We start from the raw sequence: 46,563 nt of genomic DNA, 5'->3' as shown, positions 1-46,563 counted from the left end.
TTTGAGTTGAAACGAAGAAAAAGTGTTAGTAGAAAATCGCCTTCGATTTTCCACCAACACAAAATATTATAGAACCGTTTTATTACACTCACAGACTTTTTTGTTACACTTTTTTAGTTAATCGGTAGTTGTTTTCGCTAAAACTTCTTGCAAACGCCAAGCGGTTATTCGAGCAATCAAATCATAAGGAATAGGTTCTGTAAACGAAAAACGGATTGTTCCTTTACTGGTCTTATAAGACTGCCATTCTTTTTCAAAAGCAAGAATGGCAGAGGGTGTTGGATAAAATCCTATGTGCTCTTTTGCACAGGCAAAGTGGACGATATTCTCTGTTTGGAAATAGGTTGGCATCTGATAACGAATCCGCTCTTCGGCATCCGGCAGGACTGTTTTGATCAAATTTCGGACCTCCTGCAATACAGTGGAATGATCCGGAAAGCCAGCAATATACTGATCAACCGTTTCAATGGTGTTTGTCATAAAGCTCCCCTTTTTGTATTGATTGTACTACAGAAAGGAATTTTACAAAAAAAGGAGCCTGTCAGTGGGTGGCTGACAGGCTAGGAGTTAAAAATGAAAAGTGTTAGTTAGGGTTGTTTGTTGGTATGCTTATACTATAGTCGGCAAATGTGAATTTTTTGTGGAGAAAAGCTTGGAAAGTTTTAAAGATTGCTTTCTAGAGAAAAAGAGACAAAAAATTACCCGCCGGTGGGTGGCCGGCGGGAAGGAGTTAAAAATGAAAAAGTGTTAGGGTTGTTTGTTGGTATGCTTATACTATACTAACTAAATATGAATATTCTGTGACAAAAGTTTTCGGAAGTTCTTAAGAAAAGATAACGATTCGGTTACACGTGCTGATTTTTTTCATTGAAGTATTTTTTCAACGTACGATAAAGATCGATGTATTGAGCATCAGCAGCTGCATAATCCCATAGATAAGTTGCCATCGTTGGGTTCATTTTTTTCATCAATTGATTGGAACTAATCACTAAATCATAGGGTTCCTTCAATTGCGGATCATAAGGATCCGCTTGCACAAAGGTCAGATCTTGCAGAAATTGATTCAAGGATTGGACAAGTAAAAAGTTGTCTTCCAAAACGACACCGACATGCAGCCGATTGGCGTAGCGGATCTTATCATAGAATGGTAACAAGACGTGAGTAAACATCGCTGCTAACTGTTCTTGATTGGTGTCATTGATATAGTCTACATTATTGGAAGAGCGATAGTCGGTAAAGAATTGATCGATATGCTGATGCAATTGTTCCTGTGGCAGACCATGTCCCATGGAAAGGGTGAGCAGCCGGTAAATATTAGGAAACGGTTGTCGAAAGACGTAGTTGCCAAAGGTCGCATTGATTAGATTACCAATCAAGATAGGATCATCTAAAAGTTCCTGCTGTCCAGCAAAATAGGTCTGTTTCATTTGGGCAAGGAAATCAAAAACTAACGGATAGATCGGATTCTGTTTAGTCGTATAGAATGTCAATGTTTGTTGCAAGGAAGGATCTTCCTCAGACAAGTAGAAGGGTAGCATTTGGGAGAGCAAATAGATAAAACTTGATTCTCCTTTAAGCTGTTTTTCTGTTAATTCAGTATCGGCAGTCAACGTGGTACGCAAGCGATTGAAATCATAATAGCGATTGTTTTTCATCAAAAAATTATAACGGCGGTCGTATTTTGCAAAATTCGCTTTTCTAATGCGTAAAAGGACCAACGCAGCAAAATATTTTAACTCTAGCTTCCCTAGATAAGAACGAGAGATAGGAAAATAGCTAGCAAACTCATCGACGAAAGCTTCTGCATCAGACTCAGAAACGGCAAAAGGCCATTTGATCCCCCGGACGCCTAACCAAATGATATTGAATAAGGAAAGACGCACTAAGCGCTCGTCGCCAACGAGATTCGATTCTGTATAAGTAAAACGCAATTGAAACTGCTTCAAATGGTTTTTTAGATGTTCGAATTTTCGGGATACTGTTGAACGGCTGACATCATATTTCTTGCAAAAATCCGTAATGGTAGGATTTTCTTCATTCAGCATATAAAGAACATATAAGAATGGTACGCTCTTGTTCAAAAGATAAAACCGGTACTCATCAATCGTTGCCGCAATATTTTGGGGCTGCAGCTTGCCACCACGTCCAAGTATTGACAAGTGATCCGGGGTCAACTCGTGTAAATCTTGATCGATCTCAGTCAACTCAATGAATGTTTGCTGATAGCTCAAGTCCATTTCTTTGGCTAATTGCGCGATTGGATGATTTGGATTTTGTAAAGTAAGCATGCGCCGGAATAATTTAAATTTGATCAACGTTTGCGGATCCATCATAAGTTCTTCGTAAAACATAAATATCCTCCTTTAATGGGTCTATTGTACCTGTTTTTGTTTCAACTGTCAGTCTTTTATCAAAAAAAATGGCCTACCTTTCAAAAATGGTAGGTCATTTTTTTTGAATTAATGATTTTTGACGGATTTCGGTTCTTTTTTGCACCAAGCCCAAACGAGACCTATGATGAAACCGATGATTGCAGGTGCCAGCCAACCCATGCCGATTTTGAAGAACGGCAAGTATTGCTCTGCAAATTTCAATAACTGCTGAACGACAGCAGTGTCTCTAATCAATGCCGGGCAAGCATTTAATCCGTCAATAACGGCTGCCACCAGGGTGAAATAAGTGGTCATACGGTACACACTGGCACGATGCTGGAACAATGGACTAATAATCGCCAACAAAATCAATGTAATGGCCAGCGGATAGACAAACATCAGAACAGGAGTTGAAAACTCAATGATTTTCGTCAGACCGATATTTGCAAAGATCGCTGGTAGAATGCTGGCAACAGCACTGAAAAACAAGTAGCTTCTTGCAGGAAACAATTCTGCAAAGGTTTCGGCAAATGCGGTGATCAATCCGATCGCAGTTTTCAAACAAGCTAAAATGACGATCAATGCTAAGAGCAGACTTCCAGAGCGGCCTAAGTAATGGTTGGCTACTTGTGCTAAAGCGATCCCACCATTGGCACTGATCGCAAATTTTCCTAGGCTCATCGCTCCCATGTAGGAAAGCAATGTGTAGATGATCCCCATCAGAAAGATACTGATAGAGCCAGAAAGAATCGTATCTTTCGCGATTTCGGAAGGTTTCGTGATACCCATGTTACGGATCGCAGTCACAATAATGATGCCAAAGGCTAATGAGGCTAGTGCATCCAACGTATTGTACCCATTTGTGAAGCCGGTGAAGAAGGCGTGTTCTTGGTAAAGCGGAGAAACAGGCGCCTCTTGGATTGTACCCATTGGCTGCGTAAAAGCAAAGACTAAAAGTAAGCCAAGCAATACCAAAAAGAGGGGATTCAAGAATTTTCCTACGTAATCCAATATCTTACTAGGCTTGCGTGAGAACCACCACGCAGCCCCAAAGAATAATAGTGAAAATACGGCCAACAAGGGTGCTTGGAGATCTTGGGAAACAAAGGGTACAAGTCCGATCTCAAAGGAAGTTGTGGCTAACCGAGGGAGTGCAAAAAAAGGACCAATCACTAAATAAAGCAACACAGTGAAAATAATGGCATAACGGCGGTTGATCCGTGAAGCTAATTCGAAGACACCCGTACTTTGGGAAAGACCAAATGCGATAACGCCTAAGAATGGTAACCCAATTCCGGTCACTAAGAAACCTAAATTGGCAAGGGCTACATTACTACCAGCTTCTTGTCCCATATGCACTGGGAAAATCAAATTTCCCGCACCAAAAAATAGACCAAACAACATAGAACCAACATACAAATAGTCTTGAATACGTAACTTTTTCTTCATATCAACTTACTCCTATAGTTCTCTAGTTTTAAAAAAAATAACAAAAAAATGATCAAATAGCAACTCTTAGTTGACCAAGGCCAAAAAAAGAAACCAGGGAACAAGCGACAAGAAGATGATTCGGTAAGGACAAGCAATGCCCTCTTGTAAGACAGGAAGGCACTGACTGTTCGTCTAAATCATTTTGTCTGCAACTTGTACCCTAGTTCAGCACAGGATCAATTAAGTACCCGCGATAGAAATTCTTTCGTCCGCTGTTCTTTTGGATGGATAAAGATTTCTTCTGGTGTGCCTTCTTCAGCGATCACACCTTTGTCCATGAAGATCACTCGGTCAGAGACTTCTTTAGCAAAGCCCATCTCATGGGTCACGATGACCATAGTCAGCCCAGTATGAGCTAACGCATTCATCGTTTTCAAAACTTCTCCGACCATCTCTGGATCAAGAGCTGAAGTTGGTTCATCGAATAACATCACATCAGGATCCATTGACAATGCCCGGGCAATGGCTACCCGTTGCTTTTGTCCACCAGATAATTGAGCCGGTTTTGCTTTGACGTAGCGGCTCATGCCGACTTTTTCCAAATTCTCCCGAGCAATTTTTTCTGCTTCGGCGCGATTTCTTTTTAGAACAGTGACTTGGCCCGTGACACAATTTTCCAGAACATCCATGTTATTAAAAAGGTTGAAGGACTGGAACACCATCCCTAAATGAGTCCGATAGTTTGGTAAGCTGTATCCTTTTTCTAGGACATTTTCGCCCATATAAATGATTTTTCCACTGGTTGGCTTTTCTAAAAGATTGATACACCGAAGCAGTGTGGATTTCCCTGAACCGGAGGAGCCGATAATCGTTACGACTTCACCTTTATTGACCGAAAGACTAATGTCTTTCAAAACGACATTGTCGCCAAAACTTTTCTTTAAATGATCGATTTCGATAATTGCTGACATCTGTCTTCCTCCTTATTCTGGGTTGATATCTTCTAGTTTGACATAAGAACTAGGACCATCCATTTTGCGTTCAACAAAACGTAAAATTTGAGTCGCAGAGATTGTCAAAACGAGATAGATTGCACCGATGATCGCAAATGTTTGGAAGTATTGATAATTTGTTCCGGCAGCCGATGTTCCTTGGAAGAAAAGATCGGCGACACTGATTACGCTCAACACGGCAGTATCTTTGATATTGATGATGATTTCGTTACCTGTTGCTGGTAAGATATTTCGCATAACTTGTGGCAAGACAACTTTGAACATCGTTTGCCAGTGAGTCATTCCAATTGCTTGTGCTGCTTCAAATTGACCATCATCCACTGCAAAGATCCCGCCACGGACGATTTCAGACATATAGGCTCCTGTATTGATAGAAACGATCAATAATGCCGAAATCGTACGATTCATGGAAACACCAAATGCTAGAGCAGTCCCATAAAAAATGACCATAGCTTGTACCATCATTGGTGTGCCACGGAAAACTTCAATATAGATCGTCAATAATGCATTGATCAATTTTTGGAAAAAGCGACTTACAGGATTTTCAGCAGCTGGCAGCGTCCGAAAGACACCGACTAATAGACCAATCAATAATCCGACGACAGTAGAAACGATCGCAATGAAAAGCGTCAATCCTGCCCCTCGTAAAAATAGAGAACCATAGTCATCGATGATTTTTTTGAAATCGGCCAGCAGACCTTGATTCGCTGAATCTCCGCTGGTGTCCGCAGGCTGCTCTTCGATAGCCGCATCCATGAGTTTCGTGCGTTCACTTTGAGGGATCGTCGCTAGAATCTCGTTGACCTTTTGGACATCGGGGTCACCTTTGCGCATACCAACGGCAACTTGGACATCCTCTGGGTTGGTTTCAAAACCTTGACCTTCGGCAAATTCGATCATCTTCAGATCAGGATTTGCCCCTGTAGCAGTGACGCCTTCAGGACGTTCGCTGACGTACCCGTCAATGATGCCTGAAGCCAACGCGACGCGCATGGAAGAAAAATCTTTCATGGCTTGTTCTTTTTGTACTTCTGGAATTTGATCGATCACTGTGTAATGGAATGTATTTAATTGGGCGGTGATTTTTGCACCTGTCAAATCAGCTAAACTTTTCGCATTTGCGAATTTACCATCTTTTTGAACGACAACGACTAAGTTCGATTCGTAGTAAGGATCGGTAAAATCGATTTGTTCCCGTCGTTCGGCTGTAGGGGACATCCCAGCGATTACCGCATCAATGGTCCCTGATTGTAATGCAGGTGCCAGGCCATCCCATTGTGTTTTGACGATCACTAATTCTTTGCCAAGACCATCAGCGATTTTCTTCGCGATTTGAACGTCATAACCGCCAGCATAGGCAGACCCTTTCTCGCCAGAAATAGGTACCGCTCCATGGGCATCGGTGGTTTGGGTCCAGTTGAAAGGGGCATAACCCGCTTCCATCCCCACTCGAAACTGATCAGCTGGAGTTTGATCATCTGCATGAGCAGTCATCGATACATTGACAAGTGTGAAACAGAGGGCGAAAAATGCCCAAAACCAATTCATTTTCTTCATTTTCTCTTTCCTTTCACGAGTGGCACTACAGACAGGCAAAGGTAACAAAAAAACAGCCGTACTCCATGATTGGAAAACGGCTGTTGACAATTTCGTCGACAAACCTTTCACAAAACATAGCGCAACTTAGCCAAGCTAAGACAGTACGCAAGTTGTTCACTTGCGTCCCAACAAAATAATTCAAGCAAGAATCAGTTTGTTTCGGCGATGTTCCCTAGCTCTGCTTTTGACGTGTTGCTTCACTCAGCAGGATTAATGAACCTCGCGACCTCTACCTAAATGTTAAAGGATACTCGTATTTGATTATGATACTTAATCGAGTGTAGAAGAAAAAGGTGGATTTGTCAATTCTTTTCAACAAAAAAAGCAGTCTCTTTTCTTTGGAAAAGGGAACTGCTTTTCTTTACTTTCGGCTACTTTAAGCAACTTTGGCTTTTGGTTCGCGGCCTAAGACAGCTTGAATAACTGTCAGACCTAGTAATAAGCTTAGAGCTAAATAAATGAGACTTGAGTATTGTGTAACGCCCCAGTCTTGACCTAATGTACGATAAACCAATAGAACGAGTGCTTGAATGATTGCTGTGATGACATTTAAGAAAGCAAACGCCCATAGATTTCCATTTTCTTTACGAGATAAATAGAAAATAGAGAAGTATAAGCTAACTGCCAACCAGCCGAAACTGATGATGATCATTGCCCAATAAATAATAGATGCTACCAATGTATTTCACCTCACTTTGATTCGTGAATAGTTTACCACGTTTTTTGTAGAATGTCATGAAAGAATCAATGAAATGAGCTGAAAATTCCAAGTGAAGATTTCCTTCCTGTTGAGGCTTTTTCAAGGGAAGGTTTGTGAAAAATCGCGGATGATGGTTATAAAAAATGGGGAAATTAGGTATACTATTAAAAAGTAGAACAATCACGGAAGGAGTTCAGCAAAATGTTAGTATCGATTGAAACAGCTGTCGAAAAGATTCAAGCTGCCGAGTCTATCACTTTTTTGACAGGAGCGGGCGTTTCAACCCCTTCCGGTATTCCGGATTACCGCTCTTTGAAAGGGATTTATCATGGCATTGAAGCGCCAGAATATCTGTTGAGTCATACTTGTATGGTCAGAGAGCCGGATAAATTTTATCAATTTGTCAAACATCTCTACCATCCTGAAGCAAAGCCCAATGTGATCCATCAGACGATGGCAGAGTTCGCTCAAGAACGGAACGTTTGGGTAGTCTCGCAAAACATTGATGGCCTCCATCAACAGGCGGGGAGTCAGCAGCGTATTGATTTCCACGGAACCCTTTACCGCTGTTACTGCCGTCAATGCGGTGCAGAAGTTCCTTGGCAAACCTATTTGACAGACTGGCATCATGCCGATTGCGGTGGACAGATTCGTCCAGCGATCGTCTTGTATGAAGAAGGTTTCAGCGAAGAAACAATTACTGCAGCTATCAACGCTGTGGCCAATGCACAGCTAGTGGTCGTGGTAGGCACCTCATTACAAGTCTATCCTTTTGCTGGTTTGTTGCAGTATCAAAATAGCCAGAATTGCTTGATCATCAACCAAACAATGCTTGAACAAAATACGACTCCTCAAGTTTTAGCAAGTGGGGAAACAGTTTTTGCAAAACTCTCACACTAAAATTGAAAAGGAGTATGGAGGCACATTATGACAGAACGTACAGAAAAAGAAAAAATGATTGCTGGTGAATTGTATTTTTCACCAGATCCAGAATTAGTTGCCGATCGCAAATTTGCCAGAGAACAAATGCACTTGATCAATCGGGAATCCGAACCGATGATCAAAGAACAACTGCTAAAAGAGACATTTGGTCAAGTGGCTGGCCGTATCTATATCGAACCGAATGTCCGCTTTGATTACGGCTATAATATTTCAGTTGGAAAAAATTTCTATGCCAATTATGATTGTATCTTTTTAGATGTTTGTCCCATTACCTTTGGTGATAACTGTATGCTAGCACCAAATGTTCGTCTCTTTACAGCTTCTCATCCATTGCATCCAGTCAAGCGTAATAGTGGCCTTGAGTATGGCGCACCAATTACAGTTGGCGACAATGCTTGGATCGGTGGCGGTGCAGTTATCCTTCCAGGTGTTCGCTTAGGCGATAACGTGGTCGTTGGTGCGGGAAGTGTCGTGACTAAATCGTTCCCTGATAACGTGGTGATCGCTGGAAATCCAGCTCGGATCATCAAAACCATTGAATCTGGTGAAACCATCGAAGAGATCGCAAAAGATGTCGCTCCCGCAACTAAAAGCACGACAGAAGTCGTTGCTGCTATCGATCATCAACGGGAGACGATCGATGCGATTGATCGAGAACTGACAGAATTATTAGAAAAACGCATGACAGCAGTCAGTGAAATCGTCCAATGGAAAAAACAGGAACAGACAGCAGTTCTGGATGAATCTCGGGAAGAAGCTGTTTTGAACAATGTTCGCCAGTCCGTTTCCAATAAAGCCTTCGAAGAAACGATTGTCGTAACCTTTGAGTCGATCATGGAACATTCTCGCACTTATCAAAAGAATCAATTGGAGGGATAATGATGGATGGAGCAACACGACGGGAAGCAATCATCAAACAGTTGCAGACCGCCGAGAAACCGATCAGTGCTAGTAAATTAGCGGGTAAGTTAGGTGTCAGCCGCCAAATCATCGTTGGTGACATTGCCTTGTTGCGAGCAGCAGGAGAGGCTATCGTGGCTACCGCTCGCGGTTACCGCTTAGAAGCTGCAAGTGAGACAGGTCATGTCAGCAAACTTGCTGTGCAACACCGTCCGGAACAAACAGAAGAAGAATTGTTGACATTTGTCTCTTGCGGAATCGAAGTGATTGATGTGATCGTTGAGCATGAGATTTATGGGGAATTAACAGGGAATCTGCGGATCAAAACGGAACAAGATGTCGCAGACTTTATGCGGAAATACCAGCATTCACAAGCCCGCCTGCTTTCTGATTTGACCAATGGGATCCATCTCCATACGTTACGCTACCAAGAAGCAGCAGAGTTAGAGCAAGCAAAGCAATTGTTGGCTGATAAAGGAATCTTATACCAAAACTAAAGGAGAAGTGGATGCAAGATATTCTGATCATCGTTGATTTACAAAAAGGCGTGTGTTCAAACAATGGCACCAAACTGGATCATCTCGATTCGCTGCTGTTGTTTGCCAACCAGCGGATCCAAACTTACCGTCATGCACAACGCCCCGTTTTATTTGTGCAGCATGAGGAAGAAGAACTCGGCTACCAAACAGATGAATGGCTCTTACATCCAGATTTGGCTGTGCAAGCAACCGACTTGTTTTTGCGCAAGACTCATGCGAATAGCTTTTTCAATACCTCCTTACAGTCCTTGTTGACAAAGCACCATGTTCGCAGCATCGAATGGATCGGTGCGCAAACTGAATTTTGTATGGATGGCACGATCAAATTTGCCCATGGATTAGGGTATCAGAATGTGTTGTATCAGCAAGCAACGACTACTTATGCATCCGAAGGCTGGTCAGCTGCTGAAATCATTCATTGGTATGAGCGGATCTGGCAAGATCGCTATGCCCAGATTCTAGCATTGCCAAAAAATTCTGAAAAAAAATAGTTTTCTGATTGACAAGGTATCCTTTTTCCGGTAAAGTACATTTCAACAAGAATAACTATCCGTTGATAAGGAAAGTAATCGTAGATACTTTAAAGAGAGACTCTGGTTGGTGGAAAGAGTTAAGTCTGAAACGTTGAAAAATGGCCTTGGAGGATTGATTGTCGATAAGTAGGCAATCACGGAATCTGCTCTACCGTTAAAAGGAGCACCAATCTCTTGATGGAATTTTCTTGATAGACGTTGGGTTGAGGGAAGGGAAACCTTCTGAACAAAAGGTGGTAACACGAGTGATCGTCCTTTTATCAGCAGATGCTGGTAAAAGGACTTTTTTTGTTTTCATCGATCTTTGAAAATAAAAAGCGGCATAAAAAAATAGAGTCAACACGATGAATTGGTAAGTACAAAAGGAATGTTCCTAAACAGAGAGCTTCGGTAGCTGAAAAGAAGCAGGAAACGAATTTTGGAAAATGGCCAAGGAGTGATTCGTCCCGAGCAATGATGCAAGGCGGCGACGGCAGCATCCGTTATCTTGCTAGAGTATGATCGTACTCGAAGAGGAGCTATATGTGAATATAGCTTAAACTGAGGTGGTAACACGCAAAAAGGCGTCCTCAAGCAAGCCATAACTGGCTTGCTTGAGGACGCCTTTTTGCTGTGAATCACTGCGATTGGTCAAAGACCCGAGCAGATGATGAACAGTACTAGGCGACCGGAGGGAGCGTAGTAACCTCACCCCGAATCACTGCGATTGGTCAAAGACCATGCAAGTTCTTCTTAGCGTCAGCTTAGAAGCAACTGTAGGCGAAGCATAGAGTAGACGAGCAGATGATGAGCAGTAGTAGGTGACCGGAGGAAGCGTAGTTGATCATCCCCAAAAAATCAACTAGTTAATCAATCGGCGATAATAAGGAGGAAAAAAATGATTTCATTAAAGGATGTATCGGTGACATTTACACAACCAAACAAGGAGACGATCCAAGCGGTCAAAAATGTGTCACTAGAAGTAGATAAAGGCGATGTTTATGGGATCGTCGGCTATTCCGGCGCGGGTAAAAGTACCCTGGTACGCGTAATCAATTTATTGCAGCGGCCAACGTCAGGGAGTGTCGTAGTCAATCAGACTGAATTGACCGCATTACCGGCTAAAGCATTAAGAGAAAAAAGGAAAACGATCGGAATGATCTTTCAGCATTTCAATTTGATGGATAGCCGGAATGTCTTTGACAACGTGGATTTTTCCTTGAAATATGCAGGAATCTCCAAACAGGAACGTCGTCAAAAAGTGACAGAATTGCTGTCCTTGGTTGGACTGGAAGAAAAGGCAAGGTCGTTTCCTAGTCAACTTTCAGGGGGACAAAAGCAGCGAGTCGCCATCGCACGAGCATTAGCCAACGACCCAGAGATCTTGCTCTGCGATGAGGCGACTAGCGCACTTGATCCTAAGACAACATTACAGATACTTGCATTATTGAAAAAACTCAATCGTAAATTAGGGTTGACGATCGTCATTATCACTCATGAGATGCAAGTGGTGAAAGAAATCTGTAATAAAGTCGCTGTAATGGAAAATGGCGAGATCATTGAACAAGGAAAGAGTGTTCAAATTTTTAGCCAGCCGGCAAAACCGCTGACAAAAGACTTTATTCGGACTGCTACTCATATTGATCAAGCGCTGGAAACGATTCTCGGCAGTGCGAAATTCTCCTCATTGGCTGCCAACGAATGGCTGGTGGAACTGTCTTATGTTGGGGATCAGACCAATGAACCATTGATCGCACAATTGTTTAGTCGTTATCAAGTTACGACGAATATCCTCTACGGAAACGTAGAGATTCTGCAAGATGTTCCCATCGGTAGTTTGATCGTTAGTTTATCAGGGGAATATGGGCAGCGTAAACGAGCATTAGATTTTCTCGCGGATCAAGGTGTTTACACGAATATCATTAAGCAAAATCACGCGGAACCATTGAATAACGTGATTGAAGGAGGATTTTAGATGAGCACTTTTTTTGAACGGTATTTTCCCAATGTCGTTGCTATCTCTGATGAATTTGTAGAAGCAACGATCCAAACATTATACATGACCTTTTGGACAGCACTGATTGCAGGGATTTTAGGAATCATTTTGGGCATTGTTCTTGTCGTGACCCGACCAGGAGGTATTTTGGAAAGCCGCGGATTATTTGAACTTTTGGATAAAATCATCAACATCGTACGTTCCATTCCTTTTATTATCCTATTGGCTTTGTTAGGAACGACGACTCGTTTGATCGTAGGAACAACGATTGGGGAAACAGCTGCTTTGGTTCCATTGATTGCAGGGATCATTCCTTTCTTTGCTCGTCAAATCGAAATTGCCCTATTAGAAGTTGATCCTGGGGTTATTGAAGCGGCAGAAGCAATGGGAACCAGTCCATTGGGAATTATTGTGCGGGTCTATTTACCCGAAGGGTTGGCTGGGATCATTCGCGTCTCTGCTTTAACGATCATCAATGTGATTGGACTGACCGCAATGGCTGGTGCAGTTGGTGCTGGCGGTTTAGGAAACTTGGCGATCACCCGCGGCTATAATCGTTTCCAAAACGACGTCACCATCATGGCGACACTGATCATTTTAATTTTGGTCTTTTTTAGTCAATTTGTCAGCAATCTGTTGGTTAAAAAAGTCAGCCACTAAAAAGGACAAAAAAAAACAAATAAAATTAAGTAGAAACTATTGGAGGAAGAAAATGAAAAAATTACTTAAAGCAATCGTGGTAGGTGCGGCATTATTATTTATTACTGGGTGCAGCAATAGCAATGCTGGAACAAAAGAGAAAGAAGTAACCGTCAAACTTGGAGTGATCGGTGCCGACACGGATGTTTGGGATGATGTCAAAGATCGTTTGAAAGATGAAGGTATCAACTTAGAATATGTTCAATTTTCTGATTATAATCAACCGAATGCGGCGTTGGCAGATGGTTCTATCGATATAAATTCTTTTCAACACCAGTTCTTTTTAGACAATTACAATAAAGAGTTTGGAACGGATCTTGTTTCTATCGGCAATACAGTCAATGCGCCGCTAGGGATTTATTCAGACAAGGTGAAAGATATCAAGGAATTGAAAGAAGGCGCGACAGTAGCAATTCCAAATGACGTCACCAATGGCGGCCGTGCGTTGTTGTTACTACAAAGCGCTGGCTTGATCAAAGTTGATGAAGCAGCAGGCCAGACGCCGACCGTTTCGGATATCACTGAAAACAATCAAAAGTTGAAAATCTCTGAGTTAGATGCTGCCCAAACTGCCCGCGCATTATCAGATGTTGATATTTCAGTAATCAATAGCGGAATGGCTGTGGATGCTGGCTTTGTTCCGACAGAAGATGCGATCTTCTTAGAGCCTGTAGATGAAACGGCTCGCCCATACGTGAACATCATTGCTGCGCGTAAAGAAGATCAAGACAACGAAGTGTATCAAAAAGTTGTTGCTGCTTATCAAACGGACGAAACAAAGAAAGTTATCGAAGAAACATCGAAAGGTTCTAGCGTTCCAGCCTGGGAGACATTTGGCGCGAAGTAAAGAAGAGTATAGCAAGAATGCCTACCTTTCTGAGGCAGGAGCTGTGAGACCACTGACTATTCATACTTATTTATCCATATTAAAGGGAGAGAAAATCATATGACAACAACTGTAAAAACTTCTATTAAAGAATTTATCGCACAACGCTTACCGGAATACCAAGAACTAGCTTTGGATATTCATGATCATCCAGAAGTCAGCAACTATGAATTTTATTCTGCAGATGCGCTGATTGCCCAATTAGAAAAAGAAGGATTCACCGTGGAAAAAGAAGTGGCTGGTCATCGTACAGGGTTCGATGCCCGTTATCAAAGCGGCAAACCTGGACCAACATTAGCTTTTTTGGCAGAATATGATGCGCTGCCCGGCATCGGTCATGCCTGTGGGCACAATCTCTTTGGAACTTATTCTGTATTGGCTGCTAGTGCGTTGCAACCTTATGTAGATGAACTAGGAGGAGAAATCCGCGTTTATGGTACTCCTGGTGAAGAGGGGGGCGAAAATGGCTCAGCAAAGGGCAGTTTTGTGCGTGAAGGATTTTTTGAGGATGTCGATGCTGCATTGTGCGTGCATCCAGCTTATCGCTATGGCAAAACCACCGCATCTTTGGCTAATGATCCTGTCGATATCAAATTTTATGGTCGGGCATCCCATGCGGCAGCGGCACCAGAGAAAGGCATTAATGCGTTAGAGGCATTGATCCAAGTTTTTAATGGGATCAATGGGTTGCGTCTTCATTTGCCGAAAGATGTCAACATTCATGGCGTGATCACTGATGGTGGTGTGGCAGCGAATGTTGTTCCAGAATATGCAGCTGGACGTTTTTATTTACGAGCAGCCAATCGGGCGACACTAGATGAAGTCTATGAGAAAGTGGAGAATATCGTTAAAGGAGCAGCTTTAGCAACAGGAACGACTTATGAATTTGGACTCTTCCAGAATTCAGTCGACGATGTGATCGTAACACCAAGTTTTGATGAACTATTCTTTGCCCATACTCAGGAAGTTGGCGTTCCCCAAGCAGAGATCGATGTGGAAACAAAAGCAAGTTTAGGCTCTTCAGATGTAGGAAACGTCAGCCAAGTGATCCCCACGATCCAGCCAACTGTCTCAATTTCGGATGAATACATTGCTGGTCACTCCGAGGAATTTAAAGCGGCTGCTCGAAGTACCAAAGGACTGAACTCGATTGCGATCGCAGCGGAATTACTCGCATTGACTGCATTAGATCTTTATCAAAAGCCAGAATTGTTGTCTCAAATCAAAGCGGACCATCAAGCCAGCTTGGCAAAGGGAAATTAATCCTAATGAATGACGACTAAAGTAAACAAGAGCGCATTCCCACTTGGGAGTGCGCTCTTGTTTACTAATCGTTAATCGATCACTAAAATTCCTTCTTTTAATGAGAAAGGATTTTTTTCATTGATGTGATCATAGAACATGACACCATTCAAATGGTCGATTTCATGTTGCACGACGATAGCTGCATAGTTCTTCAAACGAACTTTTTGCTTCTTGCCTTGCATGTCATAATAGCTGATCGTGATTCGGGCGTGACGTACGACATAGCCTGGTACTTCCCGGTCTACAGACAGACAGCCTTCGCCTTCACCTAAACATGCCTCTTGTACGGAGTGGCTTAAGATTTTAGGATTGTACAACACATCTTTAAATTCAGGTTCTGGATTTTCAGGATCGCTACTAGGAACTAAAACAGCAGTGATTCTTTTAGAAATATCTAGTTGAGGTGCTGCTAAACCGACTCCGCCTCGTAAATTCAATTCTTCGGCTTTCACTGGGTCTTGGCTATTTTCTAGAAACTCCATCATGTCTTTCCCTAATTGAATGTCCGCTTCACTTAATGGAAAGGGGACTTCTTTTGCTACTTCCCGCAAAGTTGGGTTGCCTTCGCGAATAATATCATCCATTGTAATCATTGATGATGTGATTCCTCCTACTATGTAAAAATTACGCGCTCGTTGACTCCTTATAAAGTGTACCACAACTAATGGCCGAACCGCATTAGAAAGTTTAAGGGACAACTTTTTCTTAAAAAATACACCGTTATGAAATTATATTTCTTTTTATAATTATATATTACGAAATATAGTTGCAAAAACAAACAGGCCGTTGTATAATCATTTTGTAGAAAACGGTACCAGCAAGGAGGAATCAACAATGTTTGGGTTTTCAGTATTTATGAATGCCGATTTGACTACCACAGACATCGATGCCATCGAAGAAATGGCGCTTCAAGGTTTTTCTGGGATTTTTACATCCATGCATATACCAGAAGATGATGCCGCCAGTTATCGCCAACGATTGACAACACTTGGTGAAATAGCAAAAAAGAATCGGTTGTCATTAATGGTAGATATTTCAGGAGAGGCATTGGCTAAAGCAGGATTTTCCTATAAAGAGTTAAATGAACTGACGGATCGGGGAGTCACTGGGCTGCGAATGGATTACGCGATCGACAATCAGACCATTGCTCAATTATCTCGTAAAATAACTATTAGTTTAAATGCGAGTACATTGACTGAAAAAGATATTAACGAGTTGAACACCTATCAGGCAGATTTTTCTAATCTAGAGGCGTGGCACAATTACTATCCGCGTCCGGAGACGGGATTAGACAAAGAATGGTTTCAGGCCAAAAATCAGTGGTTGAAACAACAAGGTTTTCTTGTACAGGCCTTTGTTGCTGGGGATGCGAATAAAAGAGGTCCTCTTTACCAAGGATTGCCGACACTGGAAGCGCATCGCAGCATGAGCCCCTTCGCAGCAGCACTGGAGTTGTTGAGGGATTGTGCCGTTGATGCTGTCTACATTGGTGATGGTATCGTGACCCCTGCTTCTTTGAAGCAATTCAGTTCTTATCTAGCCGATCAGACCGTCCTTCTTCGCATAAAGGATATTGGTTCTGCCTATTATCAACATATTTTAGGAGAGCATGAGAACCGGCAAGATGAGGCAAGAGATGTGATTCGCAGTGCAAATGCCCGATTTGCTGAAGTCCCATTGATTTCCCCAGAAACTGCTCAAAAACGGGTTGTCGGAGCTGTGACTATCGATAATCAAGATTACTTGCGCTATATGGGGGAAATCCAAATTTGTAAGCGAATCCTGCCCGCAGATGACAAAGTCAATGTCGCTGCGCAAGTGATTGAAGAAGATCTCCCCTTGCTCCAACAAATCAAAGCAGGAATGCGATTCAAAATAGAAAGAGATGAGAGAAATGACAATGATTAATTTAGAAAACTTAACGACTGAAAGACGAAATCAAGCAACATTTGGCTTGGATGAAATGACTGTGGCAGAGGCTTGTCAGAAAATGAATGCCGAAGACCAGAAAGTTGCTCAATCCGTTGAAAAGGAATTGCCAAGCATTGAAAAAGTAATTCAGCAAACGATTCAATCTTTCAAAAAAGGGGGACGATTGATCTATCTCGGTGCTGGTACCAGCGGACGACTAGGAGTTTTAGATGCCGCTGAATGTGTCCCTACTTTTGGGGTCTCACCGGATATGGTGATCGGTTTGATTGCTGGCGGTGAAGAAGCAATGACTGTAGCGGTTGAGGGGGCAGAAGATTCTGTTGAATTAGGGCGTCAAGACTTGATTGACCTGAAGCTGACGGAAAATGATATGGTCATTGGGATCGCAGCCAGCGGCCGCACACCTTATGTCATTGGAGCACTAGACTATGCAAATGAAATCGGGGCTACCACAGGAACGATCGCCTGCAACAAACAAGCAGAAATTTCAAAACATGCCAGCTTCCCGATCGAAGTGGATTGCGGACCAGAATTTCTGACAGGTTCTACCCGATTGAAATCAGGGACTGCTCAAAAATTGATTTTGAACATGATTTCCACGATTTCGATGGTAGGCATCGGAAAAGTGTACAATAATTTAATGGTCGATGTTAAACCAACGAACGACAAACTCGTTGAACGGGCCAAGAGAATCATCATGCAAGCCACCGAAGCAGATTATGAAACGGCGGCAGACTACTTTGAAAAAGCCGATCAAAATGTGAAGTTAGCGATCGTTATGCTGCTTACCAATAGTGAAAAAGAAGAAGCTGCTGCAAAGCTGGTACAATCAGAAGGGTTCGTTAAAGGAACGTTAGAAGGATAGGAGGAAAAAATCAATGGCAAAAGAAGAACTGACAGTTACACAACTAGCAGAAAAAATATTTCAAGAATCAGGCGGTATCGAGAATGTTGCCTCTGTCACTCATTGTATGACTCGAGTACGGATGACGGTTCGAGATCACAACAAGGTCAGCAAGCAAGGGTTACAAAACATTCCCGGAGTCTTAGGAGTAGTGGACGATGAACAACTGCAAGTGATCATCGGTCCTGGAAAAGTCAATAAAGTAGCAAATGCCATGGCGGCACAAGCGGGTGTTGATCTAGGGCAAGAAATTCCTGTGGCAGCCACCAGTGGAAAAGAGGCTGTGAATGCGAAAGCAGCAGAAATGAAAGCTGCTCAAAAAGCGAAACAAAAACAATCACCAATCAAGTCATTATTGAAAGATATTTCGAATATTTTTGTCCCAATGATCCCAGCGTTTGTCGGTGCTGGTCTCGTTGCTGGTATTGCTTCTGTTATGACGAACTTGATCACTGCAGGAAAAATCGATGGCGACACGTGGAATTATTATGTCATGATTTTAAATATCTTAAAAAACGGGATGTTTTCTTATTTAGTGATCTTCACAGGTGTCAATGCAGCTCAAGTATTTAAAGCGAACCCAACGCTAGGTGGTGTCATTGGGTCGGTCGTCTTATTGACTGGAATGAATCCAGAAGCCCCAATCACCAACCTCTTTACAGGAGATCCTCTGGCAGTTGGACAAGGAGGGATCATCGGTGTGATCTTTGCAGTCTGGTTGCTGGCTAAACTGGAAACTGTTTTGCACCGAGTGATTCCTGAAGCCATTGATATCATCGTTACCCCAACTTTGTGTTTGTTAGCGATCGGTTTGGCAGAGATCTTTTTGATCATGCCATTAGCTGGGTTTATTTCAGACAGTTTGGTTGGCTCAATCAATTGGGTATTAAATGTCGGCGGCGCATTCTCAGGTTTTGTTCTCGGAGCAACCTTCTTGCCAATGGTCATGTTTGGTCTACATCAAATCTTGACACCGATCCACATTCAAATGATCGAAGCAACTGGCAGCACACAGTTATTGCCAATCTTAGCAATGGCTGGCGCTGGTCAAGTAGGGGCGGCATTAGCCCTGTGGATTCGTCTGCGAAAAGATAAAGAACTTTCTGAAATGATCAAAGGCGCTTTGCCAGTAGGGATTTTAGGTATTGGAGAACCATTGATCTACGGTGTAACACTGCCATTAGGCCGACCATTTATTACGGCATGTATCGGAGGCGGAATCGGTGGGGCGGTTATCGGCGCATTGTCGAATATCGGCGCTACCGCCATTGGACCTTCTGGAGTAGCTTTGATTCCGTTGATTGCGAACGGTCATTGGTTAGGCTATGTCTTTGGTTTATTAGCAGGATATGCAGGTGGCTTTGTGGCTACTTACTTCTTTGGGATTCCTAAAGACCGTTTAGCTGCTGTCAATGCTGTTGATGAAGAAGTACCGGCGGCTACTTCAACGACGGCTACAACACCAGCAACGTCTGCAGCACCTGAAACTATTGAACTATATGCAGTTGCTGAAGGAACCGTTCATGCGATTACAGAGTCAAAGGATCCTGTTTTTTCTCAAAAAATGATGGGTGACGGATATTATGTAGCTCCTGCAAATGGAAAAATCTATGCACCAGCTGCAGGAACTGTAACAACGATCTTCCCAACCAAACATGCCATTGGAATCACGACACCAAATGGACTTGAGATTCTGCTGCATATGGGTGTCGATACCGTTGAGCTACAAGGCAAGCCTTTCAATATCCTCGTCCAAGAAGGGCAACAAGTGACTGCCGCTACACAAGTTGCTGAAGTTGATCTGGCAGAATTGGCAGCTAGCAATAAAGCAACTGATATGCTTGTTGTACTCACCAATATGGAACAAGTTATCTCAGAAACCATGACTGCTAAAGGAACAGTCACAAGTGCTAGTCCTGTGATGACTGTACAAGTCAAATAGTTAAAAAACAGCTAGATTCGAATGGTACAATTTTTTCTACCCATGTGTCATTCGGTGATTAAGAACGCTTCGTCCCGTACTGCTGAATGATGATCTCGTTAATGCTTCTGTTAATGTGAATCATCTGAAGTGGTTCGGGATTTTTTGTTAGGGAAGAAGCGGAGTGCATCGGAAGACATTGAATATCTTTTAAATTTCTTAAGGAAGTGCCTTTTTACATTGCGAATAATTTACTATTGTGTTACATTCGTGTTACAAAGAAATCCTGAGAATCCTGAGGAGGTAAAGGAATGAAAAAGAGTATCTGGTTCATGAGCTGTCTATTATTTTTACCAATTACTGCCATTGCAGAGGAAACAACGGAATCATCAGAAACGATTCAATCTACGCAATCAACTGAAGAAATCATTTCGACAGAAGCGACGGTTTCGAATACTGAAATGGAATCAACCGCTGACACTGCACAAAGTAGTGAATCCGTGACGACACAGCCCGAGGATGTGGTAGAAGCCATTGTCGCTCAAACAGGCGTTCAAGCAAGTCCTGAGTCAGAAACCATTACAGAACAAAGTGATTTGCGCTCTGCTTTTACTAGAGGCATCACTGATGGAAGTGTGACAGCTTTCACGCAAGATGAGTTGGATCAATTGACCGATCAGCAATTAAAAGATGCAGAGACACTAGCATTACGATATAGCCAAGATGTGATGGGAATGGATATCGGCTATTTTGCTCGGATCGTTCGCGCTCTTTTTATCGATCATCTCTTATCTTGGGAGAAGATTGAACCGCAGCTAGCCTTTGATCCAAGCAGCTACTCTTCTTTTGCAGCGTTGATTCCAGAACTGGATCGCTTAAAAACATATCTGCAAGTTGTTTACCCAACAAATGGTGTTTATATTTCCCCGGAACAGCCAATTTCAGATGAATGGTTGACATCGATTTTGTCACACTTAGATGAAGAAGTAGCTACCAGTGGTTCAGAAACATTGTTTCCAGGTCGGATTGGCTGGATCATTTACGCTGTGAATCAAGGTCATTATCTCCCAGCAGCTTCTGAAGTAACGGGGAATACCGAATCTTCTGATACGTCTGCTGCCAACACTTCGTCGGAACAAACAACAACTAGCAAAACAGAAGTAGCTAGTGCTACTTCGGACAGTCGAGCATTGCCAAAAACGGGAGAGACCGTCAATTGGTTTTTGCCAGTCGTTGGAGTCGTTTTGTTAGTCGGAGTAGGCTGTGTCCTGTGGGTTAGAAAGAAAAAATAGATGTTATTTAAAATCGAAAAACGGCTGTTGTGCAGTGGCTTCCTTTCTTAAGGAATAGCCGCTGCTTTTTTTGTTTTCAGAAAAAGACAATGAATCTATTTTCAATGAAATGAAATCACTAAGCGAATTTCCTTTTTATAAAGAAAATGACTTTCATAAAATATTCAAACTTTTTTACTTGCATTCTCTCATGAGGGGTGTATAATGACACAGTGTCATATGACAACCTGTCATAATAATTGTTGTCATTTATCATTTGAACTGAAAGGAGAGATGACGATGCCAACGGATACGTTTTTCCATTTGCCATTAGATAAGCAAAAACGCATTTTAAGCGCTGCTAAGAAAGAATTTTCTCGGGTCCCATTGAAGGATGCTTCGATTGCCAATATCATCAAAGACGCAGAAATCCCTCGGGGAAGTTTTTATCAGTATTTTGAAAATAAGGAAGACTTATACTACTACTATTTTCATACGTTGAAAAAAAACAGTCAGCGGGATTTGATTCGTTCCATTCAACACGAAAAGGGCGATCTGTTTGCTGGCTTTGAATGGTATTTTTCTCGGATGATCAAAGAAGTGTTAGAAGGAAAAAATGCAAAATTTTATCGCAATCTCTTCATGAGTATGGATTATCGTTCTTTGCGAAAAGTGATGCCGGATATCCACAAAAAACCACTCTACGGCTCTCACAAAGAGCATCAAGAAGCGAGACAGAAGTGGGAAGAAGAATTTTTTGCTGAGATCGACAAAGACTTATTACGGGTCAAGGATGATCATGAATTGAAAATGCTCGTCCAACTGTTGATGCACACCGTTTTTTCTACGATTGCTGAAGCATACCGAGAGTTAGCAGAAAATCATGCCTATGATCCTTCGCTAGCAACGACTGATTTCAATAACAAAATCAGCTGGCTAAGAGATGGCGCACAAAAAGAAAGAGGGGAAAAGAATGACAAAGTTGATTAAACGAGTTTCACTCGTTTCGGCACTGATGGCCGTTGCCTTTATGGTTGTACAAGTAATAGCAGATCTCTATTTACCGACATTAACGTCGAATATCATTAATAATGGCGTTGCAACTGGAGACATTGATTATATCTGGCGTACCGGCTTTTTAATGATCGGTTTTTCACTGATCAGTATTCTGGCTGCATTAGGCAATACATTCTTTGCTACTAGAGAATCACAAAAATTGGGGCAAAAATTACGGACAGATATTTATGAAAAAGTAGAAAATTTCTCCGCACGTTCTTTTGATAAATTCGGAACTGCCTCTTTGATCACTCGTACGACTAATGACGTCAACCAAATTCAAATGGTGGCACAAATGTTCTTGCGGATGATGATCAATGCACCAATCACTTTGATCGGAGCAAGCTTCTTGGCCTATCAAAAAGACGCTCAGTTAACCAAAATCTTTTTAGTCGTTATTCCAATTATGATCGTTTTGGTTGGTGGAATCATGTATTTTGCTGTGCCACTTTTCAAAAGCATGCAGAAAAAAACTGACCGTCTGAATTTGGTCTTCCGTGAAGGATTGACTGGAGTGCGGGTCATTCGAGCTTTCGATAAGACCGGGTATGAAGCCAATCGCTTTGATGAAGCCAATAAAGACTATACCCACACGGCCATCAAAGTAAATACTATCGTGGCACTTATGATGCCTTTGATGACATTGATTATGAGTGGGACCAATATTGCCATCACTTGGTTTGGTGGACATTATATTGCTGAAATGACATTAGAAGTTGGGAATCTGATTGCATTCATGACGTATGCCATGCAAATCTTGATCAGTTTTATGATGCTGTCAATGATCTTTGTGATGGTCCCAAGAGCACAAGCCTCTGCAGATCGGATCAATGAAGTATTAGACGAAGAAGAAGAGATCGTTGATGATAAAGCACCTAAGATGATTCAATTAAAAGGTGATCAAGCCACACTTGCTTTTGATCACGTCAACTATCGTTACCACGGTGCAGAAAAATTAGCACTGCAAGACATTGATTTTCAAGCAAAATCGGGTGATTTTGTGGCAATCATTGGTGGTACGGGTTCTGGGAAGACGACATTGGTCAATTTGCTGCCTCGGCTCTATGATATCGAATCAGGAGCGATCCGCATCAATGGAGTGAATATCGCTGAAGTAACACAGCATAATTTGCGGGACTCAGTTGGTTTCGTCCCACAAAAAGCGGTTTTATTTACTGGTACGATTCGAGAAAACATGAAATACGGTAGACCAGATGCGACAGATGAAGAAATCTGGAAAGCACTGGAAATCGCACAAGCCAAAGAGTTTGTTTCAGAATTGAGCGAAGGCTTAGACAGTCATGTAGAACAAGGCGGCGGAAATTTCTCCGGCGGCCAACGTCAACGGTTAGCGATCGCTCGGGCATTAGTGAAACAAGCCGATGTGTATGTGTTTGATGATTCTTTCTCAGCGCTGGACTTTAAGACAGATGCACAGCTGCGAGCGGCATTGAAAAAAGACATGAAGAACAGCATTATGGTTGTAGTCGCACAACGGGTAAGTACAGTAATGGATGCAGACACGATCCTTGTCCTTGACGAAGGTCAATTGGTGGGTAAAGGAACCCATGAAGAATTGATGGCCTCAAACCAAACGTATCAAGAAATCGTATCATCTCAATTGAGAGAGGAGGATGTGGCATGAGTGAACGGAAAAACCAAGCACCTCGCGGCGGTGGACCGATGGGTGGCGGTCCAGGGCGCAACATTGGAGCGAAAGGACCAAAAGCAAAAAATTTCTGGGGAACGGTAAAACGACTTTTCGGTTATATGTCGAAACGTTCTATCGCAATCATTTCGGTATTTGTTTTAGCGATTGCCGCCGTAATCTTCCAGATTCAAACACCAAAGATCTTAGGGGAAGCAACAACCGAAATCTTTAAAGGTGTTATGATTGGTGCAGAGCAAATGAAAGCTGGAAAAACTGTCACCGAATTTCCGATCGATTTTGATAAAGTAGGACAAATCATTATGATCGCTATCGGTATGTATGTTATTTCTGCTATTTTCAATTTCTTGCAACAATTCATCATGACCCGTGTATCACAACGGACCGTCTATGAACTGCGTCGTGATTTAGAAGAAAAAATGAATCGCTTGCCGATTTCTTACTATGATACCCATTCAAACGGAGATATCATGTCACGGGCAATCAATGATATGGATAATATCGCCAGCACCCTCCAACAAAACTTGACCCAATTTATTACCAGTTTTGTTACTTTAGTCGGAGTGTTGTGGATGATGCTAACGATTAGCTGGCAGTTGACATTGGTTGCATTAGCAACGGTGCCGCTAAGCTTGATCGTCGTAATGATCGTCGCACCAAAATCACAAAAATTCTTTGCTGCGCAACAAAAGAGCTTGGGATTACTGAATAATCAGGTTGAAGAAACCTATGGCGGCCATACCGTTGTCAAAACCTTTAACCATGAAGCGGCTGATCAAAAAGTATTTGAAGAAGAAAACGATCGTCTGTATAGTGCTGGTTGGAAAGCACAATTCATTTCCGCAATCATTATGCCATTGATGAACTTCATCAAGAACTTGGGCTATGTCTTTGTCGCAGTTCTGGGTGGGATCAAAGTAGCGAATGGGAACATGACTTTGGGGGATGTGCAAGCATTCTTGCAATACACGAACCAATTCTCACAACCGATCACTCAAATTGCTAGTTTATTGAATACGATCCAATCAACTGTTGCATCAGCAGAACGGGTCTTTGAGGTCTTGGATGAAGAAGAAATGTCAGATGAACCTTCTGGATTACCCGTGGAAGAAAGCGACTATAAAGTTCGTTTTGACCATGTTCAATTCGGTTATACACCAGACAACTTATTGATGACCGATTTTAATCTAGACGTCAAAGCTGGGGAAATGGTAGCTATCGTTGGACCTACCGGTGCCGGTAAAACGACATTGATTAATCTGTTGGAACGATTCTATGATGTTTCCGGCGGTAGTATTCGCTACGACGGTCGGGATACAAGAGATCTGACCCGTGATGAGCTTCGTAGCAACATATCAATGGTTCTACAAGATACATGGCTATTTACAGGATCAATCTATGACAATATCCATTACGGCAATGACAAAGCGACGAAAGAACAAGTAATCGAAGCCGCTAAAGCTGCTCACGTGGATGACTTTGTTCGCAAGCTGCCGGACGGATATGATACGGTCCTCAATGAAGAAGCTAGCAATATCTCTCAAGGACAACGACAATTGATTACGATCGCGCGCGCCTTCTTAGCTGATCCAGATGTGTTGATCTTGGATGAAGCAACATCTAGTGTGGATACTCGGACCGAGATTCTCATCCAAAAAGCCATGAACAAATTGTTGGAAAATCGGACAAGTTTTGTCGTTGCTCACCGCTTATCTACCATTCGGGATGCCGACAATATTATTGTGATGAATCATGGTTCGATTGTCGAAACCGGAAACCATGACACATTGATGGCTAAGAATGGTTTTTATGCGGACTTGTATAACAGCCAATTTTCAGAAGATGCGGCCTGATACAAGAAGACAACGATTTTATTCAATCGATTTTTGTGAATATAAACAAGAATGAAGAGAAGCGTTAAGCTTCTCTTTTTTTTGTTGGAATGAATATTTTCGTTATAAAATAAATAAATATTGCAATTTATTCGCTAAAAATGTATATTAATACATAAATATTCATAGGAGGTCGTTGATGGATGAGTCAGTTGTTTCCCAATTATACACGTTTGCCATTAGAGATTGCTGCAGGAAAGGGCAGCTATGTAACAGATACTCAAGGTCGGAGATATTTAGATTTTACAAGCGGTATTGGGGTCGCCAACCTTGGCTATGGGCAGCCTGAAATCCAGCAGGCAATGCTGCAGCAAGCGGACAAATTATGGCATGCGCCCAACCTCTACACCAATTCGTTACAAGAGACAGTCGCGCAAAAACTAACAAAAGGTCCATATCTTGCCTATTTTTGCAATAGTGGGGCTGAAGCAAATGAAGCAGCCTTAAAACTAGCTCGAAAAGCAACGGGTCGGACAAAGATTTTAACTTTTGAGGGCTCGTTTCACGGACGAACATTTGGTGCCATGACAGCAACGGCTCAAGAAAGCATCCATCAGGATTTTGGTCCGCTCGTACCAGATTTTGAGTATTTGCCCTTCAATGAATTTTCCCCGCTGCAAGCAGCGTTGGATGAGGAAACAGCTGCGGTGATGATGGAACTGGTCCAAGGAGAAGGCGGCGTGATCCCAGCTGAAAAAGAATGGGTCCAAAAGGTGGCCGCGTTATGTCAAGAAGCAGGTGCACTGCTGATCATAGACGAAATTCAAACAGGAATGGGACGCACGGGGAGTTTTTATGCTTTTGAGCAATATGGGATCGAACCTGATATTTTTACATTAGCAAAAGGGTTGGGCAATGGGCTGCCGGTTGGTGCCATGCTAGGAAAAACTGATTTACAGCAGGGGTTTGGCCCTGGAAGTCACGGTTCAACTTTTGGTGGTAATTTGTTAGCGATGGCTGCAGCAAATGCCGTATGTACGGTCCTAACCGATTCCCCTGTGTTAGTAAATGTTGCTGCCAGACATCAGCAGCTTATGGCAGGCTTAACGGATCTGGCACAGATCGTGGCTATTCGAGGGCAGGGCCTAATGATTGGCTTAGAGTTGAAGGATAGCACTGCTCTCCAACAGGCGATGACAGAATTGCGTCAAGCAGGGTTACTGGTGTTGAAAGCTGGAACGAATGTCCTGCGTCTGCTGCCAGCATTGACCATAACGGAAGCAGAAATGGCTGAAGGACTCGCTGTTCTACGTCATGTTTTAGGAACGAAAGAAGAAACCACTGAAAGGTGAGAATGAAGAAAGAAGAGCTGCTTTGGTTGTTGAAAGGTTGTTGAAAAAGAATTTGAGAACAAGTGAAAAAGGGGTGTAGTAAGTGAAAGCAGCAATCGTCGGGTTTACCGGCTATACAGGATTGGAATTGGTTCGTTTGATCCACTTGCATCCTGTCTTGGAGATAGGAACGTTACATAGTCATTCAGTCCAAGAAAATTCAGTCAATGTTTATCCCCATCTGCAGCAACTGGTCAACCAAAGGATTTACCCGTTTGATCCGCTGCAGATTATGCAAGAAAATGAATTGGTCTTTTTTGCGACACCGGCTGGTATTAGCAAAGATTTGGTCTCGCCATTTGTCGAACAAGACTTTCCTGTGATGGATTTATCCGGAGATCTGCGTTTGAAAGAAGCAGGTGTTTATCAGCAATGGTATCAGCAGACGCCAGCTGCGGATCGTTTATTGCATGCTGCAACATATGCATTGCCAGAGTTTCAGACGTCCCACGGAAATTTAATGGCCAATCCAGGCTGCTATGCCACTGCCGCAATTTTAGCCGCTGCGCCTTTAGTCAGAAGAAAATGGTTGGCAGGCATTCCCATTTTTGACGGCAAATCTGGGCTTTCTGGTGCGGGGAAAAAACTGTCAGATACCAGTCATTTTGTGACAATTTCAGAAAATATGCAGACATATAAATTGAATCAGCATCAGCATATCCCAGAAATTGTCCAGCAGTTTCAACAATGGGATCCAGAATTGACGGCCATCCAATTTTCCACTAGTTTGATTCCGGTTAACAGAGGGATCATGATGACCCTTTATGTGCCTGTAGCGCCAGAAAGAACAGCGGAAGATATTTATCAGAGGTATCAAGAAGACTATCAAGAACAACCATTTATTCGCTTGCAGCCGTTAGGAAAGCTGCCAGAACTGCGGCAGGTGACAGGAACCAACTTTTGTGACATTGGGTTGGTCTTAAATCCGATGACCCACATCGTGACAGTCATTGCGGTGATCGATAATTTAGTAAAAGGGGCTGCCGGACAAGCAATCCAGAACGTCAATAAATGGGCTGGGCTGGAGGAAACAGCTGGATTACGACAGATCCCTTGGTATCCTTAACGATACTTGGGAATTCGATTAGTTCAGAATAAGGAGCGTGTAACATGAAAGAAATTATAGGGACAATTGTTTCACCAAAAGGTTTTTATGCAGATGGCATCCATTGTGGGGTGAAAAAAAGAAAAGCCGATCTTGGCTGGTTGTTCTCTGAAGTTCCGGCAAGTGCCGCCGCAGTTTTCACAACCAATCAAGTACAAGCGGCCCCCGTCCTAGTAACAAGAGAACAGTTGAAAACAGGAAAGCTTCGGGGAGTGATCGTGAATTCCGGGAATGCGAATGCTTGTACTGGAGAACAAGGAATAGCAGATGCCAGAGAAATGATCGCTTTGGCTGCAGCACAAGCCGGAGTGGCCTCAGAAGAGGTGGCGGTGGCATCTACGGGAATCATTGGTCGACCACTACCGATGGCAACGATTGCTGCTGGGATTCGTCAATTAAGTCATTCTGGCAGTCCTACCGGATTTCAGAAGGCCATTTTAACGACAGACCTTGTTGAAAAAAATCAAGTGATTCAGACGGAGATTGCGGGCCACACTGTCACCATGGCAGGTTGCGCCAAAGGCTCAGGGATGATTCATCCAAACATGGCGACAATGTTGGCATTCGTCACTACCGATGTCGCTATTGCACCGTCCCTTCTGCAGTCATTGCTGCGAAAACTCACGGAAGTCACTTTTAATCAAATCACAGTAGATGGCGATACCTCCACCAATGACATGGTATTGGTGCTGGCAAATGGGCAAGCGGGCAATCCGCCGATTGAAGAAAATACATTTGCTTATAAGCAATTTCAAAAAATGCTACAGACAGTCTTAACGACATTGGCCAAAGCCATCGCTAAAGACGGTGAAGGAGCGACAAAACTGATTGAAGCTGAAACAAAAGGGGCTCCCACCGACTTAGCTGCCCGCATGATCAGTAAAACGATCGTAGGTTCACCACTCGTGAAAACAGCAATCTATGGAAAAGACCCCAATTGGGGCCGGATCCTTTGTGCAATTGGGTATAGCGGACAAAGAATCGATCCTGCCAATGTGGCGATCGAATTAGCGGCGATCCCGGTTTTTGCAGGAGGATCCCCCCTTGACTACGATGAAACACTGATGGAAGAACGCTTGACAGCCTCAGAAGTAAAAATCAATGTCATTTTACAAGAAGGGGCCGGTCGCGGGAAAGCTTGGGGCTGTGATCTTACGTATGATTATGTCAAAATCAATGCACTCTATCATACGTAATGCCTATCTCATGGAGGTATCAAACGAATAGAATCGGAATCATTGGCTGTAAGAATCAAAAAATCGCCACAAGATCCAACAGGAGGAAGAACATATGGAAATCATTGTCATCAAGATGGGTGGTGTTGCTTCAGATAATCTGACCCCCGTTTTTTTTGAACAAGTCGCACAATGGCAAGCTCTAGGAAAGAAAATCGTGATTGTTCATGGTGGCGGCCATTATATCTCGGAAATGCTGCAGAAATTGTCACTGCCGATTCAGATCAAAGAAGGCTTGAGGGTAACGGATGCGCAAACTCTTGAGATCACTCGCATGGTTTTGCTGGGACAAGTCCAGCCAATGATCACGACTTATTTTCAGCAAGCTGGATTTCAGGCAATCGGCTTAAATGCTGGCTGTGATCAGTTGATCCAAGGGGAAATGATCAATCACGCCACACTTGGCTATGTTGGGAAGGCTAAGACTATAAATCAGCAGTTGCTTCAGCTGCTGATCAAAGGCAATCATATACCGATCCTTGCCCCACTTGGGATCACAGCCGAAGGCCAGTGGCTGAATATCAATGCGGACGAAGTCGCTTGTAAAGTTGCCAGCAGTCTGAGAGCAGAACGATTGATTCTGCTGACAGATGTACCGGGAATCAAGAAAGACTCCCAGTGGCTGCAGCAAGTCTCATTGACTGACATAAAAACATTGATCAATGAGAAGGTGATCACTGGCGGGATGTTGCCAAAGTTAGTCAGTGCTAAAAAAGCGCTTATGAGCGGAGTAGCAACTGTCAGTATCACCGACCGATTAGAAAAAAACGGTACTCAGATCAGAAGAATGAAAGAAACAGCCTTCCTTCAATGAATAAAGGTAGATTTAACCACAAAAAAAGAAGTTCAGTGACCTTTTTTGTCGTTAAATCTATTTTTTTGTCAAAAAAAAAAATGCTTGATAATGGTAGAATGATAAAGGATTTCATTTGCTAGTATAACGGTTTATCAGTACAATAAGGACAAATGCATAGATAAACGCATACATATATAGGGGGAGAAATAATGACAGATTTTGTATTGGGGAAGAGCACAAAGTTGCGGACAATCGCGATTCGAGTAAAAGATCGGGATAAAGCGATTGCTTTTTATCGTGATGTTCTAGGTTTTGATTTGAAACGGGAAGAAAACGAATTAGCCATTTTGGGTTTCAAAGGTGCAGAAGGTGAAGTCATCTGGCTAGAAGAAAGTCCACGGGCCAATGATCATTTTGGGGAAATCAAAAAAATGCAACGGATCCGCTTGACCGTCGCTTCCTTAGAAGAACTGGCAGCAATTTGTAAAAAAGCGAAAGAACAGTCTGCGACTTTTGAAGAATCTATTTTTGAAGGAAGTCAAATCGCAGTTGTTTTGGCTGATCCTGAAGAAAACCGAATCGAAGTTTTTTACGAAGGCACTCAAGAAACAGATTTGCCAAAAACGCTTGAAGCATTGATCGAAGCTGCACCAAGTGAGGTAGTCCTGTTATCAAGCAAAGCTCGCTTCAACCAAATTCATCTGAATGTCAGTGATGTAGCGAAAGAACGCGACTTTTTGGAAGAGCTGTTAGGTTTGACGACCAAAGAAGCAGATGGTTTCTTACATTTGAATGAAGATGATTTTCAAGTTGGTTTGATCGAAGGCCAAGGCGGAACCATCGATTTACCGACACATGAGGTATTGGGATTGGACTTTTTGAAGATCGCTATTGATAAAGAAGACTTATTGACTTTGGAAGCTCATTTGACTGACAGCAAGCAAGAATTCTTTATTGATAAAAAGAAAAACTTACTGACTACCTACGATACCATCGGGATCGAATGGTGGTTCGTTGCAAATAAATAATGCGATTCACCACTAAGATGCAGAAGAATTTCTCTGGAAATCTCTTCTGTATTTTTTTGTGCAATTAGGGCCTGACTGGTATAATCAAAACAGTTTAGAGGCGCACGAAAGGAGGAACTGGTATGTATCCAGAAACGATTCGGCTAATCGCTGAAAAGCAACAGGAGGGCGTCTTACCGGGAGTTGTTTATCGATTCATCCATGGAGAGCAAATGGAGACTCATTGTTTAGGCTACGCGGCTCGGCAGCCCCAAATAGAATCACTTACGACGGAACACCTATTTGATGTGGCTTCTTTGACGAAAGTGGTTTGTACGACGACGGTGATTCTCAAACTATGGGAACAGGGAGTCCTAGCAATCGATGACCCTCTGGTCCGCTATTTGCCTGCTTTTACTGATCAGAAAGTAACGTTACGACATCTTTTAACCCACACCTCCGATATCCAGACTTGGATTCCTCGCCGCGATCAATTGTCTGCTGAAGAGCTGCGTCACGCGTATCTTCGAGTCCAAAGCGGACCACAGCTTGACAAGCAAGTCCAGTACACGGATACGGGCACGATTCTTCTAGGCTTCATGTTGGAGGAACTTTTTGGCTGTTCTGTCACCGAGATCTTCCAGCAGGAGGTTCTGCAACCGCTAGAAATGACCAACAGTGGGTTTCCTCCTTTGCCGGCAGCAAGCAAGGTAGCAGCCACTCAGCGCCAAGAAGATGGGACTGTTCTGAAAGGAATCACCCATGATCCCAAAGCACGAGTTTTGGGCAAACATGCCGGAAACGCAGGGCTGTTTTCAACCATTGATGATTTGACTCAATTTGTACAAATGATGTTGAAGAAAGGTCAGACAGCGACGCAATCTTTTCTTTCAGCAGATATACTGGAAAGACTATATCTAGACCATACGCCATCTGAAACAGGACATCGCTCAATCGGCTGGGACTTGAAAGGTACGCCTGTACACCTCTATCATACAGGGTATACAGGGACCTTCCTTTTGATTGGTTCTGATGGCAAAGCATTTATTTTTCTTTCGAATCGCGTACATCCAGAGGATCACAGAGACAGCTATCTGAAACATCGGGATCAAATTGTACAAAGTTATTTAAAAGAATCCGTTCGTTGAAGTTTTTCGTGCTATAATATTAGCGAATCAATAGAGAGGGGATCAACTATGGAACCATTATTTATGAAACCTGTTTTTCAAGAAAAAATTTGGGGCGGTAGCCGTTTACATTCTGTTTTCGGTTTTGATCTGCCAAATGATAAGATCGGTGAAGACTGGGCGATCAGTGCACATCCTCATGGTGTCAGCGTGATTGAAAACGGCCCATTTAAAGGGAAGACATTAGCAGACTTATGGCGGGATCACCAAGAATTGTTTGGTCATTCGGAGGCGCCGGTATTTCCTTTGCTGATCAAAATCTTGGATGCAGAAGACGATCTATCTGTGCAAGTGCATCCAGACGATGCGTACGGCATGGAACATGAAGGTGAACTAGGCAAGACAGAATGCTGGTACATCATTGATGCAGAACCTGGGGCAGAGATCATTTATGGCCACCACGCACAAACCAAAGAAGAATTAAAAGCAATGATCGAAGACGGCCGTTGGGATGATCTATTAACGAAAGTTCCTGTTAAAAAAGGCGACTTTTTCTATGTGCCAAGCGGAACGATCCATGCAATCGGTAAAGGCATCATGATTTTGGAAACACAACAAAGTTCAGATACCACTTATCGGGTTTATGACTATGATCGGACAGACGATCAAGGCAAGACCAGAGAACTGCATATCCAACAATCTGTTGATGTGACGACTGTGCCCGCTAAAGCACCAGAACTGTCGATTCGTGAAATCAAGCAAGGATCTTCGGCAATCGTGACGTATCTGGAAACCGAATTTTTCAATGTTTATGAATGGGAAGTTCGTGGCAAATTGAATCTGGAACAACAAGCAGACTATACTCTGATGACCGTGATTGACGGATATGGTCAACTTGTGATCGATGGTCATTCCTATGAATTGAAGATGGGAACAAGCTGTATTCTGCCTAATCCAATCAAAAAATGGACATTACAGGGAGAACTGACGGTGATCGCCTCTGAACCTGGTGAGAACGCATAAGTGATTACTTTTTCTAAAAAAATACATTGAAGAACCAAATCATTCGCAGCAAGCAGAAGAAAACCTGCTTGCTGTTTTTTGCTATTCTTTTAAACTACCGGAAAATCAATCGTTAGGGATAGACGGTTGGTTTAGATTTGTTATAATGGCTTTAATAAAGGATAGGTGAAACGAATGGTTTATTTAGATCATGCAGCAACGACGCCGATGCACCCGGCTGTCATTCGAGCCATGAATGACACAATGACGACATTTTTTGGCAATCCTTCCAGTATCCATAGGTACGGTCGGGATGCCCATACCAAGCTAGAAGAAGCGCGACAAGTAATCGCCGATCAGTTAGGTGTCAAAGCCCACGAGATCATTTTTAATAGTGGCGGAACGGAAAGCGACAACACAGCGATCCTCGGCACCGCGTATGCAAAACAAGCAGTAGGAAAACACATCATTACTACGACGATCGAACATCCAGCAGTCATCGAAAGCATGAAGTTTTTGGAGAAGCAAGGGTTCGAGATCACTTACTTACCTGTCGATAAAAAAGGACAGCTCTTATCAGAACAAGTAGCAGCGGCACTACGTCCAGATACGATCCTCGTTTCAATTATGTTCGCCAATAATGAAACGGGCAATATTTTGCCGATCCAAGAAATTGGCGAACTGCTAAAAGAACACGCCGCTGTTTTTCATACGGACGCCGTACAAGCTTACGGCAAGCTGCCCATTGATCCTGCTGCGTATGGCATCGATTTGTTGAGTATTTCAGCACATAAGATCAACGGACCTAAAGGCGTTGGTTTCTTGTACAAACGAGACGGCTTGTCACTACCCACTCTCTTACACGGTGGTGAGCAAGAAGAAAAGCGCCGTGCCGGTACAGAAAATTTGGCAGGGATCGTAGGTATGGCAAAAGCTGTTTCCTTGCTGACTCCAGAAGTACAGCGTGCGTACAGTGAGACGTATCAGCAATTTGCTAAGCAAGTTTTTTCTGTTTTGGAAGAGCAAAGCGTTGACTACCGTTTAAATGGAGATCCTGATAGCAAGCTGCCTCACATCATCAATCTGCAATTTCCTGGTGTTACTAGTGATCTACTGTTGATGAAATTGGATCTAAAAGGCATTGCGATCTCGACGGGTTCAGCTTGTACCGCAGGGAACGTGGAACCTTCTCATGTTTTAGAAGCAATGTATGGCAAAGAGCATCCCGCTGTGGGAGAATCTGTGCGGATCAGTTTTGGTCTTGGTAACACAGAAGAAGAGGTCCATAGTTTTGCAGAATTACTTGCTCGAACCGTTTTAGGAACGAAGAAGTAGTACCCATAGTTTCGTGTTTTTAGAGGAATCGAAGGGGCTGCTCCTAGATAAGCGAAAAGAGAGCAGAAAGCAAAAAAAAACTGGCACTCATGCAACCATTCATGATAATCTGAAGAAAGAAATACCGGATAGCAAAGAGACTTTCTCTAGAAAAAAGCACTTGTATTTTTTCTAGAGAAGCTTTTTCGGAAATCAAAACGTCGAACGAGGTGGAAAGCAAATGGCATTTGAAACAACAACAACTGTCTTAGGTGCAGAGACCCGCTACCAATTAGCACCAGAAGCAAAAAAGTATACACTGCGGGACAATGGATTTACTGAAACAAACAGTGGCAATTTCCAACTGATCCGCGGGTTGGAAGCAACTCCGCAAAGTAAAGAAGGCTTTAAATTAAAAATCACCGTCGCAAAGGACATCAAAACGTTTAAGATGTCGATTACGACAGCCAATGGATTGAAAGCAGTCAACATCTTTAAAGACCCGCAACACAAAATGCTGCAAGAAAAATTTTATTTCTTGATGGATGGGTTTATTAGTCGCGGATTATTCATCAAAGCGTAAACCATCGCGAACAAAATGATCCGTTATTTAGGAAAAGCAACCAAAAGATTTTCGTTTCAAAAGTGTATCTGGAAGACAATCATGAACAAATTATTCCGTGGACAATGTTGGATCGTCCACAGTAGCGAGTGTGGAGGCTAGCGCTAATCCACTACGTTAGCGGTTCCACACTATCAATGTGGATGTTGTTGTGACTTGTCCCTTGCTCTTTGGCAGAAATGAAATCGTTCGGTTGTTTTTTTGTTACAGTTGAAGGAAAGATCGTGACTTCAATCATGGCTTTTGTTTGCTGTTTTCTTTTTAGGCTAAGCGTATACTGACAGATATGTAAAACATTTACCCTGAGAAAGGAAGAGAAGATGCGCTATTTTACATCAGATACTCATTATTTTCACGAAAAACTATTAGGTTCGAATGATTTTGCCCCACGTCCGTTTACGTCTGTCTCAGAGATGCATGAAGTCATGGTCGCTAATTGGAATCAGGTGGTTCAAGCACAAGATACGGTCTACCATCTAGGAGATATTGCACTCCATCCCGAACATGAAGCGGGGTTTGCAGAGCTTTTAGCGCTATTAGTACGGCTGCAAGGAAAGATCGCTTTTATCAAAGGCAACCATGATACGCGCACTCTTTCGTTATCTAGCAAAGCACGATCCCGGAATTTCCGGAGAGCCGAAGTTTTCTTTTGCGGATGTCGGTCTGTTGTTAAAATTTGATCATCACCAGTATTATTTGAGTCATTATCCGATGCTATTGGGAATGACAAAGAATAGCCGTAACCTTCATGGGCATATCCATCATCATAGTTTGCCTATCGCTGAGAATATCAATGTCGGTGTCGATGCGCCGGAATTAGCATTCCTTCCTCAACCTTGGCCGTTTGGACGACCAATTTCCGAAAACCAATTAGAAAGGATCTTTCAAGCCAAACAAGCAGAAATACACCAAACGTTTCATTGAGAAATAACAAGGAAAACAGTCGGTTAAAGAATTATAGTCATATATCTTTTTAACAATAGTTATAATAGCAAGACAAAATTTCTGCTTCTAGTAAGCTGAACATTGGTCATAGAATGAAAAAATAATCGGTTTCAAGGTTTATCATTTGAAGGATATTTAAGAAATGTGTATGCTTTAAATAGAAAGTAGTAAAGGAGGTTGCCTATGCGTAAGATTTCTAAAGTGATCATGATCATTGGGTTACTGTTATTGTTGCTCGTCTTTTTCTTTGGCATGATTGAGAATCAGCAAGCGGTAGATTTACCATTCTACTTGATTCCACTGCGTGAGTATCCGTGGGTCGGAGCTTCCATGAGCATGTTTTTGTTTTGGACATGTGTCGGCTTTGCACTGCTGACGATCATTGGTATTTTCGTTGTCTTGTTCTTTCCAAAGCGTTCGGATCGTTTGGTTATCCAGCAAAAATCCGGGGAATTGGTGATTCAAAAGAAAGCCATGGAACATTTTGTTTTAAAGAATGTCCAACAAGCTGATTTTATCCATTCGCCATCAGTGAAGGTCAAGATTATCAAGAATAAAGTCCGAGTCATGATCGATGGAGAAATGAAACAGACCGCAGCCATCCCGCAACAACAAGAAGCATTGGTTGGTGAGATCAGCAGTAAGCTTCAAACGCTATTCGGTGTCACTCATGATATACAAACAGAAGTTGTCTTGAAAGACGCTGAAGAAACAAGAGAACATCACACACAACCCCGTGTCGTTTAGGAGGAGAAATGATGAACAAATGGTTCGAACAAAATAAGATCCCGGTTATCTTTGCTGCATTAGGACTGATACTAGCAATTCTCTTTCTGACAGTCGGCTTTTTGAAAACATTGCTACTACTGATTTTTACAGCACTAGGAGGTTACCTTGGCTTCTACCTCAAAGAGATCGGTTTCTTTGATCAATTTCAAAAGCCGCGGCGTTAGTGATCGGTAACATTTATTATTATAATTTTTATGAAGATATAGGAGGAATGTACAATGGAAAATCAAGTAAAACCAACAACTACTGCAGGTGTTAAAGGAGAATTGACTTACGAAGATAAAGTAATTCAAAAGATTGTCGGGATTGCGCTAGAATCCGTAGATGGACTATTAACGGTTGATGGTGGGTTCTTCTCAAATATCGCAGGAAAATTAGTGAATACGGATGATGTTACTTCCGGTATCAACGTTGAAGTTGGTAAAAAACAAGTAGCCGTAGATTTAGATATCGTAGCAGAATACGGTAGCGACATGACTGCCATTTACGACCAAATCAAAGAAGTCGTTTCAACACAAGTCAACAAAATGACAAACTTGGAAGTTATCGAAGTGAACGTTAATGTAGCAGATGTTAAAACTCGTGAACAATTCGAAAAAGATTCAGAAACTGTTCAAGACAAAGTTAGCAGTGCTGCAGAAACAACTGGAGAATTTGCTTCAAAACAAACACGTAAAGCCAAAGGCGCATTCAACAAAACTGCCAGCCGTATCCAAGAAAACAACGAACCACGAGTTCAATAATTACGGCAAATATAAAAACAGGCTAGCTAATCGGCTAGTCTGTTTTTTTTGATGGTTCTCAGTCAACAGTGCAAGTCTGTAAGTTGCTTTTGAAAATCAAAGCCAAAAGCACCAATAATTCAATCCTTCAGCAGCAAGCAGTTCATTAGAGAAAGTTTTTTTGTAGTGGTTTTTATCTGGTGAATCATTTGGATCAAGCACTTGAATCCCCCCTTCTCTATTCAAAGCCAATACCATCAAATGGCCTGTGGTAGTAAATGTTCCCGGCTGTACGGAGACAATGACGGGAAATCCTTGCTGAATCATCTTGTAAGCTTCCTCGAAAGAATTTCCCAGATCTAAGAATTGATAGCCAAAATGTTCGGCAAACTGAGGAAAGATTTGCCAGCTAGTTCCTTGATCAGCAAGATAAAATTGGTTGCCTGCCCAGTTGAGAATATTGTCTGGTTCTGGTGCCTGATTTCGCCAAAAAGAATCAATCATTGCTAAAGATGCGATGGCACAACCATTATCGGCAAAGGTATTTTGCTGTTCCCCAGAGCCGTAACGTTTCATCCCCCAACGTTCGTCTCTTTGCAAAATCAAAGGGACTTGTTGGGACTTCGGCAGCACTTCTTGCAGCACTTGATTGGCTTGCTCTGAAAATTTCTTTGGCAATAATACGATATCTTGTGAGTCGGAATGCTTTACTCTTTCAAAGACTAATTGTCGTAAAAGGAAAGAACCGGCGACAATGATCAGTAAGACAAGAATACTTTTTTTGACGGAATTTTTTGGCTTTTTTCTATTTCTGCGGTCAGTCGTTGCGTGATTGTTCATGTTCTGTTACCCCTTTTGTCATTATCTAAGAGGAGTATAGCTGATCCTTGCAACAGACATTTCTGTATTTTATGAAGAAATTCATACGATTTTATGATAGTTTCTTTTTGCTTGAAAGCAGGCTAGCATTAGGCTTAAGCAGCAGCTGTCGGAGGAACTATTTATGTGGGAAAGGTTTTTTTGAATTTAAAGAAGTATCTAAGTTTTTTACAGGAAAAGCTAAACCGATGAAACTCTCCGTGAATTTTTTGCCAATCTGTTGTATAATGCAAATTACTGAAAAGTTGCGACCTTCAAATCGTAGATGATTTCAGAATCTATAATTGAAATGATGGTGAAAAATCATGTCTAACGAAAACACCCGTGTGGTGGTTGGAATGAGTGGCGGGGTGGACTCGTCGGTAACAGCACTTTTGCTGAAAGAACAAGGGTATGATGTTGTCGGGATCTTTATGAAAAATTGGGACGATACCGATGAAAATGGTGTATGTACTGCAACGGAAGATTACAAAGATGTGGCTAAAGTAGCAGCTCAAATCGGCATTCCCTATTATTCAGTCAATTTCGAAAAAGAATATTGGGACCGCGTTTTCGAATATTTCTTAGCTGAATATCGAGCTGGACGTACACCAAACCCAGATGTTATGTGTAACAAAGAAATCAAATTCAAGGCCTTTTTAGATTATGCCATGGATCTTGGTGCTGATTATGTGGCAACTGGACACTATGCTCAAGTCGAAACGGATGAAAATGGGGTTACCCATATGCTGCGCGGAGTGGATAGCAACAAAGACCAAACGTATTTCTTGAGCCAACTGTCGCAAGCACAATTGAGTAAAACCATGTTCCCTTTAGGCGGCATGGAAAAATCTGAAGTACGGGCCATTGCTGAACGAGCTGGTTTAGCAACAGCTAAGAAAAAAGATTCTACAGGTGTTTGCTTTATCGGTGAAAAGAATTTCAAACAATTTCTAAGCAATTACTTGCCAGCAAAAAAAGGCAACATGGTCACATTAGATGGTGAAGTCAAAGGACAACATGATGGTCTGATGTACTATACCATCGGCCAACGTCAAGGATTGGGAATCGGTGGCGGCGGCACTTCACAAGAACCGTGGTTTGTTGTCGGCAAAGATTTAGCAACAAACACATTGTATGTGGGACAAGGATTCCACCATCCAGCATTGTATGCGGATCGGTTGGAAGCAAGTCAAATCCACTTTACGACAGACACGGATCGTCCAAGTGAATTCAAGTGCACAGCCAAATTCCGTTATCGTCAACAAGATGTCGGCGTCTCTGTCCGCTTGCTAGATAATGACCGTGCCGAAGTGATCTTCGATGAACCCGTTCGGGCAATCACCCCAGGACAAGCAGTGGTCTTTTATGATGGCATGGAATGTCTTGGCGGTGGCTTGATCGATGCCGCTTACCAAGAAGCAAAAGAATTGCAATATGTCTAAACGATTCGAACGATTGCAGCAGTGATAATTGAAACGATCCGAATGATCAGTGATGCCTGTATGGATTTGCAGGCATGATCTTTCGGATCGTTTTCTATGTGATTCTAGGAGATTCTTATTGATCGGTACGTCTTTTTTCATCTTCAAAAGCTTCTTGATGCATTTGGAAAAAGCGGTAGTAGGTCTGAACATTTTCCAACTGTGTCCAGCGACGCACATCCACCGGCTTTTGATCCAAATCGTAGATCTTTGCTTCTTTGATGGAGAGGACAAAAGGGCTGTGGGTAGCGATGACAAATTGACAATGTTCGTAGCGGGTCATGTCTTCGATAAATGCGACTAACTCAATTTGTCGTTGGGCCGACAGTGAATTTTCTGGTTCGTCTAAAAGATACAGTCCATTAGGCACGATTTTTTCTTGGAAAAAGCTTGCCGCGTTTTCTCCGTTTGAGAATTCACGGACATTATCCATCAGATTTTTACGTGTGAATTTCGATTGTGTATTGGAACGTGCGAGGTTGATTTTTTTTAATCTCTCATAGTCTTCAAAGCCTTTAAAACGAAAATTTGCATATTTGGCTTCAAAATATTCGTCGAAGATTTCTTCTCGGCGGCGATCAATGCCTTGATTCAAATTGCGAATGTCGAGCATATAGTCGAATACGTCATCGCTGGTCAAAATTTGCTTGATTTTAGGTTCGTTGGTAACTATGCAATGGCATTGATCAAGGTAATCTTCAAAGAAGTTGGAACGATTATAAGCGGCGGACCGTTGCGCGCCGATCTTCTCAGCAAGGACGTTCAGTGCGGTGGTTTTTCCTGAACCGTTGCCTCCGTAAAGGATAGTGATTGGTTCAAAATCGATTTGAGAAAAGGCGTTCTTTGACAAGACTTGATAGGGGTAATAGGAATCATAGACAGTTCGCATAATCCCCGCAAAAAATGACCCTTCGGATTCACGATCAGGAAAAGTAATTTGATTAAGGTACATCAACGCGCCAACTCCTAACAGATTTTTTGTTTAGTGTAACATAATTGTTCTTGCCATAAAAAAATTTTCCAAGTAAAATAATTTCACCTATGTAGAGTTGTTATCTTTTCTTGTTATATTCACATTCCCTGTGTTCTATGCTAGACTAAGGGTAACATCATTTTGATGTCATCTTAAGAGACAGTATAAAAACATAAAAAAACGATGATTTTTTGAATTTTTTAAAGGGTGCTTAATTGTTGAGACTTATTCCTTGCAACTTTTGGTAAAAGTGACTAATATGGGAAAGGAATCTTGAGAGGAGCGATGGGATGTATCAAGTAATAGTCATGTATGGTGATAACGAGCCATGGTGGTTTTTTGAAGGATGGCAGGCAGATATTCAAGAGGCGTTCACATTTGCATCTTTTGCGGAAGCACAGTCATTTTACGAAGAAAAATGGCACGAGATTCGGAAAGAGTATTCGTACATAAATGCAAAAACCAACTTTATGACGGCTTTTTGGAATGAAGGCGAAGAACGCTGGTGTGAAGAATGCGACGATTATCTCCAACAATATATTGGGTTGGCACTACTTAAAGAATACCAACAAGTCGTCGATGAAAGCAGGAAAGATTTTTATGAAACAACTAATTCTAGCGGAAAAGCCAAGCGTTGCCAAAGACCTCAGCAAAGTATTGGGTTGTAATCAAAAAAATAAAAATTATTACGAAGGACCCAAGGTAATCGTTACTTGGGCCCTTGGTCATTTATTAGGTCTAAAAATGCCCGAAGATTTAAACAAAGAATGGGCCTCGTGGCAGATGGAAACATTACCGATGGTTCCCAAAACGATCGGGATCAAACCATTGCCTAAGACGGGGCATCAGTTGAAAGCAATCAAACAACTGGCACATCGCAAAGATGTGTCGGAAGTCGTGATCGCTACCGATGCAGGACGAGAAGGCGAGTTGGTGGCCCGATGGATCTTAGAGTGGGTCCGCTGTGACAAACCTGTCAAGCGGCTTTGGATTTCCTCTCAGACCCCTAAGGCTATCAAAGAAGGGTTCTCAAAGTTGCAGCCGGCGAAGCAGTATGATAACTTGTATCATTCTGCCATTGCTCGGGCAAAAGCAGACTGGCTAGTCGGCTTGAATGTGACCCGTGCCTTAACAGTGAAATATCAGGATAATTTAAGCGCTGGCCGAGTTCAAACACCAACGCTTGCTTTGGTTCGCGCACAAGAGAAACAGATTGAAGGTTTCCGCCCCCAAACCTATTATGTCATCAACTTAGAAGTGGGCGACAGTAAAGCAAAGCGGCAACAAAGCAATCCTTATCAATTGAAAGACCGTAGCGAAGCCGAAGCACTGGTTCAAAAGATGAGTCAGCAAAATGGCCGTGTTGCGTCTATTGAAGAGAAGATCAAAACCGAAGCGGCTCCTTTACCCTATGATTTGACGGAGATTCAGCGAGAAGCCAATCATCGCTATGACTTTTCTGCCAAAAAAACGTTGTCATTGGTCCAAAGCTTGTATGAAACCCATAAAATCGTCACGTATCCGCGGACTGATTCAAAATACTTAACCAGTGACATGAAAGCAACGATGAAAGAACGGTTGCAAGCAGTGGCCGATTTTGCTCCTGAAGTCAAAAGCTATTTGAAAAATGGCGGTCAAGTTCAGCAGCAAGCTGTGTTTAATGATAAGAAAGTTACGGATCACCATGCCTTGTTGCCTACAGAGCAACGGGCACGTTATGAAAAATTGAGTAATGACGAACAGCGAATCTATCAAATGATCGTTGAACGTTTTTTGATGCTTTTTGCCAAACCGCATAAGAAGCAGCAGCAAAAAGTTACAGTCAAATTTGGTAATGAAGTGTTTGTCTTTACCCATAACACTGTGATCGAGGCAGGCTGGAAAAAGTCAAAAGAAGAAGCAACCACTGTTTCTTGGCAGGAACAAATGAGTGTCAAACCAACATTCAGTATTCAAAAGGAACTAACGACGCCGCCGAAACCATTGAATGAAGGTACGCTCTTAGGCAAAATGGAAAAACATAGCTTAGGAACGCCTGCAACGAGAGCTGAGATCATTGAGAAATTGATCAAGTCAGAGTTGATGGAGCGAACACCTAGCGGTTTACAAGTTTCGCCAAAAGGCAAGCAGTTGTTGGTGCTAGTCAACCCATCTTTAGTCACTCCGGAATTGACGGAGAAATGGGAAAAGGAATTAGAACTGATCGCTAAAGGAAAATACTCGGAACAAAAATTCCTTGCTCAGATAGAAAAACATACCAAGCAATTAGTCAAAGAAATCAAGCAAAGCGAAAGCAAATATCAAGACTTTTCCTTAACGCAAAAACGATGTCCTGAATGCGGGGAACCATTAAGGGAAAAGAGTACCCGAGATGGCAAGATCTATGTTTGTTCAAGTCAAACCTGTAAGTATCGTCGTCGTAAAGATCCTAAAGTGTCTAACCATCGCTGTCCACAATGTCATCGAAAGATGGAGATCATTGAAGGAAAGAATGGTGCTTTCTTCCGTTGCAAGTTCGATGGGATCACCGAGAAAATGGCAGATAAGAAAGAGCGTAACAAAAAATTGACCAAACATGAAGAACGCCGGTTGATGCAAAAGATCAATCAGGAAGAACCGCAAGAAAGTCCATTGGCTGCAGCATTAAAAGCGGCGATGGAGAAAAAAGAATGACGAACGGCTGAAGGCAAGACGCCAGTATTGATTTTGTTCGTTCAACGATTTTGCTTCTTGCATTATTTGCTAGCCTAAAAAACCAGTCCAGCCTTATGTATAAGGTTGGGCTGGTTTTTTTGAACTTCTGTCAATGGTGGATCTGACGATACTCTTTGGGTGAAATCTGTTCTTTTTTCTTGAATAGGAAAGAGAAGTAATTTGGATCATTGTAACCAATATCAAAGGCGATCTCGGAAAGGCGCAAATTTGTTGTGATCAGTAGTTTTTTTGCCAATGAAAGCCGCTGTTCTGTGAGGTATTCAATGAATGTGGCATCGGTTGCTTGCGAGAAAATCGTACTGAAATGGGCGGGGCTCAAGTTGACTTTTTCTGCAACGACATTCAACGAAATATTTGGATCAGAAAAATTTTTGTCAATAAACTGTTTTGCCTGACTGATCACACTTTGATACTTTGCCATTGCCGGATTGATTTGCTGCTTGACTAAGTATGTAAGCAGTGCAGTCACTTTGTCTTGGTAGTTGTGTGGCTCACTTGTCAGTTGGGATAAATAGTCTAAATCCGCAGTTTGAGCTAGCAAGTCCTTTTGTTCTTTGCCTTCACGCTTTTTTACCAGCGCAATCAATTCTACCAGAACAAAAAAACGATACATTTGGGTTCTTTCTGCAGTTCCTTGAGCGGACATGATTTCATTGACTAAGTCATTGATCGCCTCTGGCTCAGTCTGGGAGATTCGTTCGGCAAGGTCGATTTTGAAAGGATTCGTAGGAGATAATTCTCCTTCTTTCATATCATCCTCATAGCTAATGATCTTTTCCTTGCGGATGCCGCCATACGTTTTCAACATCCCGTTGGCTTTGTGATAGGAAGTTGGAATGTCCGAAAACCGCTCAACTACCGGTCCGATGGCAACTGCCACTTCCTCACTTGAGTCATGGGTGAGCGCTTGTGCCATTTGGTAGGCTTTCTCGAGTACAGCATCTTTGTTGAAATCAAAAAGCAGGAATTTGATGAAGCGACTGGAAATGCTGGAGAATAAGACTGTTTCATCGGAACCATAAGTAGAAGTCAACTGCTTACTGAAGCGGGTATAATCCGAAAAATTCTGATTGTATGGTGTCTTGGCCAACAAGACACAAAATTGTTTACCAGAAAAGGAACGCTTTAGCTCGGTCGCTTGCTGGAAAGCTTCTGAAATTGTGATTTTACTTGCGAAAAGAGTATTCAAAAAGAGATTCTTTCTGACCTCCATTCGCAGGAGTTCATCATCTTGTGAGAGATAGTGTTGTTCTTGGGACTGTTGGTCCAATGCAGCAATGACTTTAATCAATGTCTGTTCAAGGTCCTCATTTTTGATCGGTTTCAACAAATAGTCATCAGCTTGCAATTGTAGCGCTGTTTTTGCGTAATCAAAATCATCGAAGCCGCTAATAAAAATAATTCGAACAAGTGGCAATAATTTTTTGGCCTCTTTGGCAAAGGTCAGTCCATCCATAAAAGGCATTTTGATGTCCGTCAAAATGATATCTGGACGAATGTCAAGAATCGATGCAAGTGCCAACTCGCCATCTGCCGCTTCATTACTATAAATAATGGGGTATTTTTCAGCTAGAGAAATAATCTGATGCCGCAAGTTATCACGGATCAGGTGTTCATCTTCAACTATGAAGACTTTGTACATTAGTGGGCTCCTCCTTTTTTAGGAACGATGATCGAAATCGTTGTTCCTTGTGATTCAATACTCGCGATATCAAATTGTACGTCACTACCGTAATTTAGTAATAGACGACGATAAACATTATAAAGACCATACCCATTTTCTGGCTCGGGATCTGTATTTTCTTTCAGATTATGCTGGATGGCCATTAATCGTTCGTGGGAAATGCCAATACCGTTATCACGGACAGACATCTGGATTGTCTGTTCATATTCCTGAATCGTGATGGTGATTTTTCCTACTCGGCGTACAAACTTGGTGCCATGATAGACGGCATTTTCAACTAAAGGCTGTAGGATCATCTTTAAAACTAGTAGGTCTTGGGAAGTGGTCTGCTGGTTGATTTCATAGGTCAGCATCTCCCCATAACGGATCTTTAGGATCGTTAAATAGTCAGCAACATGGCGCAACTCTTTTGAAAGAGGGATCCAGTCGTGCCCTTTGCTTAGTGAAATCCGAAAAAAATCGGAGAGGGCGTACGTCATTTCAGTTGCTTGTTCATATCGTTCTACTTCGATCAAAGAGACGATCGCATCCAAACTATTGTAAATAAAGTGAGGCGTGATCTGTGCTTGCAACACACGAACTTCACTTTGAGCCAAATGGTATTGTTTCAAAGCATTCTCTTCTAATAAACGGGTTAAATCATCCGCCATTTTATTCAAACTGCTCGTCAATGTGCGCAATTCCGGTGTATCAGGCAGGACTGCTCGAAAGCCGAGATGCCCTTGGGCAAGTTCATCAGATAATTCGACTAGACGATCCAATGGATTTTGGAGATTTTCGCGAACAAAGCGGCGATTTTTAGAAATAAAGTAAATAATCAAAAGAATCAAAAGCAATTGAAAAGCGATCAATAACAAGACAGATTGAATCAAATCTTGATTGGTTTGACTTGCCAAACTAATCTCTACACGAACAAATTCCTGCAGGATTTCAGATAATAATTCAATCACAGAATCCACCTGGACCATCACATATTGATTTTTTTCTAGTGGTTCATCGTTAGCAATATTTTCGATGAGCTTGTTTTGGTAGGTTTCTAATGAATCCAGTGTACGTAAGGCAACAGCCAACGTGTTCTTTTCTTTGGCTGTATTCGTATTTGTTTGGATATGGTCAAGATCCGCGCGCAATTCTTCAATGACGTTGTTGACTTGAACATCCGCCACGCTCTTTTGGCCAAAGACAAGATCCCACATTTCTTCTAAAACAATTGCATCCACTTTACCCGAGAGCTGATTGGCTTCTTCAATATTGTTGATCGTATTTTGATAAATAAAAATTTGGCGGGAATAAAAGATACTACTGATCAATAAAG

41 protein-coding genes, 1 pseudogene, 1 riboswitch and 2 other annotated features (1 of these 45 running past the window's edge) are annotated in these 46,563 nt (G+C 42.3%); of the genes and pseudogenes, 31 read left to right on the top strand and 11 right to left on the bottom strand.

Features of this window, described 5'->3' with window-relative positions:
* Positions 1 to 117: 117 nt before the first annotated feature.
* From DVW06_RS10565 to DVW06_RS10535, 6 genes are all read right to left on the bottom strand, one after another.
* Positions 118 to 480, bottom strand: coding sequence for an iron chaperone (locus tag DVW06_RS10565; RefSeq protein WP_003128121.1), 363 nt, complete (start codon positions 478 to 480; stop codon positions 118 to 120).
* Positions 481 to 845: 365 nt separating this feature from the next.
* The gene (locus DVW06_RS10560) at positions 846 to 2,351 is read right to left on the bottom strand and encodes a helix-turn-helix domain-containing protein (RefSeq protein ID WP_003128122.1); all 1,506 of its coding nucleotides are present in this window, start codon (positions 2,349 to 2,351) and stop codon (positions 846 to 848) included.
* 108 nt (positions 2,352 to 2,459) lie between these two features.
* The gene (gene brnQ / locus DVW06_RS10555) at positions 2,460 to 3,821 is read right to left on the bottom strand and encodes a branched-chain amino acid transport system II carrier protein (RefSeq protein WP_003128124.1); all 1,362 of its coding nucleotides are present in this window, start codon (positions 3,819 to 3,821) and stop codon (positions 2,460 to 2,462) included.
* A 218-nt stretch (positions 3,822 to 4,039) separates the two neighbouring features.
* Positions 4,040 to 4,774, bottom strand: coding sequence for an amino acid ABC transporter ATP-binding protein (locus DVW06_RS10550; RefSeq protein ID WP_003128125.1), 735 nt, complete (start codon positions 4,772 to 4,774; stop codon positions 4,040 to 4,042).
* Between the two features lie 12 nt (positions 4,775 to 4,786).
* Entirely contained in the window at positions 4,787 to 6,373 is a 1,587-nt protein-coding gene (locus tag DVW06_RS10545) for an ABC transporter permease subunit (RefSeq protein WP_137264623.1), read from the bottom strand.
* Between the two features lie 109 nt (positions 6,374 to 6,482).
* Positions 6,483 to 6,655, bottom strand: a riboswitch (Lysine riboswitch).
* 136 nt (positions 6,656 to 6,791) lie between these two features.
* Positions 6,792 to 7,094: a hypothetical protein gene (locus DVW06_RS10535; protein WP_137264622.1), complete on the bottom strand. Its 303-nt coding sequence runs from the start codon at positions 7,092 to 7,094 to the stop codon at positions 6,792 to 6,794.
* A 222-nt stretch (positions 7,095 to 7,316) separates the two neighbouring features.
* Between DVW06_RS10535 and DVW06_RS10530 the strand changes: the two genes are divergently transcribed.
* The 8 genes from DVW06_RS10530 (at position 7,317) to DVW06_RS10495 (ending at position 14,852) form a co-directional block, all read left to right on the top strand.
* On the top strand, positions 7,317 to 8,015 hold the full coding sequence (locus DVW06_RS10530; RefSeq protein ID WP_003128130.1) for an NAD-dependent protein deacylase: 699 nt from the start codon (positions 7,317 to 7,319) through the stop codon (positions 8,013 to 8,015).
* Positions 8,016 to 8,042: 27 nt separating this feature from the next.
* On the top strand, positions 8,043 to 8,936 hold the full coding sequence (locus tag DVW06_RS10525) for a chorismate mutase (protein ID WP_005470101.1): 894 nt from the start codon (positions 8,043 to 8,045) through the stop codon (positions 8,934 to 8,936).
* The gene (locus tag DVW06_RS10520; RefSeq protein WP_003128132.1) at positions 8,936 to 9,454 is read left to right on the top strand and encodes a transcription repressor NadR; all 519 of its coding nucleotides are present in this window, start codon (positions 8,936 to 8,938) and stop codon (positions 9,452 to 9,454) included. Before DVW06_RS10525 ends, DVW06_RS10520 begins: the two co-directional genes overlap by 1 nt.
* Positions 9,455 to 9,465: 11 nt before the next feature.
* The gene (locus DVW06_RS10515) at positions 9,466 to 9,987 is read left to right on the top strand and encodes an isochorismatase family protein (RefSeq protein WP_003128133.1); all 522 of its coding nucleotides are present in this window, start codon (positions 9,466 to 9,468) and stop codon (positions 9,985 to 9,987) included.
* A gap of 53 nt (positions 9,988 to 10,040) precedes the next feature.
* Positions 10,041 to 10,289, top strand: a binding site (T-box leader).
* 75 nt (positions 10,290 to 10,364) lie between these two features.
* Positions 10,365 to 10,603, top strand: a binding site (T-box leader).
* Between the two features lie 303 nt (positions 10,604 to 10,906).
* Positions 10,907 to 11,983, top strand: a complete 1,077-nt coding sequence (locus DVW06_RS10510) for a methionine ABC transporter ATP-binding protein (RefSeq protein WP_005470105.1) — start codon at positions 10,907 to 10,909, stop codon at positions 11,981 to 11,983.
* A complete protein-coding gene (locus DVW06_RS10505; protein ID WP_003128135.1) occupies positions 11,984 to 12,664 on the top strand; it encodes a methionine ABC transporter permease in 681 nt (226 codons plus the stop codon). It abuts the gene before it with no gap.
* 52 nt (positions 12,665 to 12,716) lie between these two features.
* Entirely contained in the window at positions 12,717 to 13,550 is an 834-nt protein-coding gene (locus DVW06_RS10500; protein ID WP_003128136.1) for a MetQ/NlpA family ABC transporter substrate-binding protein, read from the top strand.
* A 99-nt stretch (positions 13,551 to 13,649) separates the two neighbouring features.
* Entirely contained in the window at positions 13,650 to 14,852 is a 1,203-nt protein-coding gene (locus DVW06_RS10495) for a M20 family metallopeptidase (RefSeq protein ID WP_003128138.1), read from the top strand.
* A 71-nt stretch (positions 14,853 to 14,923) separates the two neighbouring features.
* Here the strand turns inward: DVW06_RS10495 and def are convergent, their stop codons facing one another.
* Positions 14,924 to 15,487 (bottom strand): peptide deformylase, encoded by a 564-nt coding sequence (gene def / locus DVW06_RS10490; protein WP_003128139.1) that lies wholly within the window; start codon positions 15,485 to 15,487, stop codon positions 14,924 to 14,926.
* Between the two features lie 241 nt (positions 15,488 to 15,728).
* On the opposite strand from def, the gene DVW06_RS10485 reads away from it, so the two are divergent.
* From DVW06_RS10485 to DVW06_RS10390, 20 genes and pseudogenes are all read left to right on the top strand, one after another.
* Positions 15,729 to 16,802, top strand: a complete 1,074-nt coding sequence (locus DVW06_RS10485; protein WP_005470109.1) for a DUF871 domain-containing protein — start codon at positions 15,729 to 15,731, stop codon at positions 16,800 to 16,802.
* Positions 16,789 to 17,691 (top strand): N-acetylmuramic acid 6-phosphate etherase, encoded by a 903-nt coding sequence (gene murQ, locus DVW06_RS10480; RefSeq protein WP_005470111.1) that lies wholly within the window; start codon positions 16,789 to 16,791, stop codon positions 17,689 to 17,691. Before DVW06_RS10485 ends, murQ begins: the two co-directional genes overlap by 14 nt.
* Before the next feature lie 13 nt (positions 17,692 to 17,704).
* Positions 17,705 to 19,672, top strand: coding sequence for a glucose PTS transporter subunit IIA (locus DVW06_RS10475; RefSeq protein WP_003128142.1), 1,968 nt, complete (start codon positions 17,705 to 17,707; stop codon positions 19,670 to 19,672).
* A 290-nt stretch (positions 19,673 to 19,962) separates the two neighbouring features.
* On the top strand, positions 19,963 to 20,943 hold the full coding sequence (locus tag DVW06_RS10470; protein WP_003128143.1) for an LPXTG cell wall anchor domain-containing protein: 981 nt from the start codon (positions 19,963 to 19,965) through the stop codon (positions 20,941 to 20,943).
* Positions 20,944 to 21,222: 279 nt separating this feature from the next.
* A complete protein-coding gene (locus DVW06_RS10465; RefSeq protein ID WP_137264621.1) occupies positions 21,223 to 21,912 on the top strand; it encodes a TetR/AcrR family transcriptional regulator in 690 nt (229 codons plus the stop codon).
* Positions 21,896 to 23,623, top strand: a complete 1,728-nt coding sequence (locus DVW06_RS10460; RefSeq protein WP_003128145.1) for an ABC transporter ATP-binding protein — start codon at positions 21,896 to 21,898, stop codon at positions 23,621 to 23,623. Before DVW06_RS10465 ends, DVW06_RS10460 begins: the two co-directional genes overlap by 17 nt.
* Complete coding sequence (locus tag DVW06_RS10455; RefSeq protein WP_029486297.1) at positions 23,620 to 25,500, top strand: ABC transporter ATP-binding protein; 1,881 nt, start codon at positions 23,620 to 23,622, stop codon at positions 25,498 to 25,500. Before DVW06_RS10460 ends, DVW06_RS10455 begins: the two co-directional genes overlap by 4 nt.
* A gap of 182 nt (positions 25,501 to 25,682) precedes the next feature.
* The gene (locus DVW06_RS10450; protein ID WP_003128147.1) at positions 25,683 to 26,831 is read left to right on the top strand and encodes an acetylornithine transaminase; all 1,149 of its coding nucleotides are present in this window, start codon (positions 25,683 to 25,685) and stop codon (positions 26,829 to 26,831) included.
* 82 nt (positions 26,832 to 26,913) lie between these two features.
* Positions 26,914 to 27,936 carry an N-acetyl-gamma-glutamyl-phosphate reductase gene (gene argC, locus DVW06_RS10445; RefSeq protein WP_003128149.1) on the top strand — a complete coding sequence of 341 codons (1,023 nt, stop codon included), beginning with the start codon at positions 26,914 to 26,916 and terminating at the stop codon, positions 27,934 to 27,936.
* 44 nt (positions 27,937 to 27,980) lie between these two features.
* A complete protein-coding gene (gene argJ / locus DVW06_RS10440; RefSeq protein WP_003128150.1) occupies positions 27,981 to 29,171 on the top strand; it encodes a bifunctional glutamate N-acetyltransferase/amino-acid acetyltransferase ArgJ in 1,191 nt (396 codons plus the stop codon).
* 94 nt (positions 29,172 to 29,265) lie between these two features.
* Positions 29,266 to 30,024 carry an acetylglutamate kinase gene (gene argB, locus DVW06_RS10435; protein ID WP_003128151.1) on the top strand — a complete coding sequence of 253 codons (759 nt, stop codon included), beginning with the start codon at positions 29,266 to 29,268 and terminating at the stop codon, positions 30,022 to 30,024.
* A 191-nt stretch (positions 30,025 to 30,215) separates the two neighbouring features.
* Positions 30,216 to 31,034 (top strand): VOC family protein, encoded by an 819-nt coding sequence (locus DVW06_RS10430; protein WP_003128152.1) that lies wholly within the window; start codon positions 30,216 to 30,218, stop codon positions 31,032 to 31,034.
* Between the two features lie 122 nt (positions 31,035 to 31,156).
* Positions 31,157 to 32,161 carry a serine hydrolase domain-containing protein gene (locus DVW06_RS10425; RefSeq protein ID WP_003128153.1) on the top strand — a complete coding sequence of 335 codons (1,005 nt, stop codon included), beginning with the start codon at positions 31,157 to 31,159 and terminating at the stop codon, positions 32,159 to 32,161.
* Between the two features lie 48 nt (positions 32,162 to 32,209).
* Entirely contained in the window at positions 32,210 to 33,163 is a 954-nt protein-coding gene (gene manA / locus DVW06_RS10420; protein WP_003128154.1) for a mannose-6-phosphate isomerase, class I, read from the top strand.
* A 174-nt stretch (positions 33,164 to 33,337) separates the two neighbouring features.
* Positions 33,338 to 34,477 carry a cysteine desulfurase family protein gene (locus tag DVW06_RS10415; protein ID WP_003128155.1) on the top strand — a complete coding sequence of 380 codons (1,140 nt, stop codon included), beginning with the start codon at positions 33,338 to 33,340 and terminating at the stop codon, positions 34,475 to 34,477.
* 220 nt (positions 34,478 to 34,697) lie between these two features.
* Entirely contained in the window at positions 34,698 to 35,039 is a 342-nt protein-coding gene (locus tag DVW06_RS10410) for a DUF1831 domain-containing protein (protein WP_003128156.1), read from the top strand.
* 359 nt (positions 35,040 to 35,398) lie between these two features.
* Positions 35,399 to 36,002: pseudogene (locus DVW06_RS10405) on the top strand (metallophosphoesterase).
* A 204-nt stretch (positions 36,003 to 36,206) separates the two neighbouring features.
* A complete protein-coding gene (gene amaP / locus DVW06_RS10400; RefSeq protein WP_137264620.1) occupies positions 36,207 to 36,770 on the top strand; it encodes an alkaline shock response membrane anchor protein AmaP in 564 nt (187 codons plus the stop codon).
* Positions 36,771 to 36,781: 11 nt separating this feature from the next.
* Positions 36,782 to 36,976: a DUF2273 domain-containing protein gene (locus tag DVW06_RS10395; protein ID WP_029486300.1), complete on the top strand. Its 195-nt coding sequence runs from the start codon at positions 36,782 to 36,784 to the stop codon at positions 36,974 to 36,976.
* 54 nt (positions 36,977 to 37,030) lie between these two features.
* Positions 37,031 to 37,555: an Asp23/Gls24 family envelope stress response protein gene (locus tag DVW06_RS10390; protein WP_003128162.1), complete on the top strand. Its 525-nt coding sequence runs from the start codon at positions 37,031 to 37,033 to the stop codon at positions 37,553 to 37,555.
* 96 nt (positions 37,556 to 37,651) lie between these two features.
* Here the strand turns inward: DVW06_RS10390 and DVW06_RS10385 are convergent, their stop codons facing one another.
* On the bottom strand, positions 37,652 to 38,374 hold the full coding sequence (locus tag DVW06_RS10385) for a C39 family peptidase (RefSeq protein WP_003128163.1): 723 nt from the start codon (positions 38,372 to 38,374) through the stop codon (positions 37,652 to 37,654).
* A gap of 344 nt (positions 38,375 to 38,718) precedes the next feature.
* Between DVW06_RS10385 and mnmA the strand changes: the two genes are divergently transcribed.
* A complete protein-coding gene (mnmA, locus tag DVW06_RS10380) occupies positions 38,719 to 39,837 on the top strand; it encodes a tRNA 2-thiouridine(34) synthase MnmA (protein ID WP_003128164.1) in 1,119 nt (372 codons plus the stop codon).
* 115 nt (positions 39,838 to 39,952) lie between these two features.
* Here mnmA and DVW06_RS10375 read toward each other — a convergent pair whose 3' ends face one another.
* A complete protein-coding gene (locus tag DVW06_RS10375) occupies positions 39,953 to 40,828 on the bottom strand; it encodes an AAA family ATPase (RefSeq protein ID WP_005470119.1) in 876 nt (291 codons plus the stop codon).
* A 311-nt stretch (positions 40,829 to 41,139) separates the two neighbouring features.
* Between DVW06_RS10375 and DVW06_RS10370 the strand changes: the two genes are divergently transcribed.
* Positions 41,140 to 41,517: a DUF1033 family protein gene (locus DVW06_RS10370; protein ID WP_137264619.1), complete on the top strand. Its 378-nt coding sequence runs from the start codon at positions 41,140 to 41,142 to the stop codon at positions 41,515 to 41,517.
* Complete coding sequence (locus DVW06_RS10365; protein ID WP_005470120.1) at positions 41,450 to 43,522, top strand: DNA topoisomerase III; 2,073 nt, start codon at positions 41,450 to 41,452, stop codon at positions 43,520 to 43,522. Before DVW06_RS10370 ends, DVW06_RS10365 begins: the two co-directional genes overlap by 68 nt.
* 130 nt (positions 43,523 to 43,652) lie before the next feature.
* Here DVW06_RS10365 and DVW06_RS10360 read toward each other — a convergent pair whose 3' ends face one another.
* Positions 43,653 to 45,206 (bottom strand): response regulator, encoded by a 1,554-nt coding sequence (locus tag DVW06_RS10360; RefSeq protein WP_005470122.1) that lies wholly within the window; start codon positions 45,204 to 45,206, stop codon positions 43,653 to 43,655.
* Positions 45,206 to 46,563: the 3' portion of a sensor histidine kinase gene (locus DVW06_RS10355; RefSeq protein ID WP_137264618.1), read on the bottom strand. Its footprint extends 70 nt past the window's final position; only the last 1,358 of its 1,428 coding nucleotides appear in the window; its start codon lies off the right edge, out of view; its stop codon occupies positions 45,206 to 45,208. Before DVW06_RS10355 ends, DVW06_RS10360 begins: the two co-directional genes overlap by 1 nt.

Origin of the sequence: Enterococcus sp. ARL09-542 (assembly GCF_005234805.1) — a bacterium.
Lineage (GTDB): Bacteria > Bacillota > Bacilli > Lactobacillales > Enterococcaceae > Enterococcus_D > Enterococcus_D gallinarum.
The sequence above is the reverse complement of the archived record's forward strand: the minus strand, read 5'-3'. Positions and strand labels throughout refer to the sequence as shown.

Excerpts from the sequence above, each read along its gene's own strand:
- DVW06_RS10565 (WP_003128121.1), bottom strand. The coding sequence starts at position 480 with ATGACAAACACCATTGAAACGGTTGATCAGTATATTGCTGGCTTTCCG.
- DVW06_RS10560 (WP_003128122.1), bottom strand. The coding sequence starts at position 2,351 with ATGTTTTACGAAGAACTTATGATGGATCCGCAAACGTTGATCAAATTT.
- brnQ (WP_003128124.1), bottom strand. The coding sequence starts at position 3,821 with ATGAAGAAAAAGTTACGTATTCAAGACTATTTGTATGTTGGTTCTATG.
- DVW06_RS10550 (WP_003128125.1), bottom strand. The coding sequence starts at position 4,774 with ATGTCAGCAATTATCGAAATCGATCATTTAAAGAAAAGTTTTGGCGAC.
- DVW06_RS10545 (WP_137264623.1), bottom strand. The coding sequence starts at position 6,373 with ATGAAGAAAATGAATTGGTTTTGGGCATTTTTCGCCCTCTGTTTCACA.
- DVW06_RS10530 (WP_003128130.1), top strand. The coding sequence starts at position 7,317 with ATGTTAGTATCGATTGAAACAGCTGTCGAAAAGATTCAAGCTGCCGAG.
- DVW06_RS10525 (WP_005470101.1), top strand. The coding sequence starts at position 8,043 with ATGACAGAACGTACAGAAAAAGAAAAAATGATTGCTGGTGAATTGTAT.
- DVW06_RS10520 (WP_003128132.1), top strand. The coding sequence starts at position 8,936 with ATGATGGATGGAGCAACACGACGGGAAGCAATCATCAAACAGTTGCAG.
- DVW06_RS10515 (WP_003128133.1), top strand. The coding sequence starts at position 9,466 with ATGCAAGATATTCTGATCATCGTTGATTTACAAAAAGGCGTGTGTTCA.
- DVW06_RS10510 (WP_005470105.1), top strand. The coding sequence starts at position 10,907 with ATGATTTCATTAAAGGATGTATCGGTGACATTTACACAACCAAACAAG.
- DVW06_RS10505 (WP_003128135.1), top strand. The coding sequence starts at position 11,984 with ATGAGCACTTTTTTTGAACGGTATTTTCCCAATGTCGTTGCTATCTCT.
- DVW06_RS10500 (WP_003128136.1), top strand. The coding sequence starts at position 12,717 with ATGAAAAAATTACTTAAAGCAATCGTGGTAGGTGCGGCATTATTATTT.
- DVW06_RS10495 (WP_003128138.1), top strand. The coding sequence starts at position 13,650 with ATGACAACAACTGTAAAAACTTCTATTAAAGAATTTATCGCACAACGC.
- def (WP_003128139.1), bottom strand. The coding sequence starts at position 15,487 with ATGATTACAATGGATGATATTATTCGCGAAGGCAACCCAACTTTGCGG.
- DVW06_RS10485 (WP_005470109.1), top strand. The coding sequence starts at position 15,729 with ATGTTTGGGTTTTCAGTATTTATGAATGCCGATTTGACTACCACAGAC.
- murQ (WP_005470111.1), top strand. The coding sequence starts at position 16,789 with ATGACAATGATTAATTTAGAAAACTTAACGACTGAAAGACGAAATCAA.
- DVW06_RS10475 (WP_003128142.1), top strand. The coding sequence starts at position 17,705 with ATGGCAAAAGAAGAACTGACAGTTACACAACTAGCAGAAAAAATATTT.
- DVW06_RS10470 (WP_003128143.1), top strand. The coding sequence starts at position 19,963 with ATGAAAAAGAGTATCTGGTTCATGAGCTGTCTATTATTTTTACCAATT.
- DVW06_RS10465 (WP_137264621.1), top strand. The coding sequence starts at position 21,223 with ATGCCAACGGATACGTTTTTCCATTTGCCATTAGATAAGCAAAAACGC.
- DVW06_RS10460 (WP_003128145.1), top strand. The coding sequence starts at position 21,896 with ATGACAAAGTTGATTAAACGAGTTTCACTCGTTTCGGCACTGATGGCC.
- DVW06_RS10455 (WP_029486297.1), top strand. The coding sequence starts at position 23,620 with ATGAGTGAACGGAAAAACCAAGCACCTCGCGGCGGTGGACCGATGGGT.
- DVW06_RS10450 (WP_003128147.1), top strand. The coding sequence starts at position 25,683 with ATGAGTCAGTTGTTTCCCAATTATACACGTTTGCCATTAGAGATTGCT.
- argJ (WP_003128150.1), top strand. The coding sequence starts at position 27,981 with ATGAAAGAAATTATAGGGACAATTGTTTCACCAAAAGGTTTTTATGCA.
- argB (WP_003128151.1), top strand. The coding sequence starts at position 29,266 with ATGGAAATCATTGTCATCAAGATGGGTGGTGTTGCTTCAGATAATCTG.
- DVW06_RS10430 (WP_003128152.1), top strand. The coding sequence starts at position 30,216 with ATGACAGATTTTGTATTGGGGAAGAGCACAAAGTTGCGGACAATCGCG.
- DVW06_RS10425 (WP_003128153.1), top strand. The coding sequence starts at position 31,157 with ATGTATCCAGAAACGATTCGGCTAATCGCTGAAAAGCAACAGGAGGGC.
- manA (WP_003128154.1), top strand. The coding sequence starts at position 32,210 with ATGGAACCATTATTTATGAAACCTGTTTTTCAAGAAAAAATTTGGGGC.
- DVW06_RS10415 (WP_003128155.1), top strand. The coding sequence starts at position 33,338 with ATGGTTTATTTAGATCATGCAGCAACGACGCCGATGCACCCGGCTGTC.
- DVW06_RS10410 (WP_003128156.1), top strand. The coding sequence starts at position 34,698 with ATGGCATTTGAAACAACAACAACTGTCTTAGGTGCAGAGACCCGCTAC.
- amaP (WP_137264620.1), top strand. The coding sequence starts at position 36,207 with ATGCGTAAGATTTCTAAAGTGATCATGATCATTGGGTTACTGTTATTG.
- DVW06_RS10395 (WP_029486300.1), top strand. The coding sequence starts at position 36,782 with ATGAACAAATGGTTCGAACAAAATAAGATCCCGGTTATCTTTGCTGCA.
- DVW06_RS10390 (WP_003128162.1), top strand. The coding sequence starts at position 37,031 with ATGGAAAATCAAGTAAAACCAACAACTACTGCAGGTGTTAAAGGAGAA.
- DVW06_RS10385 (WP_003128163.1), bottom strand. The coding sequence starts at position 38,374 with ATGAACAATCACGCAACGACTGACCGCAGAAATAGAAAAAAGCCAAAA.
- mnmA (WP_003128164.1), top strand. The coding sequence starts at position 38,719 with ATGTCTAACGAAAACACCCGTGTGGTGGTTGGAATGAGTGGCGGGGTG.
- DVW06_RS10375 (WP_005470119.1), bottom strand. The coding sequence starts at position 40,828 with ATGTACCTTAATCAAATTACTTTTCCTGATCGTGAATCCGAAGGGTCA.
- DVW06_RS10370 (WP_137264619.1), top strand. The coding sequence starts at position 41,140 with ATGTATCAAGTAATAGTCATGTATGGTGATAACGAGCCATGGTGGTTT.
- DVW06_RS10365 (WP_005470120.1), top strand. The coding sequence starts at position 41,450 with ATGAAACAACTAATTCTAGCGGAAAAGCCAAGCGTTGCCAAAGACCTC.
- DVW06_RS10360 (WP_005470122.1), bottom strand. The coding sequence starts at position 45,206 with ATGTACAAAGTCTTCATAGTTGAAGATGAACACCTGATCCGTGATAAC.